The sequence below is a fragment of the Actinopolymorpha rutila genome (assembly GCF_013407855.1).
Taxonomy (GTDB): domain Bacteria; phylum Actinomycetota; class Actinomycetes; order Propionibacteriales; family Actinopolymorphaceae; genus Actinopolymorpha; species Actinopolymorpha rutila.
On the sequence record NZ_JACBZH010000001.1, the window covers coordinates 6,134,420 to 6,191,538 of the forward strand.

Sequence of the window (57,119 nt, forward strand, 5' to 3'; positions counted from 1 at the left end):
TGCCACCGCCGCAGCTGAGGATGGAGCAGCCGGACGAAGAACCCACCGAGCCGGCCGAATCTCCCGACCGTCCTGAGCCTCCGGGAATGGAGGAGATCCTCGACAGTCTGGTCGATGAGGAGGGGTCGTTCTTCGTCGCGAAGCTCGTCGATCTGGAGGGACCCGGTGGCGGTGACCGGGCCCGGGCCGTCGACCACGAACTGAACGCTCTGATCGCTCCGCGGCACCGTCACCGGATCATCGGTTCTGACCAATGGGACTGGGGGCTCAGCTGGGAGATCACCGGCAAGCCCGCCGCCGAGGACACCTGACGTAGGAGTGGGCACGGAGCGGAAGGTCGGCGCCGAGCCATGATGTGGGCATGCATGAGGCAAACCGACGTCTTGGGGATCTGGCGAGGCTGTACTGGCGCCAGGTTGAGCTTTCGTCGAGCGACCAACGAGCGGATCGCCTGTACGCGGAGCGGTCGGATACGCCGGATCACTCGCATACGACGAGATCCAGAGCCTGGCAGATGACGGCCCAACCTTCGCAGGCACGGTGCACGCCCTGATCCTCAACGCACCGTCGGAGGACCACCTTGTCCACCTTGGCGCCGGGATCGTGGAGAACGCGTACGCCGATCGAGGCACGGCAGTTTTCGACGAGCTCCGACGGCTCCCCGTTGACCCACAGGTGATCCAGCAGATCATCGATTCGGTCGATCTATCGTGCTGACTCACGTGCAGTCGGCGGGCGAGCCCAACGTTCCTTTGCAGGGCAGTGGTGCACCAGACCGCACGGGGATGGCTGACGGGAGAGTCTTCCTCAGCGGGCAGGGTAGTGGATGGCTGTCAGCCCGATGGCTGCCACGCCTCCGTACCACTCCGATGCCGGGTTCCGGCGGGTGGAGGCGTTCTACGGTGGCGCCATGGACGAGGAGTTCCTCGCCGCCTGCCGACGGCTGATCCAGGACGGCGTGCCGCCCTCCGTGCCGGCGGCGCTTGAGGGTGCCGCCCGGTTCGTTCCCATTGGTGTCGACGTCGATGGTGACGTTGCTGCGGTGTCGTTGATGATGCGCCGGCCGGTCGGCGCTTCCGACGGACCGCCCGGTATCGGTGTATGGACCTTCCACCGCAACGCCGGTGAATGGGTGCTGCTGGGTGGAGGATGGCGTCCGTTGGATGAGTATCCGCTTATTGACCGACCTTCGAGGAGGGACCTCCGCGGAAGCTACGTGCGAATATACGGGTGGTGTAGCACTGCTCGCGACGCCGGTCGCAGGTTCCCGTGGGGTGCCAAGTTCGTCCGCGCCGCTTCACTGCAGACATCCGCGGAGGTCTCTCAGATCCAGGTCGGCGACCGCCGGCTCTTGGTGCCCTTCCACGGCGAGGTGATCGTCGTGTGGTCCACGCGTAGAGCGCCATCGGCGATCTCGCTCGACAGTCAGGGACGTTCTCTTACCCCGATCGATCTGAACTGCCCTCCGGCTTACGCTTCCTCGTGGCTTGCGGCCTGGTGGTGGCATCGAAGGGTCCGCAACCGTGGTGGCCGCCGGACCAACCCAACGGGCCATTAGCAGGTTCGGACACGAGGAGCCAGCACCTAGCTCGGCACTCACAGGTCAGTTGCGACATGTCGGTGGGCGCAGCAGCGTGGCGGCGTAGTACTTGAGCGGAACTGGAGCAGTGCGGCGAACCCCAAGGATGCGGTACGTGAACCGGAGCTCCCGGACGCTTGTGGAGGTGCCGGGCGGACTCCGCGGACAGTCGCGAAGCTGAGCAGCGACGGCCACGGTCCGGTTGGAGTGTCCCGGGATGGTGATCCCCGCTACCGGCACGAAAGCCGACGCCGGATCTGTCTCGTCGCGGGCGGCGAAACCGCGCGCGTCGCTTACGGAGATCGGGCCGAGGAGCGAGCCGACCCCCTCGATGGTGACCGGCACGGGCCCGGTGTTCCTCAAGGTGATCATGAGGCCGAATCGTGTTCCATGTCGAAGCGGACCGACCCGTACCTCATCGCCAAAGACATTGGGTGTGGAGCGGCCTGCCGGCCCGAGCGTGAACGTTGTCAAAGGTCCCGCGACGGACCCTGCCCAAAAGAGACCATCGGTGTTGGCCAGCGGCTGGTACGTCGTCGCGTACACGGCTGCAGCAATCATGCCGGCGGCCACGACACCGACCAGCAGACCAACCCATCCACGACGTCGCCGGCGGGTCGTCTCCGGCCCGGCAATGTCAGCCACAGTCACACTCATGATCAGATCCTGGCCATCACGTCGCGACGTGACCACACAACCGGGTGAGAGACCCCAAATCGTGACCGGAAGAACACAACCGGATCGGAGTGGGTTGAATCGCCGCCATTCCGCTCAGGCTGGCTGGCTGGTCGACGGGTCGCACGGGAACCTGCGTCCTGCAGCGAGTACCGGTGAAGTGTCACTCCTGGTGGAGCGAGGAACGACGGCTCCCGTGGTGAGTATCGCCGAGGCCGGGCAGGTCACCCCAGGACACTCAGGACCGACCATTTGCACGCGGAGCCAGCCCTTAGGGCGGTAGACGTACGTTTCCCAAGCTGATGTTCGAGCCGTTGGATCGTCGTAGGTTGACTTAGGAAACTGGCGCGCCGTCCTCGGGCTCATCGGGCGTAGGGACATCGCGCTGTCGCTGAGACCAGTACATTCAGGCAGTGCCCTCGTACTGGCTCCCGATCATGTGGTTCGGTGCGTGCGCGATCTGCGCCCAGGTCCTGCTCTTAGGGGACCGTCAACGCCCGCTACGCCAACGGCTTGGCGAGATCGGTCGGGGCGGGGATGCGTGGGGGCTCGCCCCGGTCGCCGTCATCGCGGGTGGCGTAGTCGGAGCGACGATTGGCGCCGCCGGACCGGGCGTCGGGGACAGCGCCGCCGTTGGTATGGGCGTAGGGCTCCTGGCCTGGACCGTCGGGGTCGCCCTGGCCCTCATCTCGTCCAACCGCGACAGGACGGGTGGCGACCATCGGGCGAACGGGTAACGTTCCCGCCCCGTCGGCCTCCACTCCAACCCTTAAGGGCGCCTGCGGCGTCACTTCGTGATCGGCTCCGCCGACCCTTGACCGCCTCCGCTGCGACCCTCAATCTGGCTGGCTGCGAGGACGACGGGGAAGAGTGGTTGCCGTCTACCGAAAGCCGCCGGCGAGGCGTGGACAGGCCCTGTTAGCGGCGTCAACGTGACCCCAGATTGACCCGCAATGGACACGGTTACTTCACAGTCAGGGTGATCACCCAAAGGATCGCGGCGGCGAGCAGAACGACCATGCCGATGACTACCCCGACCAGGCCGGAGATGGAACCGAACGCCTGGCTCCACGGGCCGTCGGTGTCGTCGTGCGCCCCGATCCAGTTGCGCCACCTGCTGTTGGAGACCAGGTACGTTCCGGCCGCGCCCACCAAGAGCACTCCACCGACAAGGGTGAGCCATACGGCGAGGGACGAAACGGTTCCCACGAAGCATCGACCCTAGTCTTCCGCGTCCTCGTCGGCTCTTTCCCACGGAAGAGCACGCGTATCCGCGGGATAGAGCAGGTGCCAGAGGAGGATCGTCGCGGGGAAGTAGAAGACCGCGGCCAGGAGGGGGTAACCGGGTCGGATACCTTTCAGCAAGCCACGGTAGCCATGGGCCGCGGCCCAGTTGTGGACGAGCACGCACCAGGCGACCCAGCCCACGAGGAGCACGACTCCCCACAGCCACCACCGGGCCCGAAGTGTCGACCTGCGGCGCCTCCAGAGACGCGCACCGTGGCGCAGCCGAGACGACCGATCAGTCACGCCGTCGATTATGTCCTGGCACTGACCCCGCGTGATCCGCAAAGAGAAGAGTTCTTGGCGTCGACGGGGGCTCGCGCAGGATCCAACTTCGGTGGTGGCTGCTACCGCTCGTCCTTGTCGTCGTGACCGTCGTGGTCTGGGTGGCCTGGCGGGCCGACCCACTTGGCGGCGCACCAACCTGAGCCCCCGCTGCGCGAGCTACGCGTTACGAGTGGGTTTTCGTGCCCAGCTCAGCCCTCGATTCCGGTGCCGTGACCGTTGACTGATCCTGTGAAGTGCAGGTTATGGAGGGCTGGTGGCGGACGTTCGGGGGCACCTCGGAGGCACGATCGTCTCGGGGCGCTCGGCCCAGCGGACCACCAACCAGGGCCTCGTTGGACTGCGCTGGTCCGCACTTCGGGCTGGCTCCCGCGCGTGCTCAGTCGAGGGGAGATCGGTACAAGACCTCGACAAACATGATCATCTCGTCGACAACATCGAGAATGAGCAAGCCGGACCAAGCCGGCTTAAGCGCGACGTTCCGGTGACCAGCACCGAATGCCCCGTTGGGTGGCGGCGCGGTGTAGAAGCTCTGGCAGAAGTCGTCCTGACATGGGCACATCTCGTAGACCTGCAGCGCATCGACCTGTGCCGCGAGCTCGTGCTCGGCATCGTTGACGAGCGCCTCCCGGAGCTGACGTCCTAGCATCGGCCAGCGCTCGACAACACGCGCTCTTTCCGATTCCACGTCACGAAGGTTAATGCGCCAGTGGATCAATTGAGGGCCGGCCTCCCCCGACACCCTCACACAGGGGCGAAGCGTCACGGCCGGGTCTTCCTGACCACTGCCTTGCAAAGGCAATTCACCCACTCACGCTCCGCCAAGCGCGGATCGCCACCGCCTCCGACAGCACGTGTCGTGACCGTGGATCACCGCTACGGACCAAGGGCTCCCCTGGCTTGGGGCACGCGGAGGGCACGGAGACTGGGAGCTTGGCAATCTGGGTGGCATTGATCCCGCGCTTATCATCGTGACCATGACCGCTCAGGGTCATGGCCAGGTGGCGGCAGGCGTGGCCGCGATCGCCGTGCTGCTTGGGGTCATGTCTGCGCAGGGTTGTGAGCCGCTGTACGGCTGCGATGAGCGCGAAACTCGCTTTGGCTACAGGCTCGACGCACTCCCCGTGCTGGAGCTGCATCCTCCTGGAGCAACACTCGAAGATGAGTACTCCGGCTGTGACGATGACGACCTGTATGCCATAGCGGGTCGCAAGTACCACACAACCGGGACTGCCGCCGAAACGAAGGCGTTCTACCGTCACGCGCTCCCGGCGGCCGGCTGGAGGCTAGACACCCGCCTGCTAGCCAAGACCAACCGGATGTGCTTCACCAAGTCCGTGGACGGCACCGCGGCGATCTTCGCTCTGGAGTGGCTAAGCGAAGAGCCCCAGGACTTCTACGCGGACGTAAAGGCGAGCTTTAGATACAAGCAGACTTGTGCTGAGGACGCCTGATGCACTGGCGTTCCGGCGCACTGTAGTGACCTTCCTATCCGTAGGCCGCCGAAGATCGGTCGGAGCCGTCCAAGATCGTCTGGTGCACGCGGAGGGCAGGTCTGGCCAGGCACGTTTGGGCTGCCGGCGTCCATGATCGTCCAGCGTCGCCGTTAGCAAAAGCGTTAGCAACGGCCATTGCCTTGTTGTCATGCTGAGGTATGGACGAGGAGCCGGTGTATGTCCGCTCCCGGAGGCTGGACGCCTCCAGCTGGGCGGCGAGGAGGCTGGGATTGGCTTCCACCCGTCGGAGCCGCAGACGACCTCGAAGGTGGGCCGTGGTGGCTTCGGCGAGCCGCGCATCTGCCCGTGATTCAACGATGGGCTCATGAGTGGATGTGGCGCCACGGCCGCTTCATCGTCGAGGCCCCTGCGGGATACACACCGAGACCCGAGGAGATCGCCCAGCCGTGGAAGTACTGCGCCCCGACGATTGAAGGCTGCAGGGTCGATCGGTGTCTCCAGCCCGCCCTGCGGCACTGTCAGCTTGGGAATCGTAAAGATCGGAGCGCGACGCCAGCAGCTGGCGGCGGTTGATGGCCTGGAGTGACCTCGCCGGCACCTCCCTGGCCTCGCTCAATCGCACGCGGATGGCACGCCTGCCTCCCTCGACGCGAACTACCGGCGCGCTACTCGCTAGCCACCACGCAAGACTCTGATCAGACGCCACAGCGTGTAGCCACCGAAAGCGGCGAGGCCGGAGACGATGACCGCGAGGGCGACAGTTACCCAGGGAGGATCTTCCCCGACGGCACCGCCGAATTGCGGGTCAATTGCGCCCCAGACGAAGAACGCTGCGATAGGCAGCATCAGCACTGTGAGGAAGCCCCACCCAGCCGCGACGACGTAACGGCTTGAGAACCACGCCGTCCCGCGTGCGAGCAGCCATGGATGTGACTTGGCGAGATACGCGTGTATCGCCATGCCTGCGCCCTTGCCGCCGATGCATCCGAGAAATACACCGATGCAGGAGACGATGAACTGCTCTGAGCCCGTCAGGGCGGTCAGGGTGAGACCAAGCCAAAGTAGTCCTGCGCTAGGGAGGAGGCAGATCACCAAGACGGCGATCCCATCCCGTCTCTTGCGTTGCTCATCCACAGCCGACCGCCCTGACCGTGGATTTTTGCGCTACCTCGCCAAGTATGAGGAACGCGGTGGATAGGAGAGCAGCCCGGCGCTCCACTCCCAGACCTCCCACAGGGGGCTGACGTCAAGCCCTGGCGGCCGATAACCTCCTCCATGCCATGGTTGGTGCGGTCTCCCGCTGACCAGGCAATTTGGCGTCGTCGCAGGTCAGCGGCCCTCGTTGGCCCGGGTTGGCGACCGTTCCGACGGGCTGTCGCTCGTGATCGTCTCCCAATCCTCTCCCGCTGGCTCCCGCTTAGCAGGTGTGCCGAACGATGTTCAGGAACGACCACCGAGGCTCTCAGCCACCGCACGAATCGTGCTCTCGGCCGGCTCGGAACGGCTGCGGACGGAGGTGAATGACACGGGAAATGAGACGGACGGCGGATGTCGTGTCGGGGCGCCGGCATGGAAGATGTGGGCTCTCGTTAAGCCCGGCGTAGGCGTATTGCCCGACTGGGTGTTCGGCTGACGCCCAACCCCTGGGCTGGACCTGTTGCTAGGTAGCTGTCTAACTTGCTAGCATTCTAGTATGTCAGAGCCGGAGAAGGTTCAGTTCAACGTCTATCTCCCGCGTGATCTCGTCACCCAGGTGAAGCACCGCGCGATCGACGAGGGTCGCTCGCTGAGCGAGCTCGTCGAGCGGGTGATGCGCGGCTACATCGACAACGCGAGCACCACGAAGGGAGCGAGCAGATGATCTCCGCCGCACCGATCCGCTTCACCGCGAACATCGACGAGATGCGCAGGTTCCTCGAGCTTCTCGGGTTCGAGGCGCACATCGTCTCCGAGAGGAAGAGTCCTCCCAATCTCACCTGGGTCGAGATGCGCGGCGACGTCAGCATCATCGGCCTTCACGGCGCCGACCGCGAGGAGAGCTACGTCATGTTCGACACCGACGAGCCACTCGAAGCCCTACAGGCACGCCTCCAGGAAGCTGGCTTCAACGACGCCCGAATAACCGACGAAGCGTGGGGCCGCATGCTCGAAGTCACTGACCCGCAAGGCGAGTCCGTCCAGGTCAACGAACGAATGAAGGACACCTACGGCTACCGCGTTGTCGATTGAGAGGAGAGGGCGCGGCCGACATGCGGCGGGTACGGCCGAGTTCGAGATGTACTACGACATCTGATTCACCTGGGTCCTGGACCTGCTGGATCACCGCGAAAACGGCGGCTGACCTGCGGAAACGCCTTCCGGCGCTTCTCACGGTCTGCCGCCGTTTTCCATGATCATGTGTACTGGATGTGTACCGGGAGCTGCTAGCTCCCCCACGCCGGCGGCCCGGCCAAACGGCGAGAGCCGACGAAAATGGCTCGACGCGCAGAGTTCGGATCTTGGTAGCATGTCGAGCCTTGAGCTGCCCCTCCGAGAGGAGAATCAGCCTGAGCCGGCATCAACACATCCGGCTCAGGGACCGCAACGACACCAGACTGCTCTGCTACCTCCAAGGCACGCCAGCGCCGCGGAGGAAATCCATTGCGCCCCGTGATTGCGTTCACCGGGCCGGAGGTGGGCGGTCGTCGTGGTCGACGCGGTGGGCAACTCGCCTCGATGAGCCCTTCACCCGGGAAACCGAGGCACCCCCTAGGCACAGCACCCGTACACGACGCTGCACCCCTCCCGTACAAGGGAGTCTTCGTTGCGTCCATTTCAGAATCACCACGACCAGATGGCGTGGTTCACCGAACACCTCAACCTGGCGCTTCCTGCGCCTCGCGGATACGCCGACAAGCAGAGAAAACTTGAACAAGTCGTCGCATTCCTTGAAGTGATCCAGGCCGAAGTCCGCCGATACTCGCGTCGCCACCCGCTGACCTTCGTTGACTGCGGCGCAGGGAACTGTCACCTAAGCCTCGCCGCGGCCCTCTACTTCACCAACGCCGAACCAAGACCGGTGGAGATCCATTGTGTGGACAACAACGTGGCGCTGATGGCGAAACACCGGGATGTGGCCGACGCGCTTGGACTTGGCAACATGCACTTCCACGCGTGCGACATCGGCCAGCTGACACTTCCTGCGCCGGTCGACGTCGTGATGGCACTCCATGCGTGCGACGTCGCGACCGACAAGGCGATGCATCTTGGAGTACAGACGCATGCACGGCACATCCTGACCGTCGCCTGCTGCCAACAATCGTTAGTGAAGAGCATCCGGTCGAACGCCGCATCAACGACCGCGATCACACGACACCACCTATTCAAGGAGCGCTTGGCCTACATGGCCGGAGACGCGATGCGAGCCCTGCTTCTGGAGATGCAAGGCTACGAAGTAGACATCATCGAACTTGTCTCCTCGCGAGCCACCGATAAGAACACGCTGGTACGTGCTCGCAGGCGCAACCGTCCACCCAATCCAGCTCACGCCGAGGCACTCGCCTCGTTGATGGCGTCCTTCAGGACTGTTCCGGCACTCGCCGACTACCTCGGGCACCAGCCAACGGGGAGACAACGTTCCTTCGCTCGAGCTCGTCGGTGCACCCCCGCATGCTCTTGCGAGCGCCACGACGTTGGCCACGTTTCGGCGTCATGAAAGGACTCGCTCATGCAGCTACTTCAACCTGGTGACCACACCATGCGCAGCCTTGTCGAGGTGTTCGGGCTTGAGGGAGTTCCACTCCGGCTCACCCAGATCTCGCGCGGGGGCCACGGTCAGGTATGGCGACTCGATCTCGACCGGCCCCGGCAGTCGTACGCGGTGAAGGAACTGTTCGCCGGGGGCGAGGAGCAGCAAGTCGTCGCCGAAGTCGAGTTCCGGGACCTGGCCGTGGCGGCCGGGATCCGCGCAGCCGAAACCCTGCGAACCGTCGACGGGCGGTACCTGGCCGAGGTCGGCGGGACCGTCGTTCGCGTGTCGACCTGGGCCGGCGGCCGCGAGCCGCGTCCGGACGATCCCGGCGTGCCCGAGTGGTTGGGGCGGACCCTCGCCACGCTGCACACGCTCGGGCATCCAGTCGACCCCGACCATGCTCCCGCCGACCCGCCAGTCCCTGACCTCGCCACGTGGCTCGACCTCGCCGAGCAGGGCAAGACGGCCGGACAACCCTGGGCGACCAACCTCGCCCACGCCGCGCCAGACCTGGCCAAGCTCGCTGCCAAGACCCGACCGGTGGGCCCGGACCACCTGGTGTTCAGCCACCATGACGTCCAGCCGTGCAACGTGGTCTTCGACCCGGACAACGAGCAGTTCGTGCTGCTGGACTGGGACGGCGCAGGACCGATCGACCCCGCCCGCGAACTCGCCAGCCGGCTCTACACCTGGCATGCCGGGGATGACGGCCGTTTCGACACCGACGGCGCACGACGGACGCTGCGCGCGTACCGTGCAGCCGGCGGACTCGCGGTCATCGGTGAAGCAGAAGCCTACGGCGGCATCCCGGACGCCCTCGCCAACATCGAAGGACAGGCCCTGGCAAGCCTCAACGAGGCACTCCCCGCAGAGATGAGGGAACACGCCACCCGAGAGATCGGCCTACTCGTGGGTCCGCCACCTCCAGAGGAAACTACAGGCTCCACTCCGTACGACATCTTCGAAGCAATCATCGAGCTGAGCCGAACCCTGTAGATCTGGATCTATCCGACGCCGCCAGGGCACCAAGACAGTGCGTCGCCAGCCGGGAACCTCCCGCCGAGCTATGCGTAAGCCCGCCCGCAGGGTTAGATCTCTGCCTTGCAAAGGCAAATCCGGGCTCACGCTCAACCGAGCGCGAGATCACTCTTCGGCGAATACCTAGTCGGCCTGCCCGTTGTTGACCGCCGTACACCATGATCGGCCGCTTCATCTGGCACACATCTGGCACAAGCGGTGCAGGTCGTTGGTGTCACGGTTAGGTCAGGAGTATTCGGTTGCAGGTTGCTTGGTGGGCGACCTAGGGTCCGCCGACATGACGCCGGATCAGCGGGCCGTTGTCGAAGTCGTACGTGAGACGTTCGGCGAGCCAGAGACAGTGGAGTTTCCGGAGGTGTGGGGACCGCGCGTTGTGGTCGGAGCGACCACACCGAAGGGTGCGGTGTTCACCAAGGCGGCTGGCGATGCGGATGTGCGTGCGGAGGCCGCCCAGACGTTCGGCCTGTCCGAGATGACGCTGCACCGGGCTATTACGACGGAGAGTTCCCCGCTGTGAAGATCCGGGGGCGGTACATCGTCCCCGTCGTGGCGGTAGACCAGATGATCGGGGCCGCGCTCGCGTCCGGGACGCTCGTCGACTGGGCACCCGAGACGTAGTAGTCGTGCCCGCGCGAAGGCAACGACTCGTCGGGCCCCATGAGAAACGCGGAGAGCAGATCTCGTCCCGTAGTGTACTGCGCACTGTCGGTGGCCTGTGATTGTGTGACCTGTATGAACATCGGATGCCCGTCTGTCCGCCGCCGTGAGTTGGTCGAGGCCAACGACTGGCGGGGACTGCGTAACTGGGTGAACCCCCCGGACCGAGGTCGTCCGCCGACTATGGGTCGGCTTCCGCATGAATCGCACCGGCCCAGCCGTCATGTTCGAGCCAGACGCGAACCCCGAGAAGGAGAACCCCAACCGTGGCTGACCTTCACGTCGTTCCCACCGGGAAGAGTGACCTGGAGTACCTGTTCGACCTGCTCTCCCTGATCCCGATCCCCACCATGAACCGCAACGTGGATGGTGCATACCCCGAGTGGTGGCAACGCGTCGCCGCGACGGAAAGGGAATTCCGCGATGAGGAGACACCTCGCTGCGGCGGATGGTGGCGGCGGCGCAAGCCCACCCCGGTCGACCGGCACGACCGCGACAAAAGCGCCGCCGGTTACATCACCAGCAGCCTGGCCGCCGGGTTCCATGGGTCACACAGCAGCCGTTCGCTGACGCCACGCCGCACCAGAAGCGCTACCTGATCCAGTACGTGCTGATGTTCTTCGACGGGGAGCGGCCCGACCTGTGGGAGGTGCTGTCTGAGCGCCTGGACATGGGCGGCGACATGTGCCCGGGCGCTTCCGGTCGCCGCTGGTGCAAGGACCTGTGCGCCGCCGCCTGGCGGATCTGGATGGAGGTCTACGGCGCCGAACGTGGCGAGCAGCGCCTCAAGGAAATGCCAGACCTGAAGCGGTAACCCAAGCGCCCGGCCGTAGCCAACGAGCCGGGAACAACCAGAAGGCGAGAACCCCACCCATGCCCTACCAGCCGACCGAGAGCTAGGGGGAACGATGGAGCGGATGTGGCTGGACGTTCCCTTCGCGGAGAAGGAGGCGGCCAAGAAGGCCGGAGCCCGGTGGGATCCAGACGAGATGCGCTGGTGGGTTACTTCGTCCAAAGCGGAGCATGTGCAAAAGTGGCTTCCTGCCGACCCTCTCCCGGAGACGTTTCCGGGGGAGGACCGACAGTTCGGTGAAGGCCTCTTCGTCGACCTGGTTCCCCAGTCCTCCTGGTTCACCAACGCGCGGACTTGTATCGCGCAGACGGACTGGCAGCGCGTCCGACGGGTTGTGATCTTCCGGGCCGGTAAGCGATGCGAGGTCTGCCAACGCCGCGCTGAACCGGCCGTCCGTCTTTGGCTTGAGGTTCACGAGCGGTGGGCGTATGACGACGCCGAACGTGTGCAGGCGCTTCGCAGGCTGATCTGCCTTTGCTCGGCGTGCCATCTGTCCACTCACTATGGCTTCGCCCGTGTCACTGGCCGGGAGGAGGAAGCGCGTGAGCACCTAGCGAAGATCCGACGCGAGCAGGGGCTGGAGCTGGCCAGCCATGTCGGTGCCGCGATGGACCTGTGGCAGATGCGGTCACGGTATTCGTGGGCACTTGATCTGCGCATCCTGACGGAGGCGGGGGTTGAGCTACGGACGCCACCGCCGGGGACGAAGATATATCGGCCTAAGCCGCCGGTGACGCCGAAGCCCGCAGAGCGCCCGGCACGGCGCCGGTTGTGGCAGCGGCTTCTTGGATCGGCTTGATGCCGCAGCATCGACCAACTGATGCTCGCAGAGCCCACCTGGGAGGAGGCGGCACAGCCCGCGGCGTAAACGACCCTCCGCACCTACACCGGGGCATGTCGAACCCCTCACCGTAGTAACCGCGTCGCCGACGGCGGGCCCGGCCCGACAGCCATGGGCCACCTCGCGGCACTGCGTGGTGTCGGGGACGCGGTGGACGCCGAAGTGACCTCCCACATCCGGGTCGCTCTACCGCACCTGGTTGAGGACCCGGACGAGGGGTGCCCCCCGCCGCTGCCGGGCCGCGCCGCGCCGAACGGGCAGCGCTCGCCGGCGTGGCCACCGTCACCTGCTGGTACACGTAGTCGAGGCGATAGGCGCCCAGGTATCCGGGCTTCCCGGGCCCCCACACCGTCTGCGCGATGTGGTATGCGTACGCGTAGTTCAGGCGCGGCCAGGGCGCCCCGTGGGCATCGAGCGCGTCGCGGAGCCATCTCATGTCCGTCCCGACGTTGTAGATGACCACCGGACGGTCGGCGATCACGTTCAGCTGGTTCCCGGTCGAGCAGCTGCACCTGCGGGTGCAGGACCGGCCGCGATTGGTCTGTCCGGTCGGTGCAGTTGGAGGACAGGATTGAGCAGGCTTCGCGGGAGCATGTCCAGGGCGGGCCGCCAGTCCCGGGAAATCCAACGCCAGGTGCCCGCCCAGAGGTCTACCTGTCTCCGGCGGCGCGGTGATCGTTGTCGGTGCGGAGGGCCGCCTCGGCACGCCGCAGCGTCCTGGCGCGGAACTCGGCGTCGGTCAGGCCCGAGTCGTTGCCTTCGGTCAGAGTGTTGGTCCAGGCAGTCCTCAACGCGCTGGCGCGAGGCGTGAGTGATCGACCACGAGGCATCGTCTGCCTCCTTCGTTTCGGCTCCCAGTTGGGAGCGGTTGCCTCTAATACGGGTTTCTCGGCCGTTCGACCAGCTGGCCCGGGGTTTTGCGTAGGATGCGGCCCGAACGTCCGAATTGGCGCCGGCGTGTCGGGTCGGAGGACGTCCCGGCGTGTCGCAGGTGCGTCGTCCCCGGCGACGCGACCTCGCCGGCCGCGCACAAGATCGCGTGTTCAGCTGACGCGTAGCCGTCCGGCCAAGTACCGTCCGTGGGCGGCGAGGAGGGGCGTTGGGCTGGTTCTGGGAGATGAATCCTGCCGTTCAGGCAGCTGTCCTGTCCGGTGTCGTGGCCCTGGGTGTGTCGGTCATCGGATTGTTCGGCGCGATCGTGGCGCAGGGTCGGGCCGCCCGGAAGGCGCACGCGCAAGCGCTCGATCTGTTCAGGCAGGAGAGCCGCCGCCAGCGTGACCTGGCCATGCTGGCTGAGCGCCGACAGCTGTACGGGAGGTTCCTTCGGATGGCTCGGATCGTCCCGGAGGCGAAGGCAGCTGCCGCCGAGGCGATGGAGCGGCAGCGACTCGCCGACGCGGGGTCGCCGCCGCCGATCTATCAAGTCCCGCCACGTGAAGACGATGGTTGGCAAGCCAAGATCGACGAGTTACTAGCCGAACACGAACGGGCGCGGGAACAGCTGGTGAAGCTGGTCGAGTGGGAGCAGGTGCAGGAAGAAATCCGGCTACTTGCGCCGTATCCCGTCCTGCTCGCAGCACGGAGGATGGTCAAGGCCTTCGACGGCGACGACGAGGACCAGTCGCGGGCAGAGACGGACTTCCTCATGGCTGCTCGTCAGGACTTGGGCACCGATGTCGGGGCGGGTTCGTAGGCGTTCTCGGGCACCGAGGTCGGTGTGCTCGGCGAGGGAGGACGCGGGGATGGGATGGTTCAAGGCGGTCGACCCAGCGGTGCAGGCGGCGTTTGTGACTGCCTGTGGGGCGCTGCTCGGAATCGTCGGGTCGTTCGTCGGCGCCGGCCACGTCCGGTCAATTAGGGACTGTGGATCTCGGCCCAGTCCTCCAACGTGACCACACCCCAAGACGTACTCGGGGTGCTCAGTTTTCCCGGTCGACTAAGGCCCAGTTTTCACGTCGTCGACAGGTCGCATCACGATCACCGTCCGGCACTGAAGCATCGTCCGGAGGTCGCGCCGTGCCCCTGTCGCACGCCCGCCCGCTCACAGTACTGGTCGGCGAATACTGCCCTGCAATTACGTGGACGGAAAGATGGTGGCTACCTGGTCTGCCGTAACCACCCGCCCACGAGAGGGCGCAAGCAGCTTGCCTAACCAGCCGTCCTCTTGAGGCAGAAGGGCCTCGATCTTCGTTCGCGCCGCACCGCGCGCTTCGGCGTTATTGTCCCCACACAGTGCGTCGTACTGGCGAAGCCGGTCGGTCAGCATGTCGTAGAGCCGTACAGCCGCTCCGTGGTTGACTAACACAATCCTGTCATGTGCCGCTTCGGCGGCGTCGGCTGCGGAGGTGGTCGCTGGTGTGAGCAGGCAGCCGAAGACGCGAGTCTTTGCCGACCGCCTGGTTTCGACCTCGATCTGACCGAGCAGTTGGTTCACGTCGCCCCGGGAAAGCGGCTTGGGCTCGCCCTCCGGGACAGTCTTGACCTCCCAGACCCGGCGTTCTGCACGCTTGACAGTGGACCAACTCCACCGGCAGTCAGTGGCGCTCTGCTCTGTCTTAGGTGGTCGTTCCCCGCTGGCGCCCACGAGCCGGGCGAGCCTGGTTAATGCTTCGCACTGTTGGTCGTGAGTGCCGTTGAGCAGGGTGCGTCCTTCGGAGAGTACGCGTTCGAGTCGGGCACCAGTTTCACGGCGCCACTCGTCCCAGGCGAGGAAGAAGCGGTCAGTGTCGTCGGCGGTCTGTTCGTAGCCCTCAAGGTCGGCGACGGTCCGGGCCAGTCGGCGGAACCAGGTAGTGCGCGGTCCACCAGAGGTGGCCTCCTCCAACGCCTTACGTGCAGCGGCTAAATCCTGGGAGCGTCCGCGGTCGAAGTGGGCGTGGGCCTCCACGTAGCGCCAAAACGCGGCGTGCTCGGTCTCGCCGGCCTTGGCAAGTTGAGCGGCTGCCTCGGTCGCCTTCTTGGCCGCGCCTGCGTGATCGCCGAGCCATAGATCAGTGGCCGCAGCAACCTCCGCCTCGGCGCTCGACACGTCGCTACTTCCACTGATGTTGCGACCAGGCCTCGCCCTGCGGCGAGCAGTCGCTGAGGTTGAGGTCTCCGCCGAGGTCTGGATCTGCGTGACCGACCGCCAGAAGGCCTCGCAGGCGCGCAGGGTGCCCTCCCAGCCCTGGTCGTAGGTCTCCAACGCGCCGCGGATCGTGGGCTCGGTGCTTGGGGGGATCGACTTGCGGACGGCCGGGTCAGCGAGCATCTGCGCGAAGCTGGGATCGAGCCCGAGGTAGAGGGATCGGTCCGCTGGTTCGCGATTGGCGCGACCCAGTGCCTGGGTAATTCGCTGACCGACGCGGTGGCGCATGAAGCTAGCGTCGCCGAGGTAAGCGACGACGAACCGCTCGAACTCACTGCTGGCCTGTGGCACGGTGGTGATGACGACCAGCTTGCACAGGTCGCCCGCGAGGTCGAGTCCGTCGTAACGGCCAGCAGTGATCAAGTGCCCGTTAGCGGCCCGACTCCAGGTGTCGACCATCGAGTCGTCGCCGGGACGAAGACGGTAGGCCCGCTCCCCGTTTGCTGTGAGCGTCTCCTGGAGGGTGTCAGCCTCAGCGTGGCTGGCGCACAACCAGGCGGCTCGCCCGCCGGCAGCCTGGGCTTGGGCGAGGGCCCAGCCGAGGACGTTCGGATCGGACGGGGGCTCGACACTGGGGTTAAGTACCAGCAGCCGCTCGCCCGTCGCACCGGTCGGAAGCGGGGCGGCCGTGCTAAGGCGTGTCACCGGGCCGCCGCCAATCCGGCGCCCAAGGTCGTCCATCGAGCCGAGAGTGGCTGACAGATAGATCCGCTGCTTCGCACGGCTGTATTGGGGGTTAAGCGCGGTCGGCGGGTGGTACGGACGGATTTCCACTCCGGAGGGGCCGATTAGGACGCCGCATCGGCTGAGATGGTCGCGGATAGTGGGCCAGACATAGAACACCTCGTCCTTGAGCTCCCGGTCTGCGGCGAGTGGCGAGGCTTCGATGGCGTCGCGCGCCGAGCTGGCGATCGCGGCCCAGTCGCTGAAGGAGAGCAGCTCCGGCGGGGTACCGGGCCGGGCGGTGCCATCCAGCATCGCTCGCAGGCCGGGGTATGCGTCGGTGTGCGCCACCACCAGTTCGCAGATCGTTTGGTAGAGCAATCGAGCGTGGCCGAGCTTGGTTGGGATGCGCAGGGTCTGCAGCCCACTGAGGGGCTGCTCAGCAAGGTGAGCGTCGTCGAAAATGACTAGATCGGCGGGCTGCGGTACTGGGTTGCTATTGAAGTAGACCCAATAGTTCATCACGCCGACAGCCTGGGCCTGATGGTAGTCGTCGAGTTTTGCGCCGCCATAGTCTTTCGCGGCGAAGCGGACGACCTCTAGGCCCAGCGCGTCGGCTTCCTCTTCGACCCGCTCGGCAAGCTGGCGGGTCCCAGTGAGATACGCCACCGACTGTCCGCGTGCTAGGGCCTGGTCGGCAATCAGCAGGGCCACCAGCGTCTTGCCCTCGCCAGTTGGCATCTCAATAGCCAAGTCTGCGGTCTCGACGTAGCGGTCCGCGTACGAAGCCAGGACTGCGCGCTGACTAGGCCGAAGGTGGCTGAACCTCGTTGACCCGAACTCCAGAAGATTCTGCTCGAAGTCCGGGCTCGCTGCGTTCGCCACCGTCCACCCCTCCATAGGATGAAAACTCTATGGCGCGGGCGCTTGCCTTGCTGCGATTGCAGACCGGCGAGGCCACATCAGGTCAAGGCAGCTAGTGAAGTCCAGACGGCTGGTGATGAGAACGACCGCTAGGTCGCCCTCGTAAGCCGAGAACAAGCGCGTCGTTACTGTGTCGAACCCGATTACCAACTCACCCGGCAGTTGGGCATGCTTTCGTCTGCCTCGCCCGAGCCGTCCAAACCCCCGGCAGCATCTGCGCCTCCATGCTAGCCCTGCCACGAGCACGAGCAGTGTCAGGCTGCACCGTTGCCTCGCCGAGAGCGGCCGTCTAGTCGTACCGGATGGCATGACGGGCATCGGTACGGCCGGTGGTCACTAGCCTCTAGCATGCGTGTCTGGTTATCGCACTGGCCGCACCAGGAAGGCCGAGTGGCGGCCTCAACTGGTGGTATCGGGAGGTCGGCGAGCCGTGCGGCCAGTACGGCGTAGGGGCTGCGTACGCCGTCGGGGTTCTCTCGGAGATGGTTGGCGAGCTTGTCCTCCGTCCATCCGGCGTCGAGGGCAGAGCGGATTACTGGCGTAAGTCGTTCGACGGCTTGTGGCCCGATGCGCCATTCCGGGCCAAGCGCCTGAACGACGGTTGCGACCCCAGCGTCGGAGCCATTGCTGGTCCAGCGGGAGTCTCCCGTGGGGTCGTTCGGCATGGTCAATCCACCTCCTCCGTGAGGTTGGCCTGCCGGCGCGACCGGAGGAGGGGAAGGGGAGGAGGTAGGACTAGGTCTGGTAAGGGTTGACCGAACGCGTTGTGAAGTTCGGCTGGTGTTCGGCAGAACATCTACCGCATGTAAGGCTCTGACCTGCAGCGATGCATGTTCGGACGGCGGTATCGTGGTCTCACCGGCCGTATTTGTCACGGTCTCTTGATTCGAGTTTGCGCCGTAGGAAGGCTCGACTCGCTCGTTTGGTTCGGAGTTGTTCGTACGAACTTCGCCCCTAGGTTCGGGACGGGTGCGCGGTGACCGTCGGCTCGCGCCGCGGGCTCGGCGCATGCGGTCGCGGGCGGCCGCACGGTCTTGCTGGACCTCTTGGCGGGTGGGCTGGGCGCCGTCCCATTCGATGAATCGGTACCCGTCGCTGGTTGCCTCCCAAAGCCCGACGTCGACGAGCTTGCGCGCTTGTGCGGTGGTACCGCCGAGGGCGGTGACCATGTGTTTGGGGACCAGGCCGTCGGTGAGGTTCTGGGCGCTCCAGGAGCCCGCTCGTACCCAGAGGCCGACGGCTGCGTTGCCCGCGGCGACGGTCTTGTCGTTGAAGGCGAAGGTGTCGCACACCCTGAACCAGGGCATTCAGCGCCTCCTCTCGTTTTGGGTTCGGGCACGGTGGTCTGTCTTGGCCAGCTGGTGGAGGGTCATGCTGCGACCGCCTGGTGTTCGAGCTGGACGAACGTGACCGGGACCGCGCCGGGTGTATCGGGTGCGGCGTCGCGCCAGTGGTAGACGATCCAGGGCTGCCAGGAGCACTGGCAGTCGGTGCCGGGTACGGCGGGGTCGGGCGCGTCGCAGCCGGGGGCGTGGACGTCGAAGGTGACCCACGCGTGCTCGGCCGGCGCCACGACGCTCAGCCTAGGAAGCCACCATGGCTGCATCCGGATCCGCCCGTCAATCTCGCCGGTGTCAATATGGCCGATGAGCATCTCGGTGCCGTCACCGTAGACATCTTCGACGACGTTCTCGTACGCAGGGTTGTCGCTGGTGGGTGGGCCGAACAGGTCCTCGGGTGTCAACGGTTCGGAGGCCATCAGGCTGCCTCCGTCCCGCGGTCGGCGCGAAGCTTCTCCTTGCACCTGGAGCACTCGTATTCGGCCGACCAGCGGTCGAGGTGTCGGCGCATGTCGAGTGAGACCAGAGCGAGCAGGACGCCGCCGAGCAGCTGCGGCACCAGGACAGTGAGAACGAATCCGATGGCGGTAGCCGCTATAGCCAGGCTGGCCTTGCCGACGGGGGTGGTGGGCATGCCGGCGTTGATGGTTTCGGCGGCGCGGACGTACCTGGAGTCGCGGATACGGGACGAGTCGGGGTTCACTTGGTGTGCCTCCCTTGGTGGGGGTTGTGCCTGGGGGCGCGGTTCTGCTTGGCGGTAGGTGCCACGCCCCCGGGCGCGTCAGGTGGGTGGATGTCGCGCTAGTGGTTACTGCGCCTCCTGTCCGGGTCGATATGTGCCGCGGCCTTCCTTGACCACGGCGCCGTCGGTCTCGAGGGCGCGCAGAGCGCGCCAGACCTGGGTCTTGCCGTAGCCGGTGGCGTCCATCACCTCGGTCGGCGTGGTCGCGCCGGCGACGACGGCGGCGTGCACGGCTTCCCGCGCTCCCCCACCACCTGCGCCAGCTTCGGGAGGCTCGACCGCCTCCTCGGCTGGCCCTTCGGTGGCGTGGCCGCCGTCGATGACGCGGAGCGCAGGTGCTGGCGGGAAGGTGGGTACGGGCCCGATCGCGGTGAGCGCGACTTGCCCCTCGGCCGCCTCGTCCACCTGCGTGCCAAGGGTGGCAAGGAGATCTTCTTCGGCGTCGCCGTCGGTTTCCCAGGCGGCGAGTTCGTCGTCGAGGTCCTTACGTTGCTGTTCGGCGATCTCCGCGCGGTGGATGAAGGCGTGCCCGGCGGCCTTGGTGGACCACTTGTCCAGATCGCAGCCTCCGTAAGTCTCGAACATGGCGTCCGCGTCGCCGTTCTTGTCGTCGAGGAAGTCCGCGCGGAACGGTGCTGTACGTACCGACTCGGTGCCACCGATGACGTAGCCGTAGCCGGGCTCGGTAGGCAAATCGCCAGGGTTGACCTTGATCCGCAAGATGTTCTGCGCGACGGCGCCGGCGGTGCGCAGGACGAGGGTGGTGTACTGCTGTAGCAGGGAGCGGATCTTGTCGTTGCCGAACGACTCCACCGACGGATGCTGGGTAGCGGCCCAGAACCCGACACCAACCTTGCGGCCGGTACGGACGAGGCGTTCCCACCGTTCCAGGTGCTTGCTGGAGGGCCGCCAGAACACGTGGAACTCGTCCACGATCACCACGATCCCCGGCAGCTCGGGGGTGGGATTGAGACCGGGGACGCCGAGCTTCTTCATCAGCTTTCCTCGCACCGCATAGATTCGCTCGAGCGCCTCGAGGACGACGAGCTCGCGGTCCTCACCGGTCGGCGCCCAGGTGGCGTACCGCAGCAGCTGCGGCGAGGAGACCCCGTCCTGGCCGTCCAGGTAGAACACGACCGTGTGCCCGGACGCGCGTAACGAGACGGCGGCGGCGTTGAGCATCGCGGACTTGCCGGAACCCTGGCCGCCGATGATGGTGAGGTTCCGGATCGAGTTCGGCGCGTAGACCGGTACGCGGACGCGGGCGGCGCCGTCGGCGTAGGGGCCGATCTCGATCCAGGAGTGGTCACCGTCGCGGTAGTACTGCGGCCCGGTGAACGCCACGGTCTCCTTGACCGGTGAGGTGTGCACGATCGTCAACGCCAGCCGGGCCGGGTCGCGGGAGGGGTGGGGTTCGACGATGACCTCTTCGGCGCCGTGGCCGAGGCCGGAGTAGACCTTGTCCAGGTTCGCTTCGATCGTCTTGATCGACTGCTTCCCTCGCACCAGCTCGACGGTGTACTTCTCGGTGATGTCGTCGACCTCTCGGCCGGTCAGCCGCGACTTCGGCGCGACCCCGCCGTCGGTGGCGATGTTGTCGGCCCAACGCCGGTAGATCGGCGTCTCCGGTACCTGCTCCTCCCCCGCGTCCGGGAGAGGCTTGTGAGTGGGCCCGTAGATACGGATGGTGCGCCAGTACCCGGCACCGAACACGAGATCGGCCGCAGCGAGGACCGCTGCCGCATCCCAGGACGGACCGGCCCAGATCACGGCCGCCAGCCAGCAGGCGGCGAACACGGTGGCGAGGCTGACGCGGCGGTGCCACCGCCAGCGGCGCAACTTCCCGCCGCGGACGACCCACACCGTGCCCAGGCCGGCGAGAAGCAGTCCGGCAGGCACCATGGCCAGCTGGGCGCTGTAGACGCGGCGAGTTGCCCAGTCGACGAGCCAGCCAAGCCCGGCGAGCCCCAGCAGGACCGCCGCTACGTAGTGCGGGAGCAGGTGCCAGCGCAGCCGGTAGACAGTACGGCCTCGCCGACGGTGTTGCGCCTCGGCCAGCAGCTCCTCGGCGCTACGGCCACGCTGCAACACCGTCGCCGGCGAACCACTCGCCGACGTACGGCCAGCGGCCGTGGGCGTGGTGCGCTTGCCGCGACGCTGGCGGTTCGCGCCGTCCCACCACTCGCCCTCGTCGACGAGCACCAGCCGCTCCGGCACTGGTGCGGTACCACGCCGCGATGTCCGCGGCCTGGGCCGGCTGTCTGCTTGGCGCGTCAGGAATGGCACGGGGTGTCCTCCTGCCTTCGGTCGTCAGCTCTCGGTCGGTTGTCTGTTGGTCGCTGGGTCTGAATGGGGTGCCTGGCCCGGGGCCGGGTCCCGGGCCAGGCGGCTTCGTGGTGTGGGTAGGGGGCTATTCGCTCTTGATGAACTCGCGGGTTCCGGCGTCGGGGTTGGCGGCGTAGGCCTCGGCCACGCCCTGGTGGCGGTCCAGCACGCTGGAGGCCTGCTCGAAGGCGCCGGCCGCCGCGGCGAGGGATTCCTGGGCGGCGGTCAGGTGCTGCAGGGCTGGTCCGGTGACGTCGCCGGCCAGCAGTCCGCTCATCGCGGACTCGATCGAGTTCGATCCCTGCCGGGTGGCGTCCGCCATCGATGCGACGTACTGGCGGGCGGACTGGAGTCCTGTTACTTCGGCGTTTGCGGTGGTGTCCACGGTGTCGTTCCTCTCGCTCTCGCTGGTCTTGCCGCTGTCCTTGCTGGTCGTTTCGCTGGTGTCGGCCTTGCTGGTGTCGGCCTCGCTGGCACCTTCCGGCGCGTAGCAGTCCGGGTTTGGTGGCTCGTCTAGTTCGCGGGTGGCGAGGTAGCGGGCGTAGGCGGTCTGGTGGTCTGGGCGGTCGGCCGGCTCGTCGTTGAGGTGGCCGCGGGCGTACCAGTCGGCGTAGAACGGCGCTCGGTCCCCTGCGCCGGCGTTGCGGGCGTGGTCGTAGGCCTCTTTCCATAGATCTGCGTGCTCGTGCTCCCATCCACCGCCTTGGCCAGGGCTTGGTGCGGTGGGGAAAGGGATGACCCGCGCACCAACGTCACTGGGCGCTCCGTCCGTATCGGGCGAAAGGTCAGGCGGATGCGGTGCCTGCTTGGGTTCGGCATCCGGAGCCGGAGGTCGTCCGTCGTTCCTGTCGGTGCGACGTTCGCCGCTCCCGCGCGGATCGGCGGGCGGCCGCTGGTCGGGACGCGGCTCTGCTGGCTGGCGGTCTGAAGGTTCGCCGGCGGCGTCGGCGAGTTTGTGGTTCCGCTTGTCTGTGCGGGTCTGCCAGGCGTTGGCCCACCAGGCGACGGGCCCGGTGTGCCAGAGCAGGCGTAGGTGGTCCCGCATCGGCTGTGGGCCGGACGGCTCCTGCCGCTTGCGCTGCCAGGCGTCGAGCCGTTCGGCGTGGCGGACTTGCTGGCGTTGCGCGAGGCCGTCCCAGGTGTAGGCCCACATGTCGGCTGCGTACTGCCGCGCGGGGCTCCGGGCAGGCGGGGTAGTGCCCGCGGCGGCGTGACGGGCTGCACGCAGCTCCATCCGCCGTGCCCGGTAGGTGTGGGAGGGGAACTGCCGTCCGGTCACGCCGGCCCACCAGTCCGCTGCGACCCGCTGGATCAGCCCCGCGATCACCAGGGCAAAGATGAGCGCTTCCATCCTGGCCTCCTCACAGGTTGTTGATCAGGTCGCCGAGCGCCTGCGACAGCGCCGACCCGGCCGAGGCGACGGCCTCGTTGACCCGATCGGGCAGGCTGCCCATCACCCCGCCGAACGTCACCACCAGCAGCGGGAACGCCAACAGCGCCAGCCACGGCGTGACCCGGGACGGCTTGCCCTTCTTCGGGTGCAAGTCGATCGCGAGGATCCACGCCACCGCGAACCCGATCACCGCGGGCACACCGACGCCGAACACAATCTGGGTGGCGGTACCGCCGACCTTGCCGAGCGTTCCGGTCAGCCAGCCGATGACCGCGCCGAGGATCCCGGACAGGCCGGTGCCGGCGAGCAACATCAGCCAGTTCCGGGCTCGCGGCAGCTTGTTCTTGCGGATCGAAATAACACCGGCGGTGAACAAGAACGCGCCCACCGCGGCCGCGGACCATGCGAACATCACGGGCTCCCCTCGTCTGTCTGCTTCGGGTTCGGTCGGTGTGGCGCCGGGCGGGGGTCAGGTGAGCAGAGCTCGGGCGGCGTCCATAGCCAGGTGCGCGGCGAACGCGCCGGGCGGGGTGAGCACGCACAGCACCGTCAGAGCGAGGGCGGCGGCCAGCCGGGCGGGCCGCTCCAGCACCCACAGCAGGTAGTAGCCAGCGGTCAGTGCGGGCAGCGTGATCAGCACGGCGTAGGTGATGCCGAGGATCCGGCCCACCGTGTCCTGCCCGGTCCACTGGCCGTAGGCGGCGTAGTGCCACACCTGCCGCAGGCTCGGCCGTCCGGTCTCCCACACTTCCGGCGGTCGCATCCCCCGGACCACTGGCGCCAACCGGCCGGCCATGGCGCGGCACCGCTGCCGCATCGGGACGGAACTGGGCGGGTTCTCCTCGCGCGCGCTCGCGCGCGTCTCCCGCTGAGGGGCCGACGGCGAGGCGAGTGTGGCGATGGAACCAGCGGTGGAACCACGGGCGGGTATCGCGGCAGGGGGCGTGCTCGTCGACGTCGCCGGCCGCTGAGCCAAGCCGCCGGCGTTGGTTTCATCGGGTACGGGTGCGCTCATCACAACCTCCTCAGGTTCGCGCTGTGCAGGGCCTCGGCCCGCTCGATCAGGTCGTTCGCGGCCTGCTCGGCCGCCACCTGCGCCAAGTGGTGCGGCACCATCGCCAGCGCCGACCGCAGGTACTCCGCGGCCGCGGCGAAACGCTCGGCCGAGGTGTGTGCGGCCGCCATCCGCTCGTCCAGACGCCGGCGCCGGTTCACGCTGCGAGTCCGGCGCTGCAGCGGCCTGCCGGTGTTCCGGCTGCGACGATGCCCAGCCATCTCGTCTCCCCTCTGGCAGGTGGCGGTCATTGGTCGTGGTGGCAGTGCCGCCTGCCACGGTTGGCAGGCAGAGTGGCGCGAATAGAAGTAGCGGTGGCGTTCGGTCATGACACCGCCTCCTCTGCCGTCGACGTGGCGGCGCCAACTCCTTCGTCGGCAACGGCGGCGGTGTCGCTGTCGGTGGCGCTCGGCACGTCGTTGGCAGCGCCGGTGAGTTCGGTGCGCCACTCACCCGCGTACTTGCGTCCGAGAGAGGCACCGGGGTCCTTGCTGGCGGCGCGGTTCAGGTCGGCGCCACTCGGCACCCGGCCAGCGGCGATCTCGGCTTCCCAATGGCGCCGCATCGACTGCTTGGCGCCACCGGGCCGGTCGGACGTGGCGCTCTTGCGTACGTCACTGGCATGCCGGCTTGGCGCCGAGTTCGGGGTGGCGGTAGCGGTATGCCGTCCGCCTGGCAGCGCCACCAGCCCGACTGGGGTGACGCCACTGAAGGCGCCACCGACGGAGCTGGAGGCGGCGCCACTGGCGGAGTCACCTGAGTCGGCTAAGGCTGCCGACGATGCGGCGGCGCCGGTAGTCGTCACGGCGGCCTCAGGGCCGGTGGTGGCCGGAGTGGCGGTAGCAGAGTGGCGGTAGGAGCGGTCAACAGCTGCGGTGAGCCGGTGGCGTAGTTCGGGTCCGACCTCGGCGGCCGCCAGCACCAGCAGCGGCGGCACCGAGTGCAGCACAATCCCCGACGGGGATGCAGCGAACCAGGACTGCCAGGTGTTCATCACGTAGGTGGCGCCGAAGGTGAACCACTTCACGACCCTCACGGTGCGGCCGGAGGCGATTCGGTAGCGGCCGGTCTCCTGCTCGGCCCACAGCACGCCCAGCAGAACGACCGACACCATCGGGTCCAACAGCCACGCCACCGCCCACGCCAACGACCCGGCCGGGGCGTCGCCAGCAGCGAATGCCTGCACGTTCGCGGCCGTGAACCCCAGCCCGAGCAGGATGCCAGCCCACATGCACCGGTCGACACGGCGGCGAACCCGCTCCACCCGCAGCGCCACCACGTCCGGATGAACCTGAAGCCGCCGCAGCTGGGTGGCCTCCTCGGCCTCGACGGCGAGCCGCTCCACCGGCGGCACCTGGCCAGCCGCAGGAGCCGCGCGGCTAACCCGCGGCGCCGGGCGGGTGGAGGTCTGCTGGGACTGGGTGGTCATGCAGCCTCACCCGCCCGGCTGCGGCCACCACCGGGGCGACCGCGGTGGTGGGTCCCGGGCTGGGAGGTGGGGGGAACCTCACCAGCCCGGGACGACTTGGGAGTCGACGACCCGACATGCGGCGTCTCGGCGCGCAGCCTGGCCTGTACGAGTGGGCGGCGCTGGTCGGGGGTGGTGCCGCCCCAGATGCCCCAGGCATCCAAGCCACGGACCTCATGGCGTACGGCGAGCTCCAGGCACGCCGCCCGGACCGGGCACGGCCCGCACAACCGATCGGCCTCGGCGGCCAGGAAGTCCGGCGCCTGGCGTTCGGGGTACCAGGCGTCCGGGTTCGCCTCCGGCTGGCGGCACAGCCCGGACGTCGCGGTGTGCTCCTCCAGCACGCGCAGCGGCACCGCCTCCGTGGGCGCGTTCAGCGCGGTCGCCGTGTCGGTGGTGCTCATCGGGTGGCCTCCTGGGTGGGTAGGGCGCGGCGAGCGCACCGGTGGCGTTCGGACTCGGCGACCTCGCGGGCCAGATGCGCGGCGCGTTCCAGGGCCTGGGCAGCCTCGACCTCCTTCGGGTCCGGCCGACCGTCGCGGTGCAGGTGGATCGCTCCGAACCGCTCCGCTGCCAGCTCGGCGACCAGCGCCCGCCGTTCAGCAGCGACCGCGTGCTCGTCCAGCACCACAGCGGTGTGCAGGCCCACCACGACACCCATCGCGTCAGACCCCTCCCCGCGCCAGGTCCCGCGCCGACTCCGGGACGAGTTCCTCGGCCGTGCGCCGCCAGATGGCGACCTCGCCCTCCAGCCGCGCCGCGACCTCGGCCGCAATGTCCGGCCGGCCGGACGCGACATGCCCGGCCACCACTCGAGCCCGCACAGCAACGCGTTCGGCCCAGGAAGGCCAGCCCGCGCCGGCCTTGGCGATCAACTCCTGCAGATGTGTGTGGTGCCACGCCCCCGCGGCGGCGATCTCACCGGCATCGGTGGGCGGGTGGTCGACGTTGCCGTGCCAGCCACAGCCACACGCCGCGACGTAACCGGTGAAGTCCGCCGTGTCCGCCGTCCGGGTGCCCGTCAGAGACCCGTCCGGGAGCCGACCAGCGGCGTAACCCTCGTGGTCGGTGCCGATCTGCTCCGCGTACGCGCCGACATAGACAGTCCCCATCAGCCCCACCTCCCCGTGCAGCTGGGCGCGGTCGGGCGGGTAACAGCAGGGCCGGGGCGAAGCGACTGCTCCAGGGCCTCGGCGTCGGCGGCCAGCACCCGAGCGGCGGCATGGTGGTCCGCCGCGTCCGGGTCGGTACGCCAGTAGCCGGCACGGGCGGCCAGATCCGCCGCGACAGCCGCATGCTCATCAGACAGCCGGCGCAACACCTCGGCCACCAGAGCGGCCAACTGCTCGCCCACCGTCGCGGATCGCCGTTCGGCGTTCATCAGGCCACGCCACCGGCCGGCACCCAGTCCCCGGCATCGACCACTGCCTGCGTGCTCAGCGCCGCCTCGACCATGTCGTCCAACGCCTTCGCCGGCACGATCAGCCGGCCCCGGATCCGCACCGCCGGGAACTCCCCGGCGTGGATCGCCCGGTACAACGTCATCTCCGACGTGCCCAGGATCCGCGCCACCTCGGCGACGCTGTAGAACCGGCGCGGCTCCGCAGCCGCCGCCGCACTCCTGCTCCGCAGCACTGACCTCACAGCACCTCTCCCCTCACGTGGACCGGAACCCTCATCTCGAGTCACTGTAACAGCTGTATTAGCTGTATCGATACTCCAAGCAGAGGCGAGTCTCCCAGTACAGAACCCGCCTACTTAGGCTTGCCGCGTGAGCGGCAGACCCCTCGACTACTCCGACCCGCAGCAGCCCTACCAGCAGGTCGCTGCGAGCCTGCGCGCCGCCATCACCTCCGGCGACATCGCCGTCGGAGACCAACTTCTGTCCGTACGCGAACTCGCCAAGGAGTACGGCGTCTCAGGCGGCACAATCCAGCAAGCCCTGCGCGTACTCCGTGAAGAAGGCCTCATCGTCACCTGGCAAGGCCGCGGCACCTTCGTCCGCCGCCGAGGCAACGACAAGGCCGGCGGCACCGACGCGGACATCCCCACGATCATGCGCCGCCTCGACGAGATCCTCGACCGGATCGAACACCTCGAAGACCAGGTGGCCGCCGTCGAGGACGATCTGAAGAAGAAGCCTCGCCCGCCACGGCGCTGAGGCGCCCCTCCAGCTGCTCCAGCCGAGCGGCTACCACTTCCAGGCGCGCCTGCACTGCTGCAACGGCCGGGTCCTGCGTCCTACTGTCCTTCGGCCGGTTTCCAGGGCCTCTGTCCATAGAGACCCAGTCGACGCCGGCATGAACCCGCAGACCACGAACGCAGACTGCACCTAGCCTGCACTTGCCTTACAAGGTTCTTCTGCTGCGCACTCCCGATGACGAGCATGGAGCAACTTCGTCAGCGAGAGGATGGGCTATCCATGGCCGCTACCGTTGTTACCGACCCGTCTCCGGAGGGGAGCACCGTGGCCGTCTCGGGTAACGGAACTGCCGTCGATGTCGTAGGCACGTGGGATGGTCGACGAGCCAAGCTGCTGCGCCTCGCGCTGAGGTTCTCGACCGAGGCGTTCGCCGTAAAACTCGGCGTCGGTGCGCGCACCGTGTCCAAGTGGGAGAGCCAGCCCGACATCGTCCCTCGGAGCGAGCTTCAACGGGCCCTGGACACCACTCTCGAGCGAGCAACGACCCACGAGCAGGTCCGCTTCGGACTATTCCTGGCGGCTGAAGGCAACACGTCGCCGGAGCAAACTCGCCCTCTCCACCCAAAGCCGAGCGACGCAACGAACGAACTGTTCGCGACCGCCACCCGGTCAACCATGCTGGACGCCGGCCGGATCGGCTCGAGGGTCGGAGACGACGTAATCGCCTATCTCTTCGAGTACGTCCACTCCCTGTCACGCGACTACACTGAACGGCCGCTCGTCGAGGAGTTCACGGACTTCCAGCTGATCCGCGACCAGGCCCTCGGCCTACTGGACAGGACCCGCCGGCCGTCTGAACTGGCTGACCTCCAGGTGGTCATCGGCCAGTCGACCGCGATGATGGCATCGATCGGGTTCGACCTCGGCCGCTGGGACGACGCTGCGATGCTGGCTCGTTCAGCGACCATGTACGCCGAGAACGCGGGTCATGCGTCACTGGAGGCCTGGACGCTCGGACTCCAGGGGACGCTCGCATTCTGGGCCGGAAAGCCGGAGGCCTCCGTGGACCACATCGAGCGCGGGCTCACACGAGCACCATCCGGTGCCTCGCGATTCCGGCTTCGCTACATCGCCGCACGCGCCCATGCCGTGGCAGGCAACTCACACGCCGCAGCGCAGATGCTCCAAGCCGCGCAACGCGACCGTGAGGACGCCGAACGCGCCGACGACCCCCTTCAGGACGGCGTTGGCGGCGAGTTCGCGTTCGACGACGGCCGCGCTGCCGCTTGTGCCACCTCCGTCTGGCTGGCAGTCAACGACGGCGAGCGAGTCGAGCGGGCCGCAGAGCAGGCGTTGAGGCTGTACGCGCGTGACGCACCCGACCGGTCGACCGCTTCTCCAGTCTTCGGGACACGCATTGACCTCGCTGCAGGTCGCCTATTGATGGGCGACCTTGCGGGCGCCGAAGCCCATCTGGCACCCGTACTGGCGACTCCGCCGTCGGCTCGGATGTCGCTGTCCGGCCGGATGGGTACCGTCCGCCGCCTTCTTTCGCGGCCGCAGTGGCAGCGCAGCGCGCATGCCGGCGAACTGAGCAGCACGGTCTCCGACTGGCTCTCCGCCGGCCATGCAGAAGTCAGCTAGATCCGCCGACCATCGCGAGCAACTCGCGCTCACGCTCCGGGCTGAGCCCGAGCTCGACAGCTCGCTCGTGCACCTGCTCAGCTCCGGTCTCGACCAACCACTGCCACGTGTCTCGCACCGTTTCGGTCAGGGGCCGACAGTCAAGACCTGCACGAAGTGCGCGGCTGGAGTCGACTCTCCACACGCCCTCGAACGTCCGCCACAGCGGGAGCTCGGACCACTGCCGTACGCCCGCCTGGAGCAGCGTCTCCTCCGGTAGCCACACGTACTGCGGCGCTCCACCTGTCACCTGCGCGCAGGCGGCCAGCAATCCACCGAACGTCTCGCGGCCCATCGGCGCTGTGACATTGAACGGCCCGCACTCACCCGACTCAACGCACGTGAGCACGAACGCGGCCAAATCGCGGACGTCGACGGGCTGGATCGACCGCTCCTGCGGCGACGGTGCTATTACACGGCCACCCGCGGCGGCTCGTCTCAACCACCACGGAAGGCGTCCGATGTACTCACCAGGTCCGAGAACGACTCCAGGCCGCAGCACAGTCGTGCGGTCAGAGCCGAAGACTTCCCGTACGGCCGCCTCTGTGCCGGCCTTCTGGTAGCCGTACTGGGTCGGCCCGTCCTCAGTGTCCTCCCCGAAGTCCGGCCCTGCGTCCGGTGGCGCCCCAAGCATTGGCGAGTCTTCCGAGAGTGGCTCCACAGGCCAGCCAGCGTAGACGCTCACCGTCGAGATCAGCGCGTACCGCGAGGCTGTCGGCTCTAGACGCCGGGCGACATCGAGGGTATTCCGCGGGATGTAGGCCGAGGTGTCCACCACGGCATCCCACGGACCGCGCCCGGCCAGGCCGTTGACGTCCGCGTCGACGGACCGGTCTCCTCGCACCGCCTCGACGCCAGCTAGGTCCTCGCCGGACCGTCCCCGATTGAACGTGGTGACGCTCCAGCCGCGGCGGAGCGCTTGGTTGACGACCTCCCGGCCCACGAACATCGTCCCGCCCAGCACGAGCAACCTCATGCCTCGATGATGCCGCACAACCGTCCTCGGCTTGTTGGGCGCCTCTGCCGGGACGGAACCGGCCACCGAGCCCGGGCGCGCGACAGCTTAGGAGCCTTCGGAGATACCCGAGACGGTGAACTCATCCACCCAGGGTCGGTCCAGTGAACGGACCTCCATCTCGTACTCGCCCAGCCAGCGCGTGCTCGCGTCATGGTTGCCCCAAGCGCGGGCGAGCGTCTCAAGATGGCGCATCAGCTCGGGTAGGTCTTCAGGATCGGCATGAATACGAACCGGTTGATTCCGGTGTCCGGTCTCCCGCCACCGCAGCCTGACTTCAAGGCTTTCTGTAGACATTGACCGACTCCAGTTCTTGAGCTACCTGCCCTGCTCGCCGAGCGGGTATATCGCATCTTGGGACAGTAGCCGAGCCTTACCCAGATCACCTCCGGGTCCGGGGAGCACGGGTAATGGTTCGCCACGGTGGGGCTGATCGTGAGGATCAGCCTGCGCCGGAAGCACGTGCCATTGAGCCGAGATTCAACAGCATGACCGGATCATTCCCACTGGCGGGAACTCCCGAGACAAACGTCGTCCAGGGCCGTACCGCGGCTCCCGCTGGGAGCAGACAGCGAAGCGGAGGCCCAGGAGCTTAACCTCATTCCGGAAACCCTTGACCAGTTCGTCGAGCTGCCGTTTGGCGTAGCGGCGGCGGACTTACCCGGCGTCTCGTGCGCCTGCGCGGACGGCTTGGCGCGCGTCGAACCTGTTCTCGACCGTTGACCACCAGGAGTGTCGGTCGAGTCTCACGGCGGCCTTCTCGACCTCGACGTCGGCTGCGTGGATCCGCTCTTGGAGTTCGGGCGGCACCGTTGCTAGCCCGCGCGCGACGTCCCTCATCGGCGGAAGCTCCGCACGGAGGGCTGTGCGCGTGGCGTCGGCCATTTCGAAGGTGCGACGGAGGGCGATCAGATCCTCCGGAACGTCGAACCCGTTGATGTGGCGGGTCGCGGCCGTGACCGCCTCGCCTGGGATCGTCCAGTGGCTGGCGTCGATGGCCTGACCCGTGTCGCGGGGAGCTCGCTGCAACGGCGGCCGTTCGACCTCCTCCAGGTAGTGGCATTCGGGGTCGATCGGTTTACGTCGCTGCTGCGGCATCGCGCCTGGTGGCTGGGCTGCGTCGTCGGTGGGCAGCGGCTCCGGCCGACCTTGCAAGAATTTCTCCTTGTCCTGCACGGACACCCACATCCACCAGCCCCGCTTGTAGATCCGGGGCATGTACAGCTGGACGTATTCGCCGGCTGCTGTGCGGGCGATGGTGTCGTCGAGGTACAGGACGAGAGCCGGTTCCCAGAATGGGTGCCAGTTTCCGCACCGCCCGTAGCCTCGGACTGGGCATGGGAGGATGCGGTTGGAGTCGCACTTCTCCAGCCGCAGCGTGTTTACGCCGCCCCTGACGTTTAGGACCGTGGTCGGGGCCCCGACTCCGTCGCCCACCTGGTCGAGTCGGATCCAGGGTGCCCGGTCGATCGCCGCCGAGTTTGGGTCGTCGACGGTCCACAGGGGCGTGAGCCCGTCTGCGCGGGCGATGTTCGTCCGTCGGACGACTGAGTCGGGGGTGATGTGCGACAGCTGGATCTCGCAACCCAGGATGAGGTTCCCACTGCCTCGGATCGTGACGTCGGTGCGTCGCTTCCCACCCGGGCCGACATCCTCGGTGGTTGCCCGGAAGCCCGCCTTCTCCGCCGCGAGGGCGATGCGTTCCTTGAGCGCCCTGTGGCGAGGGCTCTCCGATTCGGTGGGGTGCCGGATCCCCGTGTTCTTGTGGCAGGCGATCCGCTCGCCCGTGGGTAGAACCTTTAGGTACATGTCCTGAGGGCACCCGGGATCCCTCTCGCGGCACTCCATGCAGAGAAGCACCCCGGCCTGGTAGTTCCGGTACAGCTCTTCCCACAGCCCAGGGCTCTCCGGGTGGCCGAGGTCGTCCCGACTGAGGTTGAGCACGATCTCGTACCGTTGGTGGTAAACGCTCTGGGTCATAAGATGACAGTAGCTCCGAGTACCGACGGGCCCGCCGATCGCGATAGGGCCTGGTCAGGCACACCGGAAATCCTTCGTTCCCTTGTTGGGGGCCGCCACGGGATGCCTGCAACCCTTTCGGTGCGGCTCACCGAGCTTCTCGTTAGAAGTGAACATTCTCATTGTTGTCAAGGGCGCTGCCTCCCTCCGGATCAACCGCTGTGTGAATGGAGTCGATCGGAGTAGTGAGGTGCGCGCACATTGTGCACCCCCTCTTCGCTGCCTCCTCGTACGCCGGATTCCACCTCTCGTCAGGGAGCCCGAGCCATTGGGTAGGCCCTGGCCGTGGGCGGCGAGCATGCGGGGTGGAGTCGTCCGCGTTCCATGGCGTGGAGGATCAGGTCTACGGTGTCGTCGACGCGTGCTGCGGGGACGGGTTGGAGGTGTCCGGCGCCTGTGCCGGCGTAGAGGACTTCGGCGATGCGGTGGCGGGTGAGCATGCGGGGGGATGCGTGGTGGCGGGACCGGTACAGCCGGTCCTGGATGTCCTCCCGGACCTCGGTGGGGTGGGCGGCGAGGATGGTGTCCGCACCGTCGACGCGTTCACCGCGGCGTACCCGGTCCGGTCCTTCGAGCATGGGCGCCAGGAGCTTGTCGTCGGCGGGTGCACGCCAGGTGCCGTCGCCGGTGTAGATCCCGCCGTCCGGGGTCTGGCGCACGTGGCCGTAGATGGAGTCGACCGCTTCTTCGAGCTGCTGGCGCCGCTGCCCGGTTGGGACCTCGTACCCGTCGACCGCCTGCTGGCCGTATCTGCGCTGCTGCCCCACACCCTCCTTTCTAACTCGAACGCACGTTCGACGCGACCGTTGGCCGCTGGGATGGGAGTCAACCGCATCTGGTCAGGCCTCCAGGTCCAGGTCGAGGGGCACCTCGTCGGGGGCGATGTCGCGGACCCGGAGCACGCGGACGGCGTGGCGCCAGCGGCGTCTGGCGTCTGTGGCGGTGTCGGCGCGGATCTCCACCCACGTTCGGAGCGACCTGTAGGTAGTCGGTCGGCTTGGACCGCCAGTTCGTGCTCAGCTGCGCCGGCCACGGATGCCCATCAGTCGGGGCGGCCAGCAGGGGTGCGACCGCGGCGGCCTGGCCGTCGGTCAACCTGGTGGTACGTCCGGCGTAGTGAAGTCTGCCGGTGTCGGAGGCGTACCGGCCCAGTAGCAACGTCTCCGGCCGGTGCAGGCTGCCGGTTATCCCGCCGACGATGGCGTCGGTGGTCTGCCGGGCCTTGTACTTCAACCACTCCCGCGACCCCGACACATACAGGCTGTCTGCGGGTTTGATCACCAAGCCTTCCACCCCGGCGACGGCCATCGTCTCGTACCACTCCTGCGCCACCACCGGATCCGCCGTGTGCAGCGCAAGAGTCAGCGGTGACCTGGCCGGCACCCGGGCGAACAGCCGCTCCAACACCACCCGACGAACCTTCAGCGGGCGCCGGCGAAGATCACCATCCCGTGCGGTTTCCAGCACGTCAAACACCACCAGATGACACGCATCGGTGGTGGCGAGCTCGGCCGCCTGGTGCTGGCGGGCGTAACGGTGTTGAAGTGCTGCGAAGTCCAGCCGACCCCCGCGCCAGCACACGATCTCCCCGTCCACGACCGTCCCAGTGGGCAGGTACGCGTACAACGCGCCCACGATCTCCGGGAACGCCGGGCCCAGAGGTGCCGCGGCGTGAATACACCAATACCGACGAGTCGTCCCCGATTGTGGCCAGCGCACGGTACCCGTCGAACTTCGGCTCGTAACGCCACCCGCCCGACCGGGCTGGAGGTAACCGGTCGATGCTCTTGGCGAGCATGGGCCCAATCGGCCCGGTGATACGCACAACGAGAAACCTCAGCTGATACCAGGACTGCGGTCCCACGCTACGAGCACACTTGTTGATCAGCGCCCGGGGTGCCTTCCGAAGAGCCCGCCCCACCTCCGTAGTGGCGCGGCCGGCGGGCACGAGGGTGACACGCCCCGAGCGCATGTAACGATGCCGTACCTCGACGTCACCTCGCTCGCGCTGTCCACAGGCCAGTCGCCGAGGAAATCCGGTTGGTGCCCGTAGGCTGCGACCGATAGCCAACACCCCCGGACTCAGGGCGACCCCTGACCGGAGGTGTCGTCGCTTCTGGAGAGGACTCTGCATATGGCCGAGTGGAGCGCCCTGAAGCGGTGGAAGGCTCACCTGGCTGACCGCCACTACGGAGACCATCAGCCGCCGCTGGAGTACACCTACACCGGCGACCCCGAGCCCGGCACTGGAAAGATCCACCTCTTCTGCAGCCCGCAGCCGTGGGCGGAAGGGTTGGGCTGGTTCGACCGCAAACACGTTCCGGACTTCCTGCTGCGGCCGATGTGGTCCGCGACGTGGACGGACGAGGGCAAGCCGGAGATCGCGAACTGCCCGGTCACGCACAAGCGCGGCGTGTATGAGTGGACCGCTCGACAGCCAGCCGCCGAGGTTGTTGAACTCATCGAGCACACGTCGCGGAAGAACTGCCGATCGAATTGCCGCCTCCGGTGAACCGGACCCCTGACCCCGGCTGCGGCATCCTGGAGGTCACCTTCGACCAGGGCAAGCCGCACTGGCAAGGCGCCTGGTACGACGAGTACACGGGCCTGGCGACGAAGGTCTCCGACGACCTACGCGAGGTAGTCCAGTGGGCACAGACCCAGCCCGCCGAACGGAAGGTGTTCCACGACGTCGGCAGGCCGGGCCCTGTCGATCTGGACAAGTTCGTCGCCAACCACGACCGCTACCTACACGAGCCCCACTGACAGGCGCAGCCTCACGTGGCCCCGCGGGGCGGGCTCACACTTGGGGGGCGACAGGGGAGGTACGCAGCCAGGCTGTCAACACGGCGCTGGTGCGTCACTGCTCCGATACGTCGGTCACCCGCACGGTCAGCTTGTCTGACGACGAGTCGGTCGACGCGCTCTCCTCCTGCTGGCGCGAGTAGTTCTCGCCGTTCACTTCGAGCGTGTTGATGATCGGCCCGTCGTCACCGCCGTCAACCCTCATACGTCACCTCATACGTCACCGAGGCGTCCGGCGTCTCCGTGCCCAGGTAGCCCATGTCCACCCGGTAGCTGATGTTGCAGCCTGCGGAGCCGAAGCAAGCCTTCTTCAGCGTCCTCAGCGTCAGCTTGAAGTCCTCCGCCACCGGGCTATAACCCGGCTCCGGGGCCGACGTGTCCTCTTCGACCGTCGCCGGTTCCTCGGCCGTGGTGGCTGTCGGAGCTGGCGACGCGGGCAGCGCCGCAGCAGCGGGCGGCTTGGCGTCATCCTTGCCGGCCGCGTAGCCGATGCCGAAGCTGATGCTGCCGACGAACAACACTCCGACCGCCGCGGCGAACGGCAGCCACCGCCGGATACGGTCCGAGCCGGCGCGCTCCAGGGCTTCCCCCAAGCCGTTGTCGAGGTTCCGCTGCTGCGGCGCCGAACTTGTCACCTGGTCAACCACGATCTATCTCCCCCATGTGTAAGTACCGCCCTGCGGGCGCGATGCGATCACTCCCCATTCGCGCCCTCGGTTGCATCGAGCTACGGCGCTTCCGCTCGGCGCTCGGCCTGGCCCGTGAACTACCGTCCGGCGAACGCCCGCATCAGACCGCGACGCTCATGGCGCAGCCACACGTGCGCCATGTGGACGTGGACTCGGTTGTGAAGAATCATCAGGGCGTGAAAACTCAGGCCAGCGGCAAGCCTGTACCGTTCGAATAATCCAGGGAAGCGCGCTGATGTACGCACGGAGCCAGCGCGTCTTCGATCGGGCTTGTCGGTCGTGGCGGCGACACTCTGTGCTACCGGATCCAGGTCGGGGAGGGTGCGCGGCTATGGCAGCTACCGACTTGTATGTACGGACCCCGGGTACGGCGCGGCCGGCTCGGCCAGCAGGTGCAGGGTGCCTGGGCCAGCCTAGCGAGGCTCCGCTGGAGTTCGAGTATCCGTCGATCGTCGGTGCTTACACAGCGGCGGAGTGGTTGCTGGAGCTCACCGACGTGCGCCCGCCCCAAGAGCCGGGTAGGGCTGAACGTGGAGGACGTAGCGCGGCTGGCGGTCCGGTCAGACAACCCGGCAACCAAGGCGGTAGGGAATGACGCACAGTCGATCGCTCGGCCAATCCCCAACGCTTGATCCGACAAACCTCGCGATTACAAGAGCAACCCCAAGGCCGATGATCCGTTTCACGCTCGCTGATCTGCACGTTCGCCGGCCTAAAATGCCACGCCGGGGGCCTGCCGCGACTCCGTTTCATTGACAGTTTCCCGGTCACCTTCAGGGACGCCGCGCCTGCGGAAAACCGGGTGCGCCCCCAGATCCTTGACAGCTGTGTCTCTTTGGGCTCCCGCCCGTCCCGCTGACAGTCCCGGCAGTGGCACCCGAGCAGCTAGGGCCGCGGCGGCCCGCTGGTCTGACTCGTCTCGCCAGGCCGAGTAGAAGCGCAGGGTTGTCGAGCCGCCGCCAGCGTGACCGAGGCGACCAGCGACCGTTCGCGGGTCGACGCCGGCGGCGATCAACTCGGTGGCCGAGTAGTGCCGGAGTGCGTGAAAGTGCGTTTCGATGCCGAGCCGCTTGGTCAGACGGCCGTACCGCTGCGTCACGCTGTCTGGTCGGATCTGGGTCGAGCAGTCTGGGGACAGCGAGAAGACGAAGGCATCCGCTGCGATGGTCAGTTCCAGTGCTGCCGCCCGCTCCTCGCACCGGACCCGGTGGGACCTCAGGATCTCCACGGTCGCGGCATCCAGTGCGAGGCGGCGCCGCTGGTGCGTCTTTGTGTCCTTCTCGTACATCTGACCGCCAAGCTGCGCGATGCTCCGATGCAGCGTCAGTACAGAACCGGGCAGGTTCACGTCACGCCACCGGAGCCCGCTCATCTCTCCTCGGCGAGCTCCCGTCATCATTGCCAGCCAGACGAGAACTCCCCAGTCGGGGTCCTTCCACGACTCGTTCACAATCCTCGCCGCCTCCTCGGCGGATGGTGGGTGCGGATCGGGCTTCGGAACGGCGGGGGGCTCAGCTTGGTCCACAGGATTGACCGAGATCCAGCCCCACCGCACTGCGCGCTTCAGGGAGCCGCTCAGGATCGAATGGACAACCCGGATGCTTCCCGCGGACAGCGGGGTGCAGGTATGTGGTCGGCATCGCTCGTCGCACTCGTGTCGGCCGCTGGTGCGGTGCGCGATGTACTTCCGGCCGTGGCAGTGCTCGCGGCACCGGCGCAGCTGGGCGTACAGCGAGTCGATGGTCTCGGCGTCGAGCTTGCCGACCTCGACCTTGCCGATCGTCGGGCGGATGTGCTTCTCGATCTTCCCGACGTAGCCGGCCCGCGTCGTGCGCTCGAGCTCGACCATCTCCAGCCAGCGGTCGAGCAGCTGGTTGACGGTCGCCCGGGTGCGCGGGTTCCGTCGCTCATCGACCTGGGCGAGAAGCTGCGTGCGGACCTTCTCGGCCTGCCGCGCCGCATCCCGGCCTGAAGCAACCGTCCTGCGAAGGTAATGAGGACGCTTCGTCACAGGGTCCACGCCGGCATACACACGCACCCGGTAGCCCCCGCTCGGAAGCTCCTCGATGTTTCCCCGCTGGCGTCGTCTAGGACCCGTGGCACGTGGCATGACGCGGAGTCTAGTCCGCATATGCCATGAACCATGCCACGCTGGTGATCGGCGTGATGTTACTGAGGACGGCTCAAGGCCGCTGACCTGCGGTAATTAGGGGAGCCGCCTGTGGGAATCGAACCCACGACCTACGCATTACGAGTGCGTCGCTCTGGCCGACTGAGCTAAGGCGGCAAGTGTCTCGAAGACACGAGGGATGAGCATACCGGGCGCCTCGGCCGGGCTCGTCACCCCTCCGGGCACTCGGTGCCCGAGCGCGGCGGCTTGCCGTCGATCAGGAACCGCTCGACCGCCCGGTCGACGCACTGGTTGCCCTGCATATAGCCGGTATGTCCGTCTCCGTCCCGGGTCAGCAGCACTCCGGAGTCGAGCTGCTTGGCCAGCCGGACCGCCCAGTCGTACGGCGTGGCCGGGTCGCGCGTGGTGCCGATCACCAGGATCGGGGGCGCGCCCTTGGCGTGGATCGGCCCTGGCCGGCCGGTCGCCTTGAACGGCCACGCCGCACAGCTCAGCGAGCCCCACAGGATGTAGCTGCCGAACCGAGGCGAGGCCTTCTCGAACGTCGGCTCCTCGGCCTTCGCCTGGGCCACCGACTTGAGGTCCGGCCGGTCGAGGCAGTTGACCGCCACGATCGCCTCGCCGGAGTTGTTCCGGTAGGTGCCGTCGGGGTTGCGCTCGACGTACTCGTCGGCCAGCGACAGCAGCCTGCTGCCGTCGCCTGCCAGCGCGGACCGCATCGCCGTCCGCAACCGAGGCCAGTACTCCTTCACGTACAGCGGCATGATGATCCCGGTGATCGCCAGCGACTGCGTGAGTTTGCGGGACCCGTCGTTGGTCTTCAGCGGATTCTGGTCGGTCCTGGCGAGGAAGTTGTCGATGGTGCGGTACGCCTCGGAGACCGACGAGCCCAGCGGGCAGTCCTTGCGGCTCACGCAGTCCTGGATGAACGCCCGCAGCGCCACCTCGAAGCCCTTCGCCTGCTCCAGGCCGAGGGCACGGGCGCTGAGCGTCGGGTCGATCGCGCCGTCGAGGACGAGCCGCCCCGCGCGTTGGGGAAACAGCCCGGCGTACGTCGCACCGAGGAAGGTGCCGTAGGACTTGCCGAGGTAGGTGAGCTTCTTGTCGCCGAGTGCACTGCGCAACACGTCCATGTCACGCGCGGCGTCCTCGGTGGACACGTGCCCGAGCACCGCACCGCTGCGCGCCTTGCAGCCGTTGGCGAAGAAGCGCGCCTCCTTCATCAGGTTGTTCTGCTCCGTGGCGTTGTCCGGCGACCCGTCGATGGCGAGGTAGTGGTCCATCTGCTTGTCGGTGAGGCAGTCGACCGGCGCGCTCTTGCCGACCCCACGCGGGTCGAAGCCCACGATGTCGTAGCGGGCGATGACGGGCTTGCTCACCACCCAGGGCGCGGCGGCGGCGTACTCGACTCCGGACCCGCCCGGGCCGCCGGGGTTGATAACGAGGGAACCCAGCCGCTTCGCGCGGTCCCTGGCCGGCAACCGCAACACCGCCAGCTCGATCGACTTCCCTTCCGGCTGGCGGTAGTCGAGCGGCACCCGAAGCGCCGCGCACTGGAACGACGCCCCGCTGGTGCACTTGACCCACTTCAGCTTCTGCTCGTAGTAGGGCCGAAGGCCGGCAGCCACGTCGGAGGGCATCGGTGCCGGCTCGCCGGGCTGGGCGGTGGCACCGGGCTCGGCCGCTGACTTGGAGCTGCCGCCGCGATCCTGCGTCTGCCCGGCCGAGTCGCTGGCGCGGGGCGCGAGGGCGCAGCCGGTCGCGACCATCAGGACCAGCACCGCAAGCGCCGCGAAGAGCTGCTTTGCGCTCTTTTGTCGCACCCGTGTCCACCCTTCGGCGTTCGTTCCTCCGGCCACCCTACGAGATTCCGCTGGGCAGCCCTTCCCGTCTTCCACAGGTGGCCGGAGGTCGGCCACCGGTCAGGGGTCGGCCGCGGGTCAGCCGGGGGTGTTCCACAACGCGATGGTCATCGCCTCCGCCGCGAGCAGCGGGGCGACGTTGGCCGTGATCGCCTCCCGGCAGGCAAGGATCGCGTCGATCTGGCGGATGACCTGTTCGGGCCGGGTGGAGGCTGCGCGGTGTTCGATGTCGTCGCGCAACTCCTCGTTGACCAGCTCGGTCCGGGCACCGAGAGCCACCGCGAGCACGTCGCGGTAGTAGGCGGTCAGGTCGAGAAGGGCCCGGTCGAGCGCGTCGCGCTGCAGCCGCTTGGCGCGGACCTTCTGCTGCTCCTCGAGGTCCTTCTGAGCCGTCTGCAGCTGCCGGGGGCGGGCGCCCCGGCCACCACTGCCGCTGACGCCGTACGCGCGTTCCAGCTCCAGCTTCTCCCCGGCATCGAGGTCGGCGGTGGTCTCCTTCGCCTCGGTGGCGGCCAGCTCGACAAGTTGCGCGGCCGCGGTCAGGCAACTGGCGAGGTCACGGAGCCCGCTCGGCACCGCGAGCACATGCTGCCGCCGGGCCCGCACCTCCTCCTGGGTAGCCAGCGCGCGGGCCCGGCCGATGTGCCCCTGCGAGGCGCGCGCCGCGAATGCCGCCACCGCGGGCTCCACGTCGTAGCGCCGCTGCAGGACCGCCGCGACCGCCGGTGTGGGTGGAGTACGCAGAACCAGCAGCCGGCAGCGGGACCGGATCGTGGGTACGACGTCCTCGACGGTCGGGGCACACAGCAGCCAGACCGTACGCTCGGCCGGCTCCTCCAGGCTCTTCAGCAGCGCGTCGGCGGCCTGCTCGGTGAGCCGGTCGGCGTCCTCGACGACGAGGATCTGCCAGCGCCGGCCGACCGGCGACATCGCCGACTTGCGGACGAGCTCGCGGATCTCGTCGACCTTCAGGCTGAGCTGCTCGGTGCGGACCAGGGTGACGTCGGGATGCGAACCGGTGATCGCGGTCCGGCACGCCGAGCACTCCCCGCACCCGCCCCGCTCGCACTGCAGGGCGGCGGCGAAGGCGCGGGCGGCGTTCGAACGCCCCGAACCCGGCGGCCCGGTGAGCAGCCAGGCATGGGTCATGGCCGACGGCGACCGGTCGCCGGCCAGCCAGGCGGCGGCCCCGGCGGCGGCCGGGCGGAGGACGGCGACGGTCGGCTCCTGGCCCACCAGGTCGGCCCAGACCCCGGTCATGGGTACTTCGGCGGTGGCGAGTTCCTCGGAGTCGCTGTCGACCTGCTGCACCTGGCTCATGCCTGCGCCTCCTCACTCGGCCGCTGCGGCTGAACCGGCTGCCCCGGGCGGGACGGGTCCTCCCGCTGGTCGCCGCCGCCGTCGCCGTCCCCGGAGTCGCCGTCCCTTCTGTCGTACGGCCGATCGACGCCGCCGGCACCAGGACCGCCGACCTCGCTACCGACCCCGCCGCCGACACCGCCCAGCAACGGCCGGACCGCGTTCCGGATCTGGGCGGCGAGCTCGTCGACCGGCTGCGTGGCGTCCAGGACGGCGTACCGCTCCGGGTCGAGCGCGGCGAGGTCGAGGAACTGCTGGCGTACCCGGGAGTGGAACTCCAGCGGCTCTCGTTCGAGCCGGTCCGGGGTGCCGTCCACCCGGGCCAGCCCTGCCTCCGGCGGCAGGTCCAGCAGCACCGTCAGGTGCGGCCGCAGCCCGCCGGTCGCCCAGCGGGACAGGCGTACGAGCTCGGACTGGCTGAGGTCACGTCCGCCGCCCTGGTAGGCGAGCGCGGAGTCGACGTACCGGTCGGTGATGACCACCGCCCCCTCGGCGAGCACGGGCTTGATCATCGAGTCGACGTGCTCGGCCTTGTCCGCGGCGTACAGCAGCGCCTCGGTCCGCGGGGAGATGCCACTCGCACCGTGCAGCAGCAGGTGCCGCAGGTCCCGGCCGATGTCGGTGGCGCCCGGTTCGTGGGTGACGGTGACCGTGTGGCCCTGGTCCTCCAGCCACCGCGCCAGCCGCCTCGCCTGGGTGGACTTGCCGGCACCCTCGCCGCCCTCGAACGCGATGAACAGGCCGGTGTCGGCGTAGAAGCCACGGTCGTGGCCGCTGAACACCGCGCGCACGTCGCGCAGCACCGACACCCCGGGACGGTCGTCCATCTGCCGGAACGACACCAGCCCGAACGCCGTCGCCGCGATACCCCCGAGCAGGAACGTGATCGCCGCGCCGTTGTACGTCAAGGTGACCTTGCCCGGAAGCTCGACACCGTGCGCGCCGATCGAACCGGCGATGGCGGGCGCCGCCGCGAGCACCGCGGCCAACGCGATCTTGGTCAGCGACTGGACGAACGCGAACGTGCGGCCGCGGATGGAGTCCTCGACCTCCAGCCCCAGCAGGGTGTAGCCGGTGATCCAGGTGATCCCGGCGAACGCGCCGAGCAGGACGGTGCAGAACGCCACCAGGACGAGGTTCTGGAACAACGCCACCGCGATCAGGGACAGCCCGGCCGCGGTGAGGGTCAGCCCGAACATCCGCCGCCGGGACAGGCCCACCAGGAACCGCGGGCCGACCGCCATGCCGGCGGCCAGGCCGGTGAAGAGCGCGCCGAAGACGACGCCATAGCCTGCGGCGCCGCCGCCGAGGTCGGTGACGTACGTACGGCCGAGACCGATCACCACGCCGCCCGCGGCGAACGCGCCGACCACCCCGATCACCAGGCCACGGATGAGGCGGTTCTGCGCGACGAACCGCCAGCCCTCGATGACGGCCTTGAGCACGTTGGTCTGTTCCTCGGTGATCTCACCCGAGGCGGGCCGGCCGGAGACCTCGTGCAGCCGGGCGACCACGAGCGCACCGACAAGGAACGTCAGCGCGTTGAAGTACAGCGCGAGGTCGACCGAGCCACCGTTGAACCAGTGGAACGTCCGGATCAGCGAGCTGTTGATCAGCGCCAGGAAGGTGAAGAGCAGTGCCGCCGGGAGCGCCGAGCCGTAGGTCGTCACCATCGAGACCTGGTTGGCCACCGCTAGCCGGTCACGGGGAACGAGGTTGGGTACGGCGGCGTCCTTGGACGGCAGCCAGATCAGGCTGACCGCCTCGATCAGCACGGTCGCGACGTACAGCCACCACAGCGTGCCGACGATCGGGATCGACGCGAACAGCACGAACCGGATGACGTCGCCCACGACCAGCGTCCACCGCCGGTCGAGCCGGTCGGCGATGTAGCCGCCGAGCGGGCCGACCACCACCGCGGGCAGCAGCCGCAGCAGCAGGACGCCGGCGATCGCGAAGTTCTCCGTGCGGTAGTTGCCGGCGGCGAGCTGGCCGGCCATCGCAGTGAGAGCGAGCAGTCCCAGCCAGTCACCGAGGCTGGACAGGCCGAGCGCGATCCACAGGGTGCGGAACGGTTTGATCCGCAGGACACCGCGGATGTCGTTGGCGGGTACGGACATACCGGACTCGACCGTGCTGGTGGACCGCTCGTGCTCAGACACCCGGTCAGCCTAACCAAAGCCACCCCTCTTCCCCGTGCCGCCGAACCCGCGCCGTCCGGGTGGCCTCGCCGCGCTTTTCGATACCGCCGTTGCGTAATAGCCAACGTCACCGTAAGGTCGTTTCCGCTACTCAAGTTTCGTAATTGAGCGGGAAGGCGGGCGAGCCGCGATGGCTGACGCAGGACCGGGCGACGCAGGACCGGGCGCGGGACCGGGCGCCGCGCGAACGCGCCGGGGGCGGCCCCGGGACGCCGAGGTCGATCGGCGCATCCTGGCCGCGGCCGGGGAGACCATCGCGGCGCACGGGTACGCCGGACTGTCCGTCGACGCCGTCGCCGAGCGGGCCGGGGTGGCCAAGACCACGCTGTACCGCCGGTGGCCCACCAAGGCACGTCTGGTGGCCGACCTCGTCTCGCGGATGCAGGACGAGGTGCCCCTGACCGAGACAGGTGACGTCGTCGGCGACCTGACCCGGCTGACGGCCGGGATCGCGGGCAGCCTGACCGCTGCGGGCGCGCCGCTGGTCGCGGACCTGACGGCGTCGATGGCGCACGACCCGGACTTCGGCGAGACCATGCGCGCACGCTGGGCGCAGTGGCGGCGCGCCGCCGTGGAACTGCTCGGCCGGGCGGCCGAACGCGGCGTCCTCTCCCCCGGCTTCGACCCGGAGGTCGTCGTCGACCAACTCGCCGGACCTCTCTACTACCGGCTGCTGTTCACCGGCGACCCGCTCACCGCGGAGTACGCCGCCGCCCTCGTCGACGCCGCGCTCGGCGCGCACCTCCGCCCGGAAGGACCAACCTCCCATGCCCGTTGACCAGTCGGCTGTCAAGACGACCTTGCCCGCTGCTCCGGACGGGCGCCGCCGACGCCGCCGCTGGCCTTACGTACTCCTTGCCGTGTTGGCTCTGCTGGCCGGCGGCGTGATCTGGCAACGTTCCCACCCCGTCGTCCTGCGCGCCGAGGTCGACATCGACGCCGGCCCGGACCAGGTGTGGGCGGTGCTCGCCGACCTGCCCGCCTACCAGGAGTGGAACCCGTTCATCGTGCGGTCCAGCGGACGCCTGCAGGTCGGCCGGAAACTGACGAACGTGCACCGCTTCGGTACGAGGACGATGGTGTTCGGGCCGACGGTGCTCGCCGTCGAACCCGGGCGCGAACTGCGCTGGATCGGACGGCTCGGGGTGCCCGGCATCTTCGACGGCGAGCATTCCTTCGTACTCACTCAGACCGCGCCCGGCCGCACCCACGTGGTGCAGCAGGAAACGTTCCGCGGCATCGCCGTGCCGTTCACGACGGGCTGGCTGCGCGGTGACACGCTGTCGGGGTTCAAGGCACTGAACTCCGCCCTGCGCGACCGGGTGGAGTCCCGCCAGCGCTGACGCACGGCGGGGCCACGGCATCGGTCACCTCGGCGCCGAGGCGTCCACCTCCGCGCCGAGGCGGACGATGCCGGGCCGTTCGACGTCCGCGTGTACGCCGAACACGATCTGCCCGTCGACCCGCCGGTCGGCGGCCAGCGCGCGCAGCACCATCGCGTCGCGGCCACCGGCCTCCGGGCGCCGGTCGACCAGGGCACACCGTTCGAGCGGCCCGCGCACCCGCACCACGGCGTCACCCAGGCGCAACAGCCGGCCGGTCCACTCGTCCTCGACGAAGGCCGGCGCGTCCCCGGTGTCGACCACGAACGTCGCGCGGAACCTCCGGCCGTCCTCTCTGCCCTCTCCGTCCTCAGGGTCCCGGCCGACGCGGCGCGCGACCTCGGCCAGCGAGGAGGTGGTCACCACCGAGACCGGACCGCCCCACACCACCCCGCCCGGCGGGCCGACCCGGCACAGCACGACCTCCTTGCCGAGGTAGCGGCTCACCAGCGCCGACCACGGTCCGCGTAGGACGGTGAGCTCGGTCGGCCGCCCCCAGTAGTCGGCGACCAGCCGGTCACCGGCCGCGTCCGGTTCCCCGAACCCGTCCGCGTCCCCGGTGGCCTCGCCGACCGGCGTGGTGATGGTCAGCGCCGGCGGGTCCCAGCGGGCCCGGCAGGCGAGCAGCGCGTCGTGGTCGACCGTACGAAGGACGCGGTCCGCCGCGACGTCGTAGAAGCAGAACGCGCGATCGCCGGGCGGGCCCGACGCCGGCAGGTCGAGCTCGGGCAGGAACTCGTGGGCCAGCCCCTTGACCGGCGTCAGGCCGATCCGGGCGACGTACATCCGCCTGGGGTCCGTCCTCAGCTCTTCTTCGCCGCGCTCGACTTCTTGGCGGCGGCCTTCTTCGCGGTCGTCTTCTTGGCCGCGGCCTTCTTCGCTCCGGAAGCGGTCGCCTTCGCCACACCAGCGCCCGCCGTGGCCTTCTTGGCAGCCTTCTTCGCCGTCTTCTTGGCGGCGGCCTTCTTCGCCCGCTTCGGTGCCGGCCCCTTCGCCCGCTTCTCCGCGAGCAGGTCGGCGGCCCGGTCGAGCGAGATCGACTCCACGTCGTCGTCCTTGCGCAGGGTCGCGTTGGTCTCCCCGTCGGTGACGTACGGACCGAACCGGCCGTCCTTCACCACCACCGGATTGCCGGTCTCCGGGTCCTCACCGAGCTCCCGCAGCGGGGCGGCGGCGGCCCGGCGGCCCCGCGCCTTCGGCTGCTTGAACAGCTCGACCGCCTGCTCCAGCGTGACGGTGAACAGCTCCTCCTCCGACCCGAGCGAACGCGAGTCGGAGCCCTTCTTGACGTACGGGCCGTAGCGGCCGTTCAGCGCGACGATCTCCTCGCCGTTGTCCGGGTCGTCACCCAGCGAGCGGGGCAGCGACAGTAGCCGCAGCGCCTCCTCGAAGGACACGGTGTCGAGGTCCATCGACTTGAACAGCGAGGCGGTCCGGGGCTTCGCCGACTTCGGGGCGTCCTCGGGCAGCACCTCGGTGACGTACGGGCCGAACCTGCCCGCCTTCGCCACCACCGGGTGGCCCGTCTCGGGGTCGGTGCCCAGCTCGCGCTCGAGCCCGGCCGGCTGGGTGAGCAGTTCCTTCGCCTTGTCCAGGGTCAGCTCGTCCGGCGGCAGGTCCTCGGGCACGTTGGCGCGGTTGCCCTCGGCGTCCTCGACGTACGGGCCGTAGCGGCCGACCCGGATCACGATCGGACCCGTGCCGTTGTCGCCGATCGGGAACGTCGAGATCTCCCGGGCGTCGATCTCCCCGAGCTCGGTGACCAGGGCCTTCAGTCCGTCGGCCTGCAGGACGCCGCCGTTGCCGCCGCCCGGGCCGCCGGCCCCGCCGCCGCCGTTGGCCGTGCCCTCACCGGGCGCGCCGAAGTAGAACCGCGCCAGCCAGGTCTGCATGTCCGACCCGCCGCGCGCGATCTCGTCGAGCGCGTCCTCCATGCTCGCGGTGAAGTTGTAGTCGACCAGGTGGGCGAAGTGCTCCTCCAGCAGCCGCACCACCGCGAACGCCACCCACGTCGGGACCAGCGCCTGGCCCTTCTTGTAGATGTAGCCGCGGCCGAGGATGGTGCCGAGGATCGACGCGTACGTCGACGGCCGGCCGATCTCGCGCTCCTCGAGCTCGCGGACCAGCGTGGCCTCGGTGTAGCGCGCCGGCGGCTTCGTCTCGTGCCCGTCGGCGTCGATCCGGGTCGCCACCATGGTGTCGCCCTCCACCACGTCGGGCAGCCGGCGCTCGGCGGAGTCGGTCTCGGTGGTCGCGTCGTCCACGCCCTCGACGTAGGCCTTGAGGAACCCGTGGAACGTGATGACCTTGCCGGACGCGGTGAACTCCGCGTCCCGCCCGTCGGCGGTGCGGGCACCCACCCGCAGGGTGACGCTGCGACCCTCGGCGTCGCGCATCTGCGAGGCGACGGTGCGCATCCAGATCAGCTCGTACAGCCGGAACTCGTCACCGCGCAGGCCCGTCTCGGCGGGCGTACGGAACCGGTCGCCGGAGGGGCGGATCGCCTCGTGCGCCTCCTGGGCGTTCTTCACCTTGCTCTGGTAGACGCGCGGCTTCTCCGGCAGGTAGTCCGCCCCGAACAGCTGCCTGACCTGTGCGCGGGCAGCGGTGACCGCCGTCTCCGACAACGTGATGGAGTCGGTACGCATGTAGGTGATGTGGCCGTTCTCGTACAGCCGCTGGGCGACCTGCATGGTGCGGGCCGCGCCGAAGCCGAGCTTGCGGGCCGCCTCCTGCTGCAGGGTGGTCGTACGGAACGGCGCGTACGGCGAACGGCGGTACGGCTTGGACTCCACGCCGCGCACGGTGAACGTCGACTCGCCCAGCCCGGACTTCAGCGCGTCGGCCTGCGCCTGGTCCAGGTGCACCACGGTGTCGCGCGCGGCCGGCTTCAGCGTCCCGTCGGAGGCGAAGTCGCGGCCCTGCGCCACCCGGCGGCCGTCGAGGTTGACCAGCCGGACCGTCACCGTGCGCGGGTCCTTGGTCTCGCCGGCGTCCAGCTCGGCGACCAGGTCCCAGTAGGTCGCGGTGCGGAACGCGATGCGCTCCCGCTCCCGGTCGACCACCATCCGGGTGGCGACGCTCTGCACCCGGCCCGCGGACAGGCGCGGCATGACCTTCTTCCACAGGACCGGCGAGACCTCGTAGCCGTACAGCCGGTCCAGGATCCGCCGGGTCTCCTGCGCGTCGACCAGGTTGTCGTTGATCTGGCGGGGGTTGCTCACCGCCTGGTTGATGGCCTCGGGGGTGATCTCGTGGAAGACCATCCGGTGCACCGGAACCTTCGGCTTCAGCTCGTCCAGCAGGTGCCAGGCGATGGCCTCGCCCTCGCGGTCCTCGTCTGTCGCGAGGTAGACCGCGCCGGCGTCGGACATCAGGTCCTTCAGGCGCCGCAGGGTGGGCTTCTTGTCGGCGGGGACGACGTAGAGCGGGGCGAACCCCTCGTCGACGTTGACGCCGAGCCGGGCCCACGGCTCCTTCTTGTACTTGGCCGGCACCTCGGCGGCACCGCCGGGCAGGTCGCGGATGTGGCCCACGCTCGACTCCACGACGTAGCCGCGGCCGAGATAACCGGCGATCGTCTTCGCCTTGGCAGGCGACTCGACGATGACGAGCCGGGGACCCTCGGTCGGGGTGGAGGCCTTCTTGGCGGGCACTGTGTACCTCTCCTGCCTGTCCTTGTCTGTCTTTCTACTGGACGGTGCTGCTGGGCTTGCTCGTGCGCTTGGTCTGTTGTGGTTTGCACCGGTCTGCCGGTGCTTCGCCGTCCGTCCGGTCCGCGGTTTTCGTACGGCGGCATCGCGGTCCGAACCGGGTCGAGTCAAGCCGCGCGGGCGATCCGGCCCGCTAGACGGTAACCGTACGACGCCCCGAACTGTTTCGCGGGTGCCTCCCGAAGCGTTGCCCGGCGATGCCGGAACCGAGGACCGCGGGCTCTGGGCGGCTCGACCCGAAGAGTGAGAGTACGTGGTGAATGTCGGGTTGCAACCCCCGGTTTGTGGTTCGGGACGGGTGTCGGGGCGCGGGACGTCATGTTTCGGCCCGGTTGGTACGGGTTCACGCCGGGGTCGCGTCCGGGGCCGCGTCCGGGGCGGCGTCGTGCAGGTATCCCTCGGCGTACAGCTGCCTGGCGCGCGGCAGCAGGCGTCCCCGCATCCGCGCCGGCTCCTCCCCCAGCAGGGTCGCCAGTGCGTCGCAGATCTGCCCGACCGTCAGCTCGCCGTCGCAGGCACCGACGAACCCGCCCTCGGCGGTGTCCACCGCGACCGCCCGGCGCAGGCCCCGCCGCTGCCGGAGTACGACGTGTTCGGGGTCCGCTGCGCCCGGCCGGCCGAGCTGTTCCTGGTCGACGTCGGGGTCCACCCGCAGCCGGGCACCGAGCAGTGCGGCGTCGTCGGCGTAGGAGTCCAGCCGGTCCACCGCGTCCAGCCACCTCCCGACCTCGGCCCCGAGCGGCTGCTCCACCGGATGCGGCCACTCCTCCATCACGGCCGCCGGGCCACCCGGCCGCGGCCCGGCGTTGCGGCGCAGGGTGATCCAGCCGAAGCCGACCCCCTCCGCGTCCTGCGCCTCGAACCACGCCAGCCAGTCGTCGTACCGTCTCGCGTACTCCGGCGTCCCGTGCACGCCCGCGTCCTTCAGCCACAGCTCGACGTACTCCGCCGGGTCGGACACCTCCCGCTGCAGCACCCACGCGTCGCAGTCGGCGCCGGAGCCAGTGCCGGAGCCCGCGCCGGAATCGGCGAGCCAGTCGCCCAGCCGGTCACGCCAGTTCTCCCCGCGTACGTGCAGCCAGTTGGCCAGGATCTGGCAGACCCCGCCGTCGGCGAGGAAGTCCGGCGCCTGGGTCACGATCCGCCGGCACACCTCGTCGCCGGCCATCCCGCTGTCGCGGTAGGTGAGCCCGCCGCGCGGGGAGATCACGAACGGCGGATTCGACACCACCAGGTCGAACTTCTCACCCCGCACCGGCTCGAACAGGCTGCCCTCCCGCAGGTCCCAGTCGAGGCCGTTCAGCGTGCCGGTGAGCCGGGCCATCGCCAGCGCCCGCGGGTTGACGTCGGTGCCGACGACCTCGCGTACGTGCCCGGACAGGTGGAGGGCCTGGACGCCGCAGCCGGTGCCGAGGTCGAGTGCCCGCCTGGCCGGTCGGCGTACGGTCAACTGGGCCAGCGTGCTCGCCGCGCTGTTCACGCCGAGGACGTGGTCGGCGGTCACGGCGGGGCGGGCGCCGTCCAGGCCGGGCGTCAGGTCGGCGACCACCCACCAGTCCTGGTCGTCGGGCAGCCCCTTCCGGGCGGGTCCGCCGGTCGCGCCGTACGGCCGGACGTCGACCAGCGCGCGGATCCGGTCGCCTGACCCGCCTGCCTCACCGGCTCCGCCTTCGCCGCCGGTCGCACCCAGGAGGCCGGCCATCACCAGCGGTTCGAGGAGTCCGGGCAGGGCGCGTTCGGCCCGGTCCGCGGGCACCGGACGCTGCAGCAACCACAGCCGGACCAGCGTGTCCAGCGGGTCGCCGCCCTCCGTCGCGCGCACCCCGGGGGTGGTCTCGTTGCGGTGCAGCGCCGCGTGCGCGACCGGGCCCAGCCGCTCGCGTACGCCGTCCACGGTGTAGCCGACGGCGGCCAGGTGGGAACGCAGGCGTGCCTGAACGTCCTCGGACAGTTCGAAGATCCGTCCATCCTGCCGGGAGCCGCGCCGGACAACGGCAAGGGCCCCACCACCGCGATGCGGTGACGGGGCCCCTGGAGGATCGAGCCGTCCGAATCGGGCCTCAGCCGGATCCGGGGAGATCGGTCAGGCGACGTTGGCCGTCTGCCGGTTCTCCTCCTGCTCCGAACCGATGGCGACCGGGCGGCGCTTGGAGATCGTCACCGCGACCACCACGACCACCACGGCGGCCACGGCGATGCCGATCCGCAGCGGGGTGTTGGCGCTGTTGCCGACCGACAGCTGGACCACGGCCGGGGCGATCAGCACGGCGACGAGGTTCATCACCTTGATCAGCGGGTTGATCGCCGGGCCCGCGGTGTCCTTGAACGGGTCACCCACGGTGTCACCGATGACGGTCGCCTCGTGCGCCTGCGAACCCTTGCCGCCGTGCGTGCCGTCCTCGACCAGCTTCTTGGCGTTGTCCCACGACCCACCGGAGTTGGCCAGCAGGATCGCCATCAGCGTTCCGGCGGCGATCGCACCGGCGAGGTAACCCGCCAGCGGGCCGACGCCGAGACCGAAGCCGACCGCGATCGGCGCCATCGCCGCGAGCAGACCCGGCGTGGCCAGCTCGTTCAGGGAGTCACGGGTGCAGATGTCGACCACCCGGCCGTACTCCGGCTTGCCGGTGCCCTCCATGATCCCGGGGATCTCCCGGAACTGCCGGCGCACCTCGAACACCACCGCGCCAGCGGCGCGGCCGACCGCGCTCACCGCGAGGCCGGAGAAGAGGAACACCACCGAGGCACCGATGATCAGGCCGACCAGGACGTTCGGCGAGTCGACCGTACGCAGGAAGGCGGTGGTCGACGCCGCCGCCTGCGAGCCCGCGGAAGCCAGCGCGTTGGTGACCGCGTCGTTGAACGAACCGAACAGCGCGGTCGCGGCGAGCACGGCGGTCGCGATCGCGATGCCCTTGGTGATCGCCTTGGTGGTGTTGCCCACCGCGTCGAGCTCGGTGAGGATCTTCGCGCCCTCGCCGTCGACGTCGCCGGACATCTCCGCGATGCCCTGCGCGTTGTCGCTCACCGGACCGAAGGTGTCCATCGCGACGATCACGCCGACGGTGGTGAGCAGACCGCAGCCGGCCAGCGCGATCGCGAACAGCGAGACGATCACCGAACCGCCGCCGATCAGGAACGCGGCGTAGACCGCGGCGCCGATCACCAGGGCGGTGTAGACGGCGGACTCGAGTCCCAGCGCGAAGCCGGACAGGATGACGGTGGCGGCACCTGTCAACGACGTCTTGCCGACGTCCTTGACCGGGCGGTGCTCGGTGCCGGTGAAGTAGCCGGTCAGCGAGAGGATCACCGCGGCCAGCACGATGCCGAGGATCACGGCGCCGGTGGCGATCAGGCGGGGGTCGCCGCCGAGCCGGGCGATGTTCGCCGAGACGCCGGAGAGATCGCCGAACGACGACGGGAGATACGCGAACGCCGCGATCGCACACAGAACCGCGGACAACGCGGCCGAGACGTAGAAGCTGCGGTTGATCGTGGTCAGGCCGTTCTCGCCACCGCGCGGCTTGGTGATGTAGACACCGACCACGGCGGTGAGCGCGCCGATCGCGGGGACGATCAGCGGGAAGACCAGGCCCTGGGACCCGAAGGCCGCCTTGCCGAGGATGAGCGCCGCGACGAGCATCACCGCGTACGACTCGAACAGGTCGGCCGCCATGCCGGCGCAGTCACCGACGTTGTCGCCCACGTTGTCCGCGATCGTCGCGGCGTTGCGGGGGTCGTCCTCGGGGATGTTCTGCTCGACCTTGCCCACGAGGTCCGCACCGACGTCGGCGGCCTTGGTGAAGATGCCGCCGCCGACACGCATGAACATCGCGAGCAGGGCAGCACCGAAGCCGAAGCCCTCCAGCACGCTCGGCGCGTCACCGCGGTAGATGAGCACCACCAGCGCGGCACCGAACAGGCCCAGACCGACGGTGGCCATGCCGACCGTGCCGCCAGTACGGAACGCGACCCGCATCGCCGGGTCACGACCCTCGTCACGGGCGGCGGCGGCCACCCGCACGTTGGCCCGCACGGCGAGCCACATGCCCATGTAGCCGATCGACGCGGAGAAGACCGCGCCGACCAGGAAGAAGATGGAACGCCCGATTCGGACGTTCGCGTCACCCGGGAGGACGAACAGCAACAGGAACACCAGAATGGCGAAGATGCCCAGCGTCCGGAACTGCCGGTTGAGGTAGGCGGAGGCACCCTCCTGGACACCTCGGGCGATGGTCTGCATGTTGGCGGTGCCGTCACCGGCCGCGAGAACCTCACGGCGGAAGACCGCGGCCATCACGAGCGCGATCACGCCGATCCCCGCGACGATGGCGACGTACGTCAGGTTGCCGCCGGTGAGCGAGACAGGTTCCCCCTCGGCAGCGAGTAGGAACGCGGACATTCGTCCTCCTTGACAGGGGCTACGACGACCCCTTGGTGTCGATCCCGTTGATGTGCGCCCCGACATCGGCGTGCGCGAGACGGAGCGTCAGGATCGAAGACCTGGCCATTTCCGGTCCGGTCCGGACTTTCGTGTGCACTCGGGCGTGCGTACGAACGCCGTTCCGGCCGGCCGTGGATGCGTTGTGGTCCCCGGTCCAGCGCTCCATCTCACGCGACGGTGTCGGTACCGACCGGCATCGTCGACAGGCGCGCGGACAACTGGCGCCACCGGATGGAATCCGGGGCGCGCCGGAGTCTACATTGCCCGCCCCCACCAGCGACGACGCGACCCCCGCGAGTCGTGGCCCGGGGAGCGGCTGCGGTGAGCGCGGCGCACGCCCCCCGTCGTACGGCCCGTCGATCTCACCGGTCCCGCCGGGCTCACCGCTCCAAAGTACGTCGCGGCGACGGTGTGGCCGGGTGTGGCCCGGCCACGAGACCGGGCTCCGGCCGGGCTCCCTACCGAACGGTCGGCATCACCGCCTCGTCGACGGTGTCATGAATCGGGAAGACCTTCGTCAACCCGGTGATTCGGAATATCTTCAGCAGGCGTTCCTGGGTGCACACGATCTGCAGGCTTCCTTCGTGGGAGCGCACCCGCTTCAGCCCGCCGACCAGCACCCCCAACCCGGTCGAGTCCAGGAAGTCGACGCCCTCCATGTCGATGACCAGGTGGTAGTGGCCGGCCTCGACGAGGTCGACCACGTGTTCTCTGAGTCTGGGTGCGGTGTAGACATCGATCTCACCGCCGACTTCGACCACGATGTGGTCGCCTGCGGCGCGGTTCGCGAGGGATAGATCCACGAGCTCCTCCAGCACTACCATCCGACGGACCGGCCCTGATGGGAATTCAATCACCTGACGTGACCTCACGACAGCACCGGGCTATCTCCCGCGCGAGTCGGCCCGGCCGGCCCGCTGCTGACCTACCGGGCATCCGGCCGGTCTTCCGCTGCCGTGGCGTACCGTCCCGCGCGACCTGAGCCGCGCCTGCGCCATGCCTGAGCCGCGCCTTGTCGGTGGGACGGTGTGACACTGTCCTTCGTGTCCTTCAGCCGGCCGTCCCGTTCCCAGCCGTCCGACGCATCCGCCCAGAACCGTCCCACTCCAGGCGTCCCCACCCAGGAACACCCAACTCGGGAACGCCCCGTGGAGGAACGCCCCATGCAGGAGCGTCCCGCACGGGGGCGTCGCGCGGGCGCGGGCCGGGCCACCGACCCCGCGGCCATGCTGGACCGGCTCACCCTCGGGGCCGACCGGGCCGAACGCGTGACCCACGTGGAGCACGTACCCGCCCGGCAGGGACGTACCGCCGAGTGGCCTTCCTGGGTGCCGCCCCAGGTCCTCGACCGGCTCGCCGCCTACGGCATCCACCGTCCGTGGACGCACCAGGCGCACGCCGCGCAGCTGGCCCGCGACGGTGAACACGTCGTCCTCGCCACCGGCACCGCGTCCGGAAAGTCCCTCGGCTACCTGCTGCCGGTGCTCAGCGAGATCCTCGCCGGTCCGGACGGCGAGACCACTCGTCGCCGCGCCGGCACCGCGTTGTACCTCTCCCCGACCAAGGCGCTGGCCGCGGACCAGTTCCGCGCGGTGAGCGAGCTGGCCGGCGAGGACGCGCTCGCGACCACGTGCGACGGCGACAGCGGGTGGGCCGAACGCGACTGGGCCCGCGACCACGCGGCGTACATCCTGACCAACCCCGACATGCTGCACCGATCGATCCTGCCCGCGCACGCGCGGTGGGCGAGGTTCCTGGGCTCGCTGCGGTACGTCGTCGTCGACGAGTGCCACCACTACCGCGGCGTGTTCGGCTCGCACGTCGCGCAGGTGCTGCGCCGGCTGCGCCGGATCGTGGCGCACTACGGCGCCGATCCCACGTTCGTGCTGGCCTCGGCGACGGTGTCCGAACCGGCCGGTTCGGCCAGCCGGCTGACCGGTGTGCCGGTACGCGCGGTGACCGATGACGCATCACCACACGGCGGGCTGGCGTTCGCGCTGTGGGAGCCACCGTTCACCCGGCTCACCGGGGAGGGAGGCGCGCCGGTCCGCCGCAGCGCGACCGCGGAGACCGCCGACCTGCTCGCCGACCTGGTGGCCGACGGCGTACGAACGGTCGCGTTCATCCGCTCCCGGCGCGGCGCGGAAGTGGTGGCGGTCCAGGCCCGCGAGCACCTCGCCGAGGTCGCCGCCGAGCTGCCCTCTCGGGTCGCGGCCTACCGCGCGGGCTACCTGCCTGAGGAACGCCGCGCCCTCGAACGCGCTCTGCAGAACCGCAGACTGCTCGGCGTCGCGGCGACGAACGCGCTGGAGCTCGGCGTGGACATCGCCGGGCTGGACGCCGTGCTGGTCGCCGGCTACCCGGGCACCCGCGCCTCGTTGTGGCAGCAGGCGGGACGGGCCGGACGCGACGGTCAGGGCGCGCTCGCCGTCTTCGTCGCCCGGGACGATCCGCTGGACACCTACCTCGTCCAGCACCCGGACGCCGTGTTCGGCCCTCCGGTCGAGGCGACCGTGCTGGATCCCGACAACCCCTACGTCGTCAAGCCACACGTGGCGGCGGCCGCCGCCGAACTCCCGATCACCGACGCCGACATCGACCGCTTCGGCCCCTCCGCACCCGCCGCGCTGCAGGCCCTGGAGGCGGAGGGCATGGTGCGCCGCCGCCCGCACGGATGGTTCTGGACCCGCCGCGGCCGTGCCAGCGACCTGGCCGACATCCGTTCGGTGGACGGGCAGCTCGTGCGGCTGGTGGAGGGATCGACCGGGCGGCTGCTCGGCACGGTCGACGCGGGTGCTGCCCACACGTCGGTGCACGACGGCGCGGTCTACCTCCACCAGGGCGCGACGTACGTGGTGGACCACCTCGACCTCGAAGCCGCCGTCGCCCTGGTCGAACGCGCTGAGCCGGACTACTCGACGACCGCCCGCGAGATCACCGACATCGAGGTACTGGAGAGCGAACGCAGTGAGCAATGGGGTGAGGCGACCCTCGACTTCGGCTCGGTGAAGGTGGAGAACCGCGTCGTGGCCTACCTGCGCAGGCGGCTGGTCAGCGGGGAGGTGCTCGGCGAGGTGCCGCTGACCCTTCCGCCCCGCACGCTGCAGACACGGGCCGTCTGGTGGACGGTCTCGGAGAACCAGCTCGCGGAGGCCGGACTCGGCCGTGCGGACGTCGGGGGCGCCGCGCACGCTGCCGAGCACGCGGCGATCGGCCTGATGCCGTTGTTCGCCACCTGTGACCGGTGGGACGTCGGGGGCGTCTCCACCGCGCTGCACCCGGACACCGGCCGGATGACGGTGTTCGTCTACGACGGCCACCCGGGCGGAGCGGGGTTCGCCGAGCGCGGTTTCACCGCGGCCGCCCAGTGGCTCGCGGCGACACGCGACGCGATCGCGGCTTGCCACTGCGCCGACGGCTGCCCATCATGCGTACACTCCCCGAAGTGCGGAAACGGCAACAATCCGCTCGACAAGTCCGGTGCTGTCCGGCTGCTGGATGTTCTGCTCAACGGGGCGCCGCGCGAGGCCCGGCCTGTCGAAGGAGATGACGGCACATGATCGTCGTCGGAATCATTCTGGTGCTGCTGCTGGTCGCCGCCGCGGTCGGAATCGCGGTGGGCGGCGGACAACCGACCGCTGTCGAACTCGGGCCACTGCGGATCGAGAGCTCCACCTCCACGTTCTTCTTCATCGGGGTCGGCGTCACGATCGCGGCCGCGTTCGGTGCCTGGTGCCTGGTGGTCGGCACCAAGCGGTGGCGCACCCGTCAGCGGGAGCTGAAGGAGCTGCGCCAGCGGACGGGGGGCGGCACCGGTGCGGTCGCCGGCGGCGACACCGCTGCCGGCGGTGAACTCGGGTCCGGCTCGGGCGGCGCGAACCAGCCCGCCGGCGGAGCCACCACGCCCCGGCACTCCGCCGACGCCGGGACGTCCCCGGGGCACGGCGAGTCCGGCACCGCTTCGGGCGGACCGACCGAACACGGCACCCGCGACCACCCGTCCGGTGAGGCCGGCCGGCCCGGGAACGCAGGCGGCCCCGAAGACACCGGACGCCACACCGATCCCGGTGGCCACGCCAACAGGGCCGCCTCCCCGGCCCGCGAGCCTCACCACGGAGTCCGCCAGGACCCCATGCCGTGAGCACCTGACCCTGCTCAGGTTGGCTGGGTGGTGGGGCCGGCACGTGCTCGGGCTCGTACGACGAACAGCCCACCTCCCGGCGCGGCCGGATGTGCCT

Annotated in this window: 56 protein-coding genes and 1 tRNA gene (2 of these 57 running past the window's edge); 20 read left to right on the top strand and 37 right to left on the bottom strand. The window is 68.7% G+C overall.

All coding sequences use genetic code 11. The features are described from left to right. Positions 1-311, top strand: the 3' portion of a protein-coding gene (locus F4554_RS27500) for a hypothetical protein (protein ID WP_179790353.1). Its footprint begins 361 nt before the window's first position; only the last 311 of its 672 coding nucleotides appear in the window; the start codon falls outside the window, past its left edge; it ends in the stop codon at positions 309-311. 599 nt (positions 312-910) lie between these two features. Beyond that, on the top strand, positions 911-1,558 hold the full coding sequence (locus tag F4554_RS27505; protein ID WP_179790355.1) for a hypothetical protein: 648 nt from the start codon (positions 911-913) through the stop codon (positions 1,556-1,558). A 45-nt stretch (positions 1,559-1,603) separates the two neighbouring features. Here the strand turns inward: F4554_RS27505 and F4554_RS27510 are convergent, their stop codons facing one another. The 5 genes from F4554_RS27510 to F4554_RS32710 all read right to left on the bottom strand — a co-directional run bounded on the left by F4554_RS27510 (position 1,604) and on the right by F4554_RS32710 (position 4,634). Next, positions 1,604-2,236, bottom strand: a complete 633-nt coding sequence (locus F4554_RS27510) for a hypothetical protein (RefSeq protein ID WP_179790357.1) — start codon at positions 2,234-2,236, stop codon at positions 1,604-1,606. Between the two features lie 518 nt (positions 2,237-2,754). Beyond that, positions 2,755-2,976 carry a hypothetical protein gene (locus F4554_RS27515; protein WP_179790359.1) on the bottom strand — a complete coding sequence of 74 codons (222 nt, stop codon included), beginning with the start codon at positions 2,974-2,976 and terminating at the stop codon, positions 2,755-2,757. A 241-nt stretch (positions 2,977-3,217) separates the two neighbouring features. Continuing rightward, on the bottom strand, positions 3,218-3,463 hold the full coding sequence (locus F4554_RS27520; protein WP_179790361.1) for a hypothetical protein: 246 nt from the start codon (positions 3,461-3,463) through the stop codon (positions 3,218-3,220). Between the two features lie 12 nt (positions 3,464-3,475). Further along, on the bottom strand, positions 3,476-3,784 hold the full coding sequence (locus tag F4554_RS27525; protein WP_179790363.1) for a hypothetical protein: 309 nt from the start codon (positions 3,782-3,784) through the stop codon (positions 3,476-3,478). A 418-nt stretch (positions 3,785-4,202) separates the two neighbouring features. Continuing rightward, complete coding sequence (locus F4554_RS32710) at positions 4,203-4,634, bottom strand: hypothetical protein (RefSeq protein ID WP_238341422.1); 432 nt, start codon at positions 4,632-4,634, stop codon at positions 4,203-4,205. Positions 4,635-4,800: 166 nt separating this feature from the next. Between F4554_RS32710 and F4554_RS27535 the strand changes: the two genes are divergently transcribed. Next, positions 4,801-5,277 carry a hypothetical protein gene (locus F4554_RS27535; protein WP_179790365.1) on the top strand — a complete coding sequence of 159 codons (477 nt, stop codon included), beginning with the start codon at positions 4,801-4,803 and terminating at the stop codon, positions 5,275-5,277. Positions 5,278-5,952: 675 nt separating this feature from the next. Here the strand turns inward: F4554_RS27535 and F4554_RS27540 are convergent. Then, positions 5,953-6,414 carry a hypothetical protein gene (locus F4554_RS27540; RefSeq protein WP_179790367.1) on the bottom strand — a complete coding sequence of 154 codons (462 nt, stop codon included), beginning with the start codon at positions 6,412-6,414 and terminating at the stop codon, positions 5,953-5,955. A 559-nt stretch (positions 6,415-6,973) separates the two neighbouring features. On the opposite strand from F4554_RS27540, the gene F4554_RS27545 reads away from it, so the two are divergent. The 9 genes from F4554_RS27545 to F4554_RS27585 all read left to right on the top strand — a co-directional run bounded on the left by F4554_RS27545 (position 6,974) and on the right by F4554_RS27585 (position 14,092). Further along, positions 6,974-7,141: a ribbon-helix-helix domain-containing protein gene (locus F4554_RS27545; RefSeq protein WP_179790369.1), complete on the top strand. Its 168-nt coding sequence runs from the start codon at positions 6,974-6,976 to the stop codon at positions 7,139-7,141. Beyond that, positions 7,138-7,509 carry a VOC family protein gene (locus F4554_RS27550; protein ID WP_179790371.1) on the top strand — a complete coding sequence of 124 codons (372 nt, stop codon included), beginning with the start codon at positions 7,138-7,140 and terminating at the stop codon, positions 7,507-7,509. The genes F4554_RS27545 and F4554_RS27550 overlap by 4 nt, the downstream gene beginning before the upstream one ends. A 604-nt stretch (positions 7,510-8,113) precedes the next feature. Next, positions 8,114-8,974, top strand: a complete 861-nt coding sequence (locus F4554_RS27555) for a methyltransferase (RefSeq protein ID WP_179790373.1) — start codon at positions 8,114-8,116, stop codon at positions 8,972-8,974. Positions 8,975-8,986: 12 nt separating this feature from the next. After that, positions 8,987-10,006, top strand: coding sequence for a phosphotransferase enzyme family protein (locus F4554_RS27560; protein ID WP_179790375.1), 1,020 nt, complete (start codon positions 8,987-8,989; stop codon positions 10,004-10,006). A gap of 319 nt (positions 10,007-10,325) precedes the next feature. Next, positions 10,326-10,565 carry a hypothetical protein gene (locus F4554_RS31655; protein ID WP_202889484.1) on the top strand — a complete coding sequence of 80 codons (240 nt, stop codon included), beginning with the start codon at positions 10,326-10,328 and terminating at the stop codon, positions 10,563-10,565. 406 nt (positions 10,566-10,971) lie between these two features. Continuing rightward, complete coding sequence (locus F4554_RS27570; RefSeq protein WP_179790377.1) at positions 10,972-11,304, top strand: hypothetical protein; 333 nt, start codon at positions 10,972-10,974, stop codon at positions 11,302-11,304. Between the two features lie 8 nt (positions 11,305-11,312). Continuing rightward, positions 11,313-11,519 (top strand): hypothetical protein, encoded by a 207-nt coding sequence (locus tag F4554_RS27575; protein WP_179790379.1) that lies wholly within the window; start codon positions 11,313-11,315, stop codon positions 11,517-11,519. A gap of 103 nt (positions 11,520-11,622) precedes the next feature. Then, positions 11,623-12,357, top strand: coding sequence for a DUF5710 domain-containing protein (locus F4554_RS27580; RefSeq protein ID WP_179790381.1), 735 nt, complete (start codon positions 11,623-11,625; stop codon positions 12,355-12,357). A gap of 1,141 nt (positions 12,358-13,498) precedes the next feature. Continuing rightward, on the top strand, positions 13,499-14,092 hold the full coding sequence (locus F4554_RS27585) for a hypothetical protein (protein ID WP_179790383.1): 594 nt from the start codon (positions 13,499-13,501) through the stop codon (positions 14,090-14,092). Between the two features lie 381 nt (positions 14,093-14,473). Here F4554_RS27585 and F4554_RS27590 read toward each other — a convergent pair whose 3' ends face one another. The 14 genes from F4554_RS27590 to F4554_RS32715 all read right to left on the bottom strand — a co-directional run bounded on the left by F4554_RS27590 (position 14,474) and on the right by F4554_RS32715 (position 27,079). After that, positions 14,474-17,074, bottom strand: coding sequence for a DEAD/DEAH box helicase family protein (locus F4554_RS27590; RefSeq protein WP_179790385.1), 2,601 nt, complete (start codon positions 17,072-17,074; stop codon positions 14,474-14,476). Positions 17,075-18,482: 1,408 nt separating this feature from the next. After that, positions 18,483-18,872, bottom strand: coding sequence for a hypothetical protein (locus F4554_RS27595; RefSeq protein ID WP_179790387.1), 390 nt, complete (start codon positions 18,870-18,872; stop codon positions 18,483-18,485). Next, entirely contained in the window at positions 18,872-19,156 is a 285-nt protein-coding gene (locus F4554_RS27600) for a hypothetical protein (RefSeq protein WP_179790389.1), read from the bottom strand. The genes F4554_RS27595 and F4554_RS27600 overlap by 1 nt, the downstream gene beginning before the upstream one ends. A 105-nt stretch (positions 19,157-19,261) precedes the next feature. Next, entirely contained in the window at positions 19,262-21,412 is a 2,151-nt protein-coding gene (locus tag F4554_RS27605; protein WP_179790390.1) for a hypothetical protein, read from the bottom strand. 193 nt (positions 21,413-21,605) lie between these two features. Then, complete coding sequence (locus F4554_RS27610) at positions 21,606-22,871, bottom strand: hypothetical protein (RefSeq protein ID WP_179790392.1); 1,266 nt, start codon at positions 22,869-22,871, stop codon at positions 21,606-21,608. Positions 22,872-22,881: 10 nt separating this feature from the next. After that, complete coding sequence (locus F4554_RS27615) at positions 22,882-23,325, bottom strand: hypothetical protein (protein WP_179790393.1); 444 nt, start codon at positions 23,323-23,325, stop codon at positions 22,882-22,884. 57 nt (positions 23,326-23,382) lie between these two features. Further along, entirely contained in the window at positions 23,383-23,928 is a 546-nt protein-coding gene (locus F4554_RS27620; RefSeq protein WP_179790394.1) for a hypothetical protein, read from the bottom strand. Continuing rightward, complete coding sequence (locus F4554_RS27625) at positions 23,928-24,188, bottom strand: hypothetical protein (RefSeq protein WP_179790396.1); 261 nt, start codon at positions 24,186-24,188, stop codon at positions 23,928-23,930. Before F4554_RS27625 ends, F4554_RS27620 begins: the two co-directional genes overlap by 1 nt. Positions 24,189-24,292: 104 nt before the next feature. Then, positions 24,293-25,396, bottom strand: coding sequence for a hypothetical protein (locus F4554_RS27630; RefSeq protein ID WP_179790398.1), 1,104 nt, complete (start codon positions 25,394-25,396; stop codon positions 24,293-24,295). Then, entirely contained in the window at positions 25,393-25,839 is a 447-nt protein-coding gene (locus F4554_RS27635; RefSeq protein WP_179790399.1) for a WhiB family transcriptional regulator, read from the bottom strand. The genes F4554_RS27630 and F4554_RS27635 overlap by 4 nt, the downstream gene beginning before the upstream one ends. Further along, on the bottom strand, positions 25,836-26,096 hold the full coding sequence (locus F4554_RS27640; protein ID WP_179790401.1) for a hypothetical protein: 261 nt from the start codon (positions 26,094-26,096) through the stop codon (positions 25,836-25,838). Before F4554_RS27640 ends, F4554_RS27635 begins: the two co-directional genes overlap by 4 nt. 4 nt (positions 26,097-26,100) lie before the next feature. Then, positions 26,101-26,547 (bottom strand): hypothetical protein, encoded by a 447-nt coding sequence (locus F4554_RS27645; protein ID WP_179790403.1) that lies wholly within the window; start codon positions 26,545-26,547, stop codon positions 26,101-26,103. Then, on the bottom strand, positions 26,547-26,816 hold the full coding sequence (locus tag F4554_RS27650) for a hypothetical protein (RefSeq protein WP_179790405.1): 270 nt from the start codon (positions 26,814-26,816) through the stop codon (positions 26,547-26,549). The genes F4554_RS27645 and F4554_RS27650 overlap by 1 nt, the downstream gene beginning before the upstream one ends. Then, positions 26,816-27,079 carry a helix-turn-helix domain-containing protein gene (locus F4554_RS32715; protein WP_202889485.1) on the bottom strand — a complete coding sequence of 88 codons (264 nt, stop codon included), beginning with the start codon at positions 27,077-27,079 and terminating at the stop codon, positions 26,816-26,818. Before F4554_RS32715 ends, F4554_RS27650 begins: the two co-directional genes overlap by 1 nt. A gap of 127 nt (positions 27,080-27,206) precedes the next feature. Here F4554_RS32715 and F4554_RS27660 point away from each other — a divergent pair, with 127 nt between their 5' ends. Together F4554_RS27660 and F4554_RS27665 are read left to right on the top strand one after the other, a co-directional pair. Further along, positions 27,207-27,596, top strand: coding sequence for a GntR family transcriptional regulator (locus tag F4554_RS27660; RefSeq protein ID WP_179790407.1), 390 nt, complete (start codon positions 27,207-27,209; stop codon positions 27,594-27,596). Positions 27,597-27,857: 261 nt separating this feature from the next. Continuing rightward, a complete protein-coding gene (locus F4554_RS27665) occupies positions 27,858-29,222 on the top strand; it encodes a helix-turn-helix domain-containing protein (RefSeq protein WP_179790409.1) in 1,365 nt (454 codons plus the stop codon). Here F4554_RS27665 and F4554_RS27670 read toward each other — a convergent pair. From F4554_RS27670 to F4554_RS27685, 4 genes are all read right to left on the bottom strand, one after another. Beyond that, the gene (locus F4554_RS27670; protein ID WP_179790411.1) at positions 29,215-30,237 is read right to left on the bottom strand and encodes an NAD-dependent epimerase/dehydratase family protein; all 1,023 of its coding nucleotides are present in this window, start codon (positions 30,235-30,237) and stop codon (positions 29,215-29,217) included. The genes F4554_RS27665 and F4554_RS27670 overlap by 8 nt on opposite strands. A 696-nt stretch (positions 30,238-30,933) precedes the next feature. Further along, complete coding sequence (locus F4554_RS27675) at positions 30,934-32,256, bottom strand: competence protein CoiA family protein (protein ID WP_179790413.1); 1,323 nt, start codon at positions 32,254-32,256, stop codon at positions 30,934-30,936. Positions 32,257-32,546: 290 nt separating this feature from the next. Beyond that, positions 32,547-33,062, bottom strand: a complete 516-nt coding sequence (locus tag F4554_RS27680; RefSeq protein WP_179790415.1) for a hypothetical protein — start codon at positions 33,060-33,062, stop codon at positions 32,547-32,549. Positions 33,063-33,120: 58 nt separating this feature from the next. Beyond that, on the bottom strand, positions 33,121-34,014 hold the full coding sequence (locus tag F4554_RS27685) for an ATP-dependent DNA ligase (protein ID WP_337796219.1): 894 nt from the start codon (positions 34,012-34,014) through the stop codon (positions 33,121-33,123). A 415-nt stretch (positions 34,015-34,429) separates the two neighbouring features. Between F4554_RS27685 and F4554_RS27690 the strand changes: the two genes are divergently transcribed. Both F4554_RS27690 and F4554_RS27695 read left to right on the top strand, forming a co-directional pair. After that, on the top strand, positions 34,430-34,807 hold the full coding sequence (locus F4554_RS27690) for a hypothetical protein (protein WP_179790419.1): 378 nt from the start codon (positions 34,430-34,432) through the stop codon (positions 34,805-34,807). Further along, positions 34,804-35,061 (top strand): hypothetical protein, encoded by a 258-nt coding sequence (locus F4554_RS27695; protein WP_179790421.1) that lies wholly within the window; start codon positions 34,804-34,806, stop codon positions 35,059-35,061. Before F4554_RS27690 ends, F4554_RS27695 begins: the two co-directional genes overlap by 4 nt. A gap of 94 nt (positions 35,062-35,155) precedes the next feature. Here F4554_RS27695 and F4554_RS27700 read toward each other — a convergent pair whose 3' ends face one another. The 7 genes from F4554_RS27700 to tmk all read right to left on the bottom strand — a co-directional run bounded on the left by F4554_RS27700 (position 35,156) and on the right by tmk (position 43,303). Next, positions 35,156-35,305 (bottom strand): hypothetical protein, encoded by a 150-nt coding sequence (locus tag F4554_RS27700; protein ID WP_179790423.1) that lies wholly within the window; start codon positions 35,303-35,305, stop codon positions 35,156-35,158. Then, on the bottom strand, positions 35,295-35,747 hold the full coding sequence (locus F4554_RS27705; protein ID WP_179790425.1) for a hypothetical protein: 453 nt from the start codon (positions 35,745-35,747) through the stop codon (positions 35,295-35,297). Before F4554_RS27705 ends, F4554_RS27700 begins: the two co-directional genes overlap by 11 nt. A gap of 754 nt (positions 35,748-36,501) precedes the next feature. Continuing rightward, positions 36,502-37,899 (bottom strand): site-specific integrase, encoded by a 1,398-nt coding sequence (locus tag F4554_RS27710; RefSeq protein ID WP_179790427.1) that lies wholly within the window; start codon positions 37,897-37,899, stop codon positions 36,502-36,504. 103 nt (positions 37,900-38,002) lie between these two features. Continuing rightward, a tRNA-Thr gene (locus tag F4554_RS27715) sits at positions 38,003-38,076 on the bottom strand. A gap of 53 nt (positions 38,077-38,129) precedes the next feature. Then, complete coding sequence (locus tag F4554_RS27720; protein ID WP_337796220.1) at positions 38,130-39,743, bottom strand: alpha/beta hydrolase; 1,614 nt, start codon at positions 39,741-39,743, stop codon at positions 38,130-38,132. 117 nt (positions 39,744-39,860) lie between these two features. Further along, entirely contained in the window at positions 39,861-41,102 is a 1,242-nt protein-coding gene (locus F4554_RS27725; RefSeq protein WP_238341424.1) for a DNA polymerase III subunit delta', read from the bottom strand. Continuing rightward, a complete protein-coding gene (tmk, locus tag F4554_RS27730) occupies positions 41,099-43,303 on the bottom strand; it encodes a dTMP kinase (protein WP_337796221.1) in 2,205 nt (734 codons plus the stop codon). The genes F4554_RS27725 and tmk overlap by 4 nt, the downstream gene beginning before the upstream one ends. Positions 43,304-43,472: 169 nt before the next feature. On the opposite strand from tmk, the gene F4554_RS27735 reads away from it, so the two are divergent. Together F4554_RS27735 and F4554_RS27740 are read left to right on the top strand one after the other, a co-directional pair. Beyond that, on the top strand, positions 43,473-44,120 hold the full coding sequence (locus F4554_RS27735; protein ID WP_179790428.1) for a TetR/AcrR family transcriptional regulator: 648 nt from the start codon (positions 43,473-43,475) through the stop codon (positions 44,118-44,120). Beyond that, a complete protein-coding gene (locus tag F4554_RS27740; protein ID WP_179790430.1) occupies positions 44,110-44,685 on the top strand; it encodes an SRPBCC domain-containing protein in 576 nt (191 codons plus the stop codon). The genes F4554_RS27735 and F4554_RS27740 overlap by 11 nt, the downstream gene beginning before the upstream one ends. A gap of 24 nt (positions 44,686-44,709) precedes the next feature. Here F4554_RS27740 and F4554_RS27745 read toward each other — a convergent pair whose 3' ends face one another. The 5 genes from F4554_RS27745 to F4554_RS27765 all read right to left on the bottom strand — a co-directional run bounded on the left by F4554_RS27745 (position 44,710) and on the right by F4554_RS27765 (position 53,684). Next, complete coding sequence (locus F4554_RS27745) at positions 44,710-45,510, bottom strand: MOSC domain-containing protein (RefSeq protein ID WP_179790431.1); 801 nt, start codon at positions 45,508-45,510, stop codon at positions 44,710-44,712. Between the two features lie 17 nt (positions 45,511-45,527). Continuing rightward, a complete protein-coding gene (gene topA / locus F4554_RS27750; RefSeq protein WP_179790433.1) occupies positions 45,528-48,380 on the bottom strand; it encodes a type I DNA topoisomerase in 2,853 nt (950 codons plus the stop codon). A gap of 400 nt (positions 48,381-48,780) precedes the next feature. Beyond that, the gene (locus F4554_RS27755) at positions 48,781-50,397 is read right to left on the bottom strand and encodes a DUF7059 domain-containing protein (protein WP_179791810.1); all 1,617 of its coding nucleotides are present in this window, start codon (positions 50,395-50,397) and stop codon (positions 48,781-48,783) included. 123 nt (positions 50,398-50,520) lie between these two features. Continuing rightward, complete coding sequence (locus tag F4554_RS27760; RefSeq protein WP_179790435.1) at positions 50,521-52,839, bottom strand: sodium-translocating pyrophosphatase; 2,319 nt, start codon at positions 52,837-52,839, stop codon at positions 50,521-50,523. A gap of 500 nt (positions 52,840-53,339) precedes the next feature. After that, positions 53,340-53,684, bottom strand: a complete 345-nt coding sequence (locus F4554_RS27765) for an anti-sigma factor antagonist (RefSeq protein ID WP_179790437.1) — start codon at positions 53,682-53,684, stop codon at positions 53,340-53,342. Positions 53,685-54,044: 360 nt separating this feature from the next. Between F4554_RS27765 and F4554_RS27770 the strand changes: the two genes are divergently transcribed. Then, positions 54,045-56,441, top strand: a complete 2,397-nt coding sequence (locus F4554_RS27770) for a DEAD/DEAH box helicase (protein WP_179790439.1) — start codon at positions 54,045-54,047, stop codon at positions 56,439-56,441. After that, positions 56,438-57,022 (top strand): hypothetical protein, encoded by a 585-nt coding sequence (locus F4554_RS27775; protein ID WP_179790441.1) that lies wholly within the window; start codon positions 56,438-56,440, stop codon positions 57,020-57,022. Before F4554_RS27770 ends, F4554_RS27775 begins: the two co-directional genes overlap by 4 nt. A 14-nt stretch (positions 57,023-57,036) precedes the next feature. Here the strand turns inward: F4554_RS27775 and F4554_RS27780 are convergent, their stop codons facing one another. After that, a protein-coding gene (locus tag F4554_RS27780; protein ID WP_179790443.1) for an Rv3654c family TadE-like protein crosses the window boundary here: on the bottom strand, positions 57,037-57,119 show its final stretch. It continues 397 nt past the right edge of the window; 83 of the gene's 480 nt are visible here — the last part of the coding sequence; its start codon lies off the right edge, out of view — the gene reads right to left on this strand; the stop codon is at positions 57,037-57,039.

Excerpts from the sequence above, each read along its gene's own strand:
- F4554_RS27690 (WP_179790419.1), top strand. The coding sequence starts at position 34,430 with ATGGCCGAGTGGAGCGCCCTGAAGCGGTGGAAGGCTCACCTGGCTGAC.
- F4554_RS27560 (WP_179790375.1), top strand. The coding sequence starts at position 8,987 with ATGCAGCTACTTCAACCTGGTGACCACACCATGCGCAGCCTTGTCGAG.
- F4554_RS27650 (WP_179790405.1), bottom strand. The coding sequence starts at position 26,816 with ATGAACGCCGAACGGCGATCCGCGACGGTGGGCGAGCAGTTGGCCGCT.
- F4554_RS27595 (WP_179790387.1), bottom strand. The coding sequence starts at position 18,872 with ATGGCCTCCGAACCGTTGACACCCGAGGACCTGTTCGGCCCACCCACC.
- F4554_RS27615 (WP_179790393.1), bottom strand. The coding sequence starts at position 23,325 with ATGTTCGCATGGTCCGCGGCCGCGGTGGGCGCGTTCTTGTTCACCGCC.
- F4554_RS27700 (WP_179790423.1), bottom strand. The coding sequence starts at position 35,305 with ATGAGGGTTGACGGCGGTGACGACGGGCCGATCATCAACACGCTCGAA.
- F4554_RS27580 (WP_179790381.1), top strand. The coding sequence starts at position 11,623 with ATGTGGCTGGACGTTCCCTTCGCGGAGAAGGAGGCGGCCAAGAAGGCC.
- F4554_RS27550 (WP_179790371.1), top strand. The coding sequence starts at position 7,138 with ATGATCTCCGCCGCACCGATCCGCTTCACCGCGAACATCGACGAGATG.
- F4554_RS27640 (WP_179790401.1), bottom strand. The coding sequence starts at position 26,096 with ATGGGTGTCGTGGTGGGCCTGCACACCGCTGTGGTGCTGGACGAGCAC.
- F4554_RS27740 (WP_179790430.1), top strand. The coding sequence starts at position 44,110 with ATGCCCGTTGACCAGTCGGCTGTCAAGACGACCTTGCCCGCTGCTCCG.
- F4554_RS27745 (WP_179790431.1), bottom strand. The coding sequence starts at position 45,510 with ATGTACGTCGCCCGGATCGGCCTGACGCCGGTCAAGGGGCTGGCCCAC.
- F4554_RS27670 (WP_179790411.1), bottom strand. The coding sequence starts at position 30,237 with ATGAGGTTGCTCGTGCTGGGCGGGACGATGTTCGTGGGCCGGGAGGTC.
- F4554_RS27625 (WP_179790396.1), bottom strand. The coding sequence starts at position 24,188 with ATGGCTGGGCATCGTCGCAGCCGGAACACCGGCAGGCCGCTGCAGCGC.
- F4554_RS27510 (WP_179790357.1), bottom strand. The coding sequence starts at position 2,236 with ATGAGTGTGACTGTGGCTGACATTGCCGGGCCGGAGACGACCCGCCGG.
- F4554_RS27555 (WP_179790373.1), top strand. The coding sequence starts at position 8,114 with ATGGCGTGGTTCACCGAACACCTCAACCTGGCGCTTCCTGCGCCTCGC.
- F4554_RS27535 (WP_179790365.1), top strand. The coding sequence starts at position 4,801 with ATGACCGCTCAGGGTCATGGCCAGGTGGCGGCAGGCGTGGCCGCGATC.
- F4554_RS27725 (WP_238341424.1), bottom strand. The coding sequence starts at position 41,102 with ATGAGCCAGGTGCAGCAGGTCGACAGCGACTCCGAGGAACTCGCCACC.
- F4554_RS27545 (WP_179790369.1), top strand. The coding sequence starts at position 6,974 with ATGTCAGAGCCGGAGAAGGTTCAGTTCAACGTCTATCTCCCGCGTGAT.
- F4554_RS27675 (WP_179790413.1), bottom strand. The coding sequence starts at position 32,256 with ATGACCCAGAGCGTTTACCACCAACGGTACGAGATCGTGCTCAACCTC.
- F4554_RS27515 (WP_179790359.1), bottom strand. The coding sequence starts at position 2,976 with ATGGTCGCCACCCGTCCTGTCGCGGTTGGACGAGATGAGGGCCAGGGC.
- F4554_RS31655 (WP_202889484.1), top strand. The coding sequence starts at position 10,326 with ATGACGCCGGATCAGCGGGCCGTTGTCGAAGTCGTACGTGAGACGTTC.
- F4554_RS27770 (WP_179790439.1), top strand. The coding sequence starts at position 54,045 with ATGCAGGAGCGTCCCGCACGGGGGCGTCGCGCGGGCGCGGGCCGGGCC.
- F4554_RS27505 (WP_179790355.1), top strand. The coding sequence starts at position 911 with ATGGACGAGGAGTTCCTCGCCGCCTGCCGACGGCTGATCCAGGACGGC.
- F4554_RS27735 (WP_179790428.1), top strand. The coding sequence starts at position 43,473 with ATGGCTGACGCAGGACCGGGCGACGCAGGACCGGGCGCGGGACCGGGC.
- F4554_RS27620 (WP_179790394.1), bottom strand. The coding sequence starts at position 23,928 with ATGAGCGCACCCGTACCCGATGAAACCAACGCCGGCGGCTTGGCTCAG.
- F4554_RS27635 (WP_179790399.1), bottom strand. The coding sequence starts at position 25,839 with ATGAGCACCACCGACACGGCGACCGCGCTGAACGCGCCCACGGAGGCG.
- F4554_RS27665 (WP_179790409.1), top strand. The coding sequence starts at position 27,858 with ATGGCCGCTACCGTTGTTACCGACCCGTCTCCGGAGGGGAGCACCGTG.
- F4554_RS27760 (WP_179790435.1), bottom strand. The coding sequence starts at position 52,839 with ATGTCCGCGTTCCTACTCGCTGCCGAGGGGGAACCTGTCTCGCTCACC.
- F4554_RS27610 (WP_179790392.1), bottom strand. The coding sequence starts at position 22,871 with ATGGAAGCGCTCATCTTTGCCCTGGTGATCGCGGGGCTGATCCAGCGG.
- F4554_RS27645 (WP_179790403.1), bottom strand. The coding sequence starts at position 26,547 with ATGGGGACTGTCTATGTCGGCGCGTACGCGGAGCAGATCGGCACCGAC.
- F4554_RS27710 (WP_179790427.1), bottom strand. The coding sequence starts at position 37,899 with ATGCCACGTGCCACGGGTCCTAGACGACGCCAGCGGGGAAACATCGAG.
- F4554_RS27775 (WP_179790441.1), top strand. The coding sequence starts at position 56,438 with ATGATCGTCGTCGGAATCATTCTGGTGCTGCTGCTGGTCGCCGCCGCG.
- F4554_RS27630 (WP_179790398.1), bottom strand. The coding sequence starts at position 25,396 with ATGACCACCCAGTCCCAGCAGACCTCCACCCGCCCGGCGCCGCGGGTT.